Source organism: Lentzea sp. NPDC059081, from assembly GCF_042738015.1.
Taxonomy (GTDB): domain Bacteria; phylum Actinomycetota; class Actinomycetes; order Mycobacteriales; family Pseudonocardiaceae; genus Lentzea.
Genome location: NZ_JBHYGW010000009.1, coordinates 244,104 through 297,835, shown reverse-complemented (window position 1 = coordinate 297,835; position 53,732 = coordinate 244,104). Strand labels below are relative to the sequence as shown.

Sequence of the window (53,732 nt, the reverse complement as noted above, 5' to 3'; positions counted from 1 at the left end):
AAAAGCGTGGCCGTTTGACACCCCCATCTCGTTGCAGCGAGTGCTGTGGTGCGACTCGTGACGGGACCCCACCGCCGGCGCTCTTGGCTCAAAGCGGCTCGCCTTCGGCTTCGGACTGCTCGCCTTCGGCCTCGCTGGTTCCCGTCTCAGTCTGTGAACTCTGTGTCACTTGGCTGTCACACGGTGCGTTATCCGTGGAAATGCGCTGGTCGTAGCTTCGGAGCCTATGACCGTTGACGAGGTTGTGGAGCGCACACCGGCTCTCGGCGCGTCCAAGGAGACGCTCGAGGACTACACCCTGCGATTCGCTCCCCGCACTTACCGGCGGTGGACACCGGCTGTGGTCGGTGCTTCCGCGCTGGGCGGGATCGCCTACATGGCCGACTTCTCCATCGGCGCCGGGATCGGGCTCACGCATGGCACCGGCAATGCCTTGCTGGCCATCGGGTTCGCGGCGATCGTCATCTTCGTTACCGGGTTTCCGCTGGCTTATTACGCGGCTCGGTACAACATCGATCTCGACCTGATCACCCGTGGGTCCGGGTTCGGGTACTACGGGTCGGTGATCACCAGTGTGATCTTCGCGAGTTTCACGTTCATCTTCTTCGCGCTTGAGGGCTCGATCATGGCCCAAGGGTTGCGGTATGCCGTGGGGCTGCCCTTGTGGTTGGGGTACGCCACGTCCACGTTGGTGATCATCCCGTTGGTGATCTACGGGATGAAGGTGCTGGCGAAGCTGCAGAGCTGGACGAACCCGTTGTGGTTGCTGCTGATGGTGGCTCCGTTGCTGTTCCTCGTCATCTCGGAGCCCGAGTCGGTCAGCCGGTTCCTCGCCTACGGGGACCAGGGGGTCAACACCGCTGCTGTGATGCTGGGTGCCGGTGTCTGCCTGTCGTTGATGGGGCAGATCGGCGAGCAGATCGACTACCTGCGGTTCATGCCGCCGCGGACGGCTGAGAACAAGCGGGCCTGGTGGACGGCTACGGTGCTGGCCGGTCCCGGGTGGGTCGTGTTCGGGGCGTTGAAGCAGGCGATCGGCGTGTTCATGGCCGTGTACGTGCTCGATGCCGTCGGGAAGGTGGCGGCGGTCGAGCCCATCGAGCAGTTCACCGGGGTGTTCAAGCAGTTCATGCCCGGCTGGCTGGTGGTGCCGCTGGCGTTGGTGCTGGTGGTGCTGAGCCAGGTGAAGATCAACGTCACCAACGCCTACTCCGGGTCGCTGGCGTGGACGAACTCGTTCACGCGCGTCACGAAGCACTATCCGGGGCGGCTGGTGTTCGTGCTGGTCAACCTCGCCATCGCGCTGGTGTTGATGGAGGCGGACATGTTCAGCTTCCTCAACAAGATCCTGAGCTTCTACTCGAACTGCGCGATGGCGTGGGTGGTCACGGTGGCCACGGACATCGCGATCAACAAGTACGTGCTGAAGCTGTCGCCGAAGCAGCCGGAGTTCCGGCGGGGCATGTTGTACGCGGTCAACCCGGTGGGGGTGGGGTCGTTCCTGGCCTCGTCGATCCTGTCCATCTCGGTCTACTTCGGACTGTTCGGGGCGGCGATCCAGCCCTACTCGCCGCTGGTCGCGGTCGGCATCCCGGTGGTACTGACGCCGTTGCTGGCGGTTGTCACGCGGGGGCGCTTCTACCTGCGGCGGTCCGGCGACGGGATCGCGGAGCCCATGCTCGACGAGGAGGGGAACCCGAGCGGGACGCGGTACGAGTGCGTCGTGTGCGGTGAGCCGTACGAGCGGCCGGACATGGCGGCCAGTGCGGTCGGTGGGGAGATCTGCTCGTTGTGCCTGAGCACCGACCGTGACGGACGGCACGTCCTGCCCGCCGACTCGCCGGTGGGCTGACCGGCAAGATCCGTCCCGATCGGACACACTGCACGCCATGCAGGAACTGGCCTTGCTCGCCGTGGCCGGCGTGCTGATCATCGTGGCGGTGTCGTACTTCGCTCCGAAGCTGGGTGTCGCCGCGCCCGTGCTGCTGGTGCTCGTCGGGATGGCGTGCAGCCAGCTGCCGGGCGCGCCGCACGTCGCGGTGGCGCCGGAGCTGATCCTCACGGTCGTGCTGCCGCCGATCCTGTACTCGGCGGCGGTGAACGTGCCGGTGGTCGACTTCCGGCGCGACTTCACCACCATCGGGTCGCTGTCGGTGCTGCTGGTGGCCGTGTCGGCGTTCGGCACGGGGCTGCTGATCTGGTGGCTGCTGCCGGAGATCGGGTTCGCGGCCGCGCTCGCGCTCGGTGCGGTGATCAGCCCGCCGGACGCGGTCGCGGCCACGTCCATCGGCAAGCGGCTCGGGCTGCCGCCGCGGCTCGTCACGATCCTCGAGGGTGAGGGGCTGGTCAACGACGCGACGGCGCTCGTGTTGTTGCGCACGGCCATCGTCGCCATCACGGCCAGTGTCACGTTCGGTGGTGCGCTCGGCGACTTCGCGTTCGCCGTGGCGGTCGGGGTGGTGATCGGGTTCGTCGCCGGCCTCGTGACGGTGTGGGTCCGGTCGAAGATCCAGGGCCAGCCGGTGCTGACGACCGCGATCTCCTACGTGGTCCCGTTCCTCGCGTTCATCCCGGCCGAGGAGCTGCACGCGTCCGGCGTGATCGCCGTCGTGATGGCCGGTCTGGTCACCGGGCACCTGAGCGCCCGCAAGTTCACCGCCCACGACCGCATCTCCGAGCGCACCAACTGGCGCACCATCCAGCTGCTGCTGGAGAACGGCGTGTTCCTGCTGATGGGCTTCGAGCTCACGTCGGTGGTCACCGACGTGGCCGAGGACGGGCTCGGACGCACGCTGCTGCTCGGCGTGCTGGCGACGGTGGCACTGGTCGTCCTGCGGGTGGCGTTCATGGTGCCGCTGATCGCGATGCTGCGCCGCCAGCAACGCCGGGCGGACGCCTTCACGGACAAGATCGCGACGTTCCTCGAACGCGTCACCGCGCGAGGTCCCAGCTCCGACAACGACAAGCGCTACGAACGCGGCGTCCGCGCGATCCAGCGCAAGCAGGCCGACGTGGCCTTCTACGCGAGCGAGGGCCTGAGCTGGCGAGGCGGCGCCGTGCTGGCGTGGTCCGGCATGCGCGGCGTCGTGACGCTGGCGGCCGCCCAGACGTTGCCCACCGACCTGCCGCACCGGCCGGAACTGATCCTGATCGCCTTCACGGTCGCGATCCTCACCCTGGTCGTGCAAGGGGGTTCGCTGCCGCTGGTGATCCGCTGGCTGGGCATCCGCGGCAACGACGAGGAGCACGAGCGCCGCGAGTACGCGCGGCTGGCCGTCGAGCTGATCGCCGCGACGCAGGAGGTGGTCTCGAACCCGGAGCTGTGCCGCGAGAACGGCGCGCCGTTCGACGACGAGGTCCTGGCCATGACCCGCGAACGCACGCTCGCGATGAGCGAGAACGTCGACAAGATGCTGGTCGAGCAGAAGGCGGACGGCCACCGGCACCAGCACCTGGAGCTGCAGCGGCTGATGATGGACGCGCAGCAGAACGCCCTGCTCGACGCGCGGGCAGGAGGGACCTACTCCTCGCACACGCTCGAGCGCGCGCAGAACTTCATCGACAGCCAGCAGGCCCGGCTGATCTAACGGCGCAGGTCCGGCACGTCGGCGTAGTCGGGCAGCTCGATGCCGTTCAGCGCGCGGTCGACCAGTGCCATCAGCGCGTCCATGTCGGGCTCGGGGTCCACCTCGGCGCCCGGCAGCACGCTCTCCGCGTGCGCCCGGCCGATCTCCTGGTTGGCCTCGACGAACGGCCGCATCCGCGCTTCGTAGGCGGCGAACGCCTTCTCGGCGTCCCAGCCGGCCGACGCGAGCTCGCCGGCGAGCAGGTAGGCGCCGACCAGCGCGAGTCCGGTGCCCTGCCCGGACATCGGGGACGAGCTGCAGGCGGCGTCGCCGATCAGGCCCACCCGCCCGTGCGACCAGCGGTCCATGACGACCTGGGCGACCTGGTCGAGGTAGAAGTCCGGCGTGTCGTCGAGGTGGGCGAGGATCCGCGGGGTGAGCCAGCCCAGACCGGTCATCTGCTCGCGCAGCAGGCGCTTCTGGCCCTCGACGTCGCGGTGGTCCACGTCGAAGCCGGCCGCGGGGAACGAGAGGAGGGCCATCGCGCGGGTGGCGTCCTGGATGGGACGCAGGCCGGAGGACCGGCCGGTCTCCTCGTCCTGGTGCTGCAGGAACCAGCGGTCGAGCCCGAACTCGTTGGGCACGCTGTAGAACGCGAGCACCAGCCCGAGGTGCCGGACGAACCGCTCACGCGGCCCGAAGACCATCGCGCGCACCGACGAGTGCAGCCCGTCGGCCCCGATCACCAGGTCGAAGCGCCGCCGGTCGCCGCCGGCGAAGGTCACGTCGACCCCGTCCGCGTCCTGGGAGAGGTCGGCGACGCGGTCGCCGAAGAGGTACTCGACGTGGTCGCGGGTGTCGTCGTAGAGCACCTGGGACAGGTCGCCGCGCAGGATCTCGATGTCCGAGATGAACCCGTCGCCGCCGTCGTCGTCCGCGCGGTAGGTCTCCACGACGGTCCCGTCGGCGTCCACCATGTGCGCGCCGGCGGTGTCGGTGCAGGCCGCGCGGACGGCCGCGTCGAGCCCCATCCGCGCGATGACGTCCTTGGTCACCCCGCGCGCGTCGACCGCCTGCCCGCCGGGACGCAGGCCGGGAGCCCGTTCGACCACGGTCACCTCGGCGCCGCGCCGCTGCAACCAGTGGGCCAGCGCGGGCCCCGCGATGCTCGCCCCGGCCACCAGCACCTTGCTGCCGCTCACCACGAACCCCCTCGTCCCGACGACCGTCCGGAGTGTACGGAGATCCGGCACGGGAACCGGTCGATGCCGGTGATGACCGATTTGGGCCTGTCGCAGTTGTTTAGACCAATACTGGCAACTGGCAAGTCGTGGAAACCACCCTCGGAGCCAGTAGATCTCTAGGCGGGCGCCGGAGATCTCTGAAGGGGGGCGTATGAGCCACAGGTGGAGAAGGTCCGTCGCGGTCGCCGTGGTCGCGACGACCGGTCTCGTCGGACCGGCGGCACAGGCGGACGCCGCGCCGGTCGCGGCACCGGCGGGTCCGGGACGCGCCGTCACGCTCGTCACCGGGGACCAGGTCGTGCTCACCGCGACCGGGCACGCCGACGTGCGGGCGGCGCGGGGCAGGGAGAAGATCGGTTTCGTCACCCGGACCGACGTCGACGGCGACGTCAACGTCATCCCGTTCGACGCGCTGGGGATGCTGCGGTCCGGACAGCTCGACCCGCGGCTGTTCAACGTCACCGAGCTCCTCGGCAGCGGCTACGGCGACGCCGAACGCGGTGACATCCCGTTGATCGTGACCCAGCCTGGTGCGTCGAGTGCGCGCAAGGTGCGCGAGCTGCCGAGCATCGGCGGCGCCGCCGTGGTCGCGGCCAAGGACACGACGTTCTGGAACACCCGCGACGCCACCAGGATCTGGCTCGACGGACCCGTGCACGCGGTGCTGGACAAGAGCGTCGCGCAGATCGGCGCACCGGCCGCCTGGCAGGCGGGGCTCACCGGCAAGAACACCAGGGTCGCGGTGCTGGACACCGGGATCGACCCCACCCACCCCGACCTCACCGACGCGGTCGTGGAGGCCGAGGACTTCACCGGCAGCGCGAGCGGAACCGTCGACAAGCACGGGCACGGCACGCACGTCGCGTCGATCGTGACCGGCAACCACGCCACCTATAAGGGCGTCGCACCGGACACCTCGCTGCTCGTCGGCAAGGTCCTCAACGACGCCGGCAGCGGCACCGAGTCCGGCATCATCGCCGGGATGGAGTGGGCCGCGGGCAGCGGCGCGCAGGTGATCAACATGAGCCTGGGCAGCGACGCGCCCAGCGACGGCACCGACCCGTTGTCGCAGGCGGTCGACCGGCTCACCGCGCAGACGGGCGCCCTCTTCGTGATCGCCTCGGGCAACAGCGGGCGCACACCGGGTTCGCCGGCCGCCGCGGACGCCGCCCTCACCGTCGGCGCGGTGGACCGGACCGACGCGCTGGCCGAGTTCTCCAGCCGCGGCCCGCGGTTGCGCGACAACGCCGTCAAACCGGACATCACCGCGCCCGGCGTGGACATCGTCGCCGCACTGGCGAAGGACAGCCTGATCAGCAGGCAGGTCCCGCCGGTGGGGGAGGACCACGTCGCGCTGTCCGGCACGTCCATGGCCACCCCGCACGTCACCGGTGCCGCCGCGGTCCTGGCCGGTCAGCACCCCGACTGGAAGGCACCGCAGCTCAAGGCGGCGCTGATGGGCAGCGCGAAGCCGAACCCGGCGCTGACCGCGTTCGAGCAGGGCGCCGGTCGCGTTGACGTCGCCAAGGCGGTGTCCGCGACCGTGCACGCGTCCATCGGCAGCATCAACAACGGCATCGTGCAATGGCCGCACACCGACGACGTGCCGATCGCCACCGCCGTGACCTACTTCAACACCGGCACGTCACCCGTGACCCTGAACCTGGCCGCCGACCTCAAGGGCCCCGACGGCAAGGCCGCTCCGGCGGGCATGGTCACCGTCGCTCCGGCGACCCTGACGATCTCTTCCGGTGGGAGCGCTCAGGCCACGGTCACCACGAACACCAAGGTCGACGGTGCCGACGGGATCTACAGCGGCGTCGTCACAGCGGGGGACGTCCGCACGCCCATCGCCGTCACGCGCGAGGTGGAGAGCTACGACCTCAAGGCGACCTTCCTCGGCACCGACGGCAAGCCCACGCCGGACTACGCGTTCCGGCTGGTCGATCTGAGCAAGCCGGAGGCACGCGTGCCGTACGACGCGTCGGGGTCGCTGACCGTCCGGGTGCCCAAGGGCCACTACTACTTCGAGTCTCAGGTGTACACATCGGACGGTCGCCTGGCCGTCGCCGTCGAGCCCGACGTGAACCTGAACGCGCCCACGACGATCACGGCCGACGCCCGGCTCGGCAAACCCGCCGGGCTCGTCCTCGACCGCCCCGGTGCCGGGTCCGGCCAGAAGTTCGTGGAGTTCGCCCGGTCGACCTCCTACGGCGGCAAGGACTTCCTGCGCACCACGATCAGCCCGCCGGAGTACGGCGACGTCCTCGTGAGCCCGTCGAAGACGTCCGGGCAGTTCCGCTACTCGGCCGGCGGCCGGTTCGCCGAGCAGGACGGCGCGGGCAGCTTCGACGCCAGCCCGTACCTCTACAACGTGCGCGCCGACGTCAACGGACGCATGCCGGCCGATCCCGTGCTCCGGTTGCGGGACAAGGACCTCGTCAAGGTCCGCACCACGCACGGCGCCACCGTGCCCGGCACCGTCGGCACCCGTGAGGGCATGATCACCAAGCCGCTGCCGTTCGTCCTCGACGAGCTCTACTCGCCGGAGACGCCGTGGTACAACGAGTTCACGGAGATGACGACCGCCGGCGAGTTCCAGTCGCGCCTGTTCTCCAGCGCGCCCACGAGCTTCCCGAAGGTGCGCACCGCCACCGACTCGTACAACCTGGCGGTGTTCGGCCCCGACCTCCCCTCGAACCCGGGCAGGCCGACGCGGTACGCCAACCGGTCCGGCGACACGATGGTCTTCCAGGTCCCGCTGTTCGCCGACTCCGGCACCGACCGCGAGGGCTTCTCCGCGCACACCGGCAGCTCCACGCTGTACCGCGACGGCGTGGAGGTCGGCAGGGGCTCCAGCACCGGCGGCCTCTTCCCGGCCGGCGCCGGTCCGGCCACCTTCCGGCTGCACGCCGAGGCGACCAGGGACCGCGCGCTGACCAGCAAGATCGTCGCCGACTGGACGTTCAGGTCGGACACGGTCGCGGAGGGGGTCCAGTCGCTGCCGCTGATGGCCGTGAAGTTCCGGCCCGCCGTGGACGGGAACAACCGGGCGAGCCGGGCGTCGTCGACCATCGTGCCGTTGTCGGTCCACCACAACACCGGCTTGGACGCTCTGCCGACGGGTGTGCAGGTGTCGCACGACCGGGGCGTGACGTGGCGGGCCGCGCCTTTGGTGCGTCTTGGCGGTGAGTGGGGTGCCGTGCTGAGTCATCCGAAGGGTGCCGCGTCGGTGTCGCTCAGGGCGTCGGCTCGGGACAGTGCCGGCAACTCCGTCACGCAGACGGTCGTGGACGCCTTCCTGCTGAGGTGAGGGTGTCGGGCGGGGTGCTGACCGGCACCCCTCCCGGCCGCCGACGGGTCCGTGGTCGTCGGTGTGATACCAAGTGCCTCCGATCGGCTAGACGGAGGGGACCAGCTCGTGTCGGACAGCTTCATGGTGGCGGCCAGGATTCCGATGTCGCGCGACGGCTTCGAGTCCTGGCTGCGCACCCCGGTGAAGGACCTCGGCGCGATCGCCAACCCGGAGGCCATGTTCGACGGGTGGCTGTGGCACGGCCGGCGCGCGGACACCGAGTGGCAGTCCACGGGCGTGGGGATGACGCCGGCGGAGTACTTCGCGGAACGGGTCGACGACTCGTGCGGCGGCGACGAGGAGTGCGGTGTGCTCCTCCACCGCGACGGTGCGCTGGAGGCCTACCTGCTCCACTTCGGCTATTCGGAGTGGCGCGTCCACACGGCGTTGCTGATGCTGGCTGCGGCGGGGGAGTTCAAGTCGGAGCCCGCCGAGGACACCGTGCTGTTCTGGGCCGAGACCGGCGCCAACCTCTGGCCCGCCGACGCGACCGGGTGGCTGGCCGTGCTCTCCGTGGGCACGGACGGGGCCCGGTTCGTCGACGCGCGCGACCTGACCGAGGTGGTCGCCGGGCTGCGGACGGTCGAGAGCCGGTTCTTCGAGATGGTCGCGCTGCTGGGCGAGGAGTCGGAGGACTGGGACTCCGGCGAGGACTTCCGGACCGAGACGCCGCGCGACCCGCTCTTCACCGACCCCGCGGTGCTCAGCTGACGTCGAGAGGGTCGGCGAGCAACTTCACGAACCCGTCCAGGTTGTCGTCCATCATCATGTGCGCTGCACCGGGCACCACGCGCACGTCGCACCCGGTCGCGCGCACCGAGTCGAGGTCCTCGTGGCTCAGCTCGCCGGAGATGTAGCGCTTCGGCACGGTCAGCGCGGTCAGCTGCGCGCGGAAGGTCGCCGGTCGCTCGGCCAGCAACGACACCGCGGTGCGGTGCAGGCCGCGCGGTGACCACCGGCGCAGCATCCGGGCGTCGACCGACGTGTCTTCCGGGTCGTCGACATCGTCCAGGACGAAGGTGTCCTCGTCGAAGCTCGCGATCCGCGCGGACATCGTGCCGACACCGGGGTCGAGGTTGGGCTCGGCCACGACCAGTGCGCCGACGAGGTCGGGACGTCGTGCGGCGAGGCTGATCGCGATCGACCCGCCGAGCGAGTGTCCGACGACCGTGACCGCGCGGAGGCCGAGCGCCTCGACCACGGCCGCGACGACGGCGGCGTGGTCGTCGATCGTGTGCGAGAACGTGTCGTCGTGGTCGCTCCAGCCGCTGCCGACCAGGTCGACCAGCACGTGCCGGCCCGTCGACGCGGGGTGGCCGATGACGGGCGCGAACGAGACCGTGCTCGCCAGGCCGAGGCCGCCGATGTAGACGGTCGTGGGGCCGTCGGTGGCGCCGACGTCGAAGTAGGCGACCTGGGCGCCGGAAGCGGTGACGGGCAGCAGTTTCACGGCACGATTATCGGTCGGTGGTCGCGGCGACGGCGAGGAGGTCGGCGTGTGCCGACGTGAGCAGCTCGACGAAGTCGGCCCGGTCGTCCGCGATCCACTGCCGGGTGGCGGACCGGAGCACGGCGCAGCCGACGTCGGTGGCCAGGCGCGCGGTCCGCTCGTCGCAGCCGCGGCGTTCCAGTGCCGCGACGAGGGCCTCCGCCAGTGAGGCGAGCTTCACCAGCTCACGTTCCTGCAGCGGGGGGTTGGCAGCGATGACCGCTGCTCGTTCCAGCAGGAAGTCGCGAGGTCGGATCACGGTGGGAACGGCCGCGAACGCGCGGATCAGCGTCGGCAGCGCGGCCGTGCCGGCGGGCACCTCCTCGATCGCGGAGAGCACGCACCGCTCCAGCTCGTCGCCGGCGAACAGCACCTCGCGCTTGTCGGTGAACCAGCGGTAGAACGAGCGCTCGGTCAGGTTCGCGCGCTGGGCGATCTGCGCGACCGTCGTGCGGTCGTAGCCCTGGTGCGTGAACAGGTCCAACGCCGCCCGTTCGAGCCGGCCGCGTGTGTTGCCCTCCCAGCGCGCCATGCCCCCAGCGTAGCGACAGCAGATGCTGTCGTCACTTCTGGTAGCGTCCGAGTGATGACAGCATCTGCTGTCACTCAGGAGGGCACCATGCGGTTCAGCGACAAGACCGTCGTCGTCACGGGCGCCGGTTCGGGCATCGGCGAGGGGATCGCGCGGCGCTTCGCCGCGGAGGGCGCGAACGTCGTGCTGGCGGCTCGGCGCAAGGAGAGGCTCGACGCTCTCGCGGAGGAGCTGGGCGCGGAGCACGCGCTGGCGGTCGCGACCGACGTCACCGACGAGAACGCCGTCGCCGAAGCGGTGCGGGCCGCCGCCGACCGGTTCGGCGGGATCGACGTCCTCGTCTCCAACGCCGGCACGGGCGTGGTCAAGGAGTTCGAGGACACGACGGTCGACGACTGGCGCCTGACGATGGGCACCGACGTCGACAGCTGCTTCTTCGGGGCACGCGCGGCGCTCCCGCACCTGAAGCAGCGCAAGGGAAGCATCATCCACATCGCCTCCGCGTCCGGGCTCGGCGGCGACCGGAGGCTCACGGCCTACAACGCCGCCAAGGGCGCCGTCGTCAACTTCACCCGCGGACTCGCCTTCGACCTCGGCCGGTTCGGCATCCGCGTGAACGCCGTCGCGCCCTCGCTCACGGTGAGCGCGGAGCAGGCCGTGGAGCTCGGCGCCATGGTCGAGCGCTTCACCGAACGGCGGGCCCTCGCCGGTCACTCCACGCCCGCCGACGTCGCCGCCGCGGTCGCGTTCCTCGCCTCCGACGACGCGCGGTTCATCACCGGAGCAGTGCTCCCGGTCGACGGCGGCATCACGGCCGGCAGCGGCCAGCCCACCCTCTTCTGACACCCGGGAGGAATGATCATGACCATCGATCCGGAGCTCGTCGCTGCGCTGGCCGCCATGCCGAAGGCGGCGAACGGCAGCCTCATGGACCTGACCGACATCCCCGCCCTGAGAGAGGTCATGCGCGCCGGCCTCGCCCTGCGGCCGGAGCAGGTGCGGGACCCGCGGGTGGCGGTCGAGACGCTCCCGGTCGCACGACCCGACGGGACCACGCTCGACATCGTCCTGTTCAGGCCCGTCGACCTCGAAGGCCCTCTTCCCGCCCTGGCGTACTTCCACGCCGGTGGGCAGGTCCTCGGCACCGCGCACGACGACATCGCCTACCCGGCCGCGCTGGCTCTGGCGATCCGCGGCGTCGTGGCCGTCGTCGACTACCGGCTGGCGCCGGAGACGCCCGCTCCCGGCGCGGCCGAGGACGGCTACCTCGCCTACACCCACCTCGCCGGCCACGCGAGCGAGCTCCGGATCGACCCCGGACGGATCGGCCTGGCCGGGGCGAGCGGCGGTGGGGCCGTCGCCGCCGCGACAGCGCTCATGATCCGGGACCGCGGTGCGGCGCGCCCGTGCCTGCTGTCGCTGAACTACGCGATGCTCGACGACCGGAACGCGACGCCGTCGAGCCACCAGATCACCGACGTCGGCATCTGGGACCGCCGGGAGAACCTCCTGGCGTGGCAGGCGGTTCTGGGTGACCGCGCGGGCGGGCCGGACGTGCACCCGTACTGCGCGCCCGGCCGCGCCACCGACCTGGGCGGGCTGCCGGAGACGTTCGTCGCCGCCGCGCAGCACGACGTCTTCCGCGACGAGAACGTCGACTTCGCGAGCCGCCTGATGGCCGCGGGCGTGCCGGTCGACCTCCGCGTGTACGCCCATGCCTTCCACGCGTGGGACTTCTTCGCACCCGAGTCGCGTCTCGCGCGGGAGTTCGAGGCGACGTGGCACGACTTCCTCGTGCGGCGGCTGCACAGATCGACTGCTCGGCGGCGTGAGGAGGGCTGAGCGGACGATTTCGCCTGCCAGGAAACGATTCTGCTGAACGGGAGCGGCGTCCGGTGCGTGTCCAGGCTGCCACAGGTTTGTCCCCGCCGACGAGGGAGGCGCTGTGCCTGGAAGCGCGAACTGGGACGAGCTCAACGACAGGATTTCGCGGTTGTCCGTGACCGAGTCGTCGCGGGACGGGGCCGTGCAGGTCACCGTGTCGGCATCGGGAGTGCTGACCGGACTGGTGCTCAAGGAGCGGTGGAACCAGCAGCCGCCGATGGGCGCGGTGGCGGCGCAGGTCATGGACTGCGTCGCACGGGCCCAGGCGCGGATCCCGGACCTCTTGGGGCGGGCCATGGCCGAGACGATCGGGCCGGGCGACCCCGCAGCGGCACTCGTGGTGGCGGACGCCAGAAAGCGCTTTCCCGCTTCGGCGCCCCCACCGGAGTTCCAGCCTGTGTCGCAGTCGCAGTCGGTGCCGCGGCAGGGGTGGCAACCGCCCGCGCCGCGGAGGCCCCGGCCGCCGGAGCGGAACGACGACGATTGGGACGGGCGGACCGTGATGGAGGAGGACGGGGTCTGATGGGCGACTCGTTCGAGGTGGTGACGGAAGAGCTGACCGCGCACTCGCTCAGCCTGGTCAAGCTGTCCGACGAGCTCCGTTCGGCCGCGGACCTGGCCGGGCGGCAGAGCATGACGGGCGACGCGTACGGCAGGACGTGCCAGGAGTTCGCCGCGCTGCTCGACGCACTGGCGAGCGCGGGGCAGGTGACGCTGCGGCTGGCCGCGGAATGCCTTGAAGGTGAAGCGTCGAAGGTGCGCGCGTCTGCCGCGGAGTTCGACCGTCGGGAAAGCGGCACCGTCAACGCGCTCCGCACGGTGGGGAGGGAGCTTCGATGATCACCGCAGGCCTTCAGGACAGCGGGACGACGAGCGTGTGCGACGCCGTCAGCGGGTGCGGTTGGGTCGCCGGAGGTCTTGCCGCCGGAGGAGGCATGGGCGGGCTGGGTGCGACCACGCGGCCGGTCGACGCGCTCGGTGCGGCCGGGCTCGGCGCGCTCACCGGTCAGGTCCAGGATCTGCAGGACGTCGTGGACCGCCTGGCCGGCAACGCCACCGTGATCCAGTCGTTCGCCGACACGTGGCGGCGGGTGGGCGAGTCCGTCGGCCAGGTCGGGCAGCGGTTCGGCAGCACTGCCGAGTCCGGCACCGCCTCGTGGCGGGGCGAGTCCGGTGCGCGGTACCGGAACCGGGCCGCCGAGGTCGCGGGCGCGTTGCGGGACACGGCGGAGCTGTCGTCGATGGTCGGCACGCTCGCCGACAGCATGGGACAGGTCGTGGCCGACGCCCGGCGCACCGCGGGAGACCAGCTCGCGGACCTGGTGCGGCGCCTCGTCTCCTACGTCCGGACGGCGTCGGCCGCCGAGGGCGGGGTCACCCCGAACGTGCTGGCGCAGGCGTCCGGGATGATCGACGCCTACCGCACGCCGATCCTCGGCGTCGAGGACGCGCTGCGCCGGTCGATGAGCAACGTCGAGTCGTTGCTGGATTCCGGCGGCACGGCGACCGTAGTGGCCGGCTCGCGCGGCGTCCAGGTCGCGATGAACTGCGGGCCGCTCGGCCAGAAACCCCTGCCCGGTGAGGTGCACGCGCCCGACCCGCTGGGCAACGGCTGCGGCGGGGGAGGAGGCGGCGGTGGCGGCCGCTCAGGGACGCAGGCCCCGGCCACACCGCCGACGAGCACCCTGCCGACCACCCCACCGCCGTCGAACCCGCCTCCGTCGAACCCACGGCCGTCGAACCCGCCGCCGTCCGTCCCGCCGTCGTCCACCTCACCGAAACCCAATCAGCCCACCGTCTTCGAGCCACCGCAAAGCGTCCTCCGGCGCCACGAGAAGGAGTTCCTCGAGCGGGAGCGCGAACTGCTCAAGCGGGACCAGGAACTGCGTCGCAATCTCGAGAGGCTGCACAAGCAGGACTACGAGCGCGGCGCCGACTACCGCAAGCAGTGCGAGGCCATCCACGGGCCACCGCCGAACGACGGCCGCAAGTACCACGCGCACCACCCGTTCCCGGTGGAGTGGCACAAGGAGTTCTACGAGCGGTTCGGCATCGACACGGCCGACCCCAAGTGGTGTTCGTGGGTGGACGACAGGACGCACAGCCAGATCCACAAGGACGGGTACAACCCCAACTGGAAGAACTGGCTGGACAACAACCCCAACGCCAGCCGCGAAGACGTGGTGGACCACGCCCGTTCGCTCGCCAACGGACGGTACGCGTTGCCGTGGACCGACGAGCCTTGGGCCAAATGACGGGCGACACCCGCGGACGGCGTTGGGATGGTGAAGCGGTGGACACGTTCGAGACCCTGGGGGCCGTGGCACATCCGGGCGGAATGCTGGTGTGTCGGCCGGAACTGACCGTGGGTGTCGTGCGCGCGGTGTCCCGGCCCTCCTCCCTGGAGATCGAGCTGCTGGCCCGCCTCCCACTGGACCGGCGCGACGCTGCCGCGCGGCAGCGCGACATCCGCGACGGGGTCACCGTGCGCCCCGCGCCCCGCCGTCTGCTGCCGGAGTACGACGAGGGCATGGACCTGCGTGTCGGCCGGCTCGACCACACCGGCCGCGCGCACTGGGAGTACCCCTGGTCCTCCTCGGGGTGGAGCGGCGACGACTCCTCCGGCAGCGTGGGTCAGAGCTATCGGTCCGCGTTCCGGTTTCCGGCGCTCTTCGGCGAGACGTCGTTCGTGTTCGCCTGGCCGGAGATCGGCTTCCCGGAGACCGTGGTGACGCTGCCGTTGCCCGACCGGACCACCGTCGCGCGGGCGGCGATCTCGATCTGGCGGGCGCCGCTGGAGGTGCTTCCCGTGCCGGAAGGACTCACCCACGTCGCCGGTGTGCACCACCACGCACCGGCCGTCGAGTCGGGCACGAACGTCGCGCCGCCGCGCGTCCTGCATCGCCAGGACGACCGCGTGGCGGTCGTGCTCACCCGGTTGGTCGCCGTGGGTTCCCTGTTGTCCTTGGAACTGTTCAGCATCGGCCGGGCAGCGGGCGACGTCTGGGAGTTCGTCCCCTTCCGCCGTGCCCCGGCGGCACCGGACGACCCCACCTGGCTCCGGACGGGCCACTCCGGCGCCTCGGTCGCGATCGTCCGGGGGAGCGAGGCCGTGTGGCTCCAGCACGGTGACGGGTCGTTCTTCGGCGGCGACCGAACGGTCTCCGGCTCGCAGGAGTTCACCGTGGAGCGGCCGGACGACGACGTGCTCGACCTGATCGTCGCGTGGCCGCGCGCCGGGCTCGACGACGCGCGGGTCCGCATCCCCCTCACCCCGTGAACTTCCTCCACCGGCCTTCGGAGACCACCTCCACGGACCCGTCGACGACCTCGATGGCGGTCTGCTCGTCGATGGCGTAGGCGGGGCCGTCGATCCCGGCCGCCCAGCGCTCGGCGTCGGCCATCGTGTTCGTCGGGAAGGCGTCGAGGTGCGGGAAGATCGAGAAGTCGACGACTCCCAGCCCGCGGTCGTCCGGCGCGTCCGGCCACTCGACGAAGTCCTCGCCGATCCGGGGTGTCATCACCATGCTTCCGGCGCTCACGCCGACCCAGACCTTGTCCCGCAACGTCGGCAGCAGGTCGGCGAGCCCCGACGCGCGCATCCAGTGGTGCAGGTACGTCGCGTCGCCGCCATCGACCAGGAGCACGTCGGCTTCCCGGACCCAGGGGACCCACCGCCGCGCGCCGATCGTGGGCAGCGCGGTGAGCTCGAGGACGCCGAGCGACGCCCAGCCGAGGCCGGAGAAGTGCCGCCACCGGGACTCGCCGGCGACGAACCCCCGCACCGACGCCGGACCGCACCTCGGGTGGCCCCACAGGGCCGTCGGGACGCACAGCGCGTGGCACTCGGCGACCGGCCTGCCGAGCAGCCGCTCGAGTGCCGCGTGGATGCTCGGGTTCGTGACGCCGCCCGAGGTGAGCAAGAGCTTCAAGGTGTCTCCGGTTCGCGCGCGGGAGAGGGACGTGGGTGCTGACCACCGGCCGCGCCGGAACTCATCGGCTCAGCCGGGAACCTCGTCCAGGTAGGCCTGCGCCTGCAACGTGAACAGCTCGGCGTACCCGGCCTTCGCGGCCATCAGCTCCTCGTGCGTCCCGTACTCGGCGACCTTCCCGTGCTCCAGCAACAGGATCCGCTCCGCCTGCCGCACCGTGGAGAACCGGTGCGAGATGTAGAGCGTCGTCCTGCCCTCCGACAGCTCGCGCAGCCGGGCGAACAGGTCGTGCTCGGCCTGCGCGTCCAGCGCCGACGTCGGCTCGTCGAGCACCAGGATCGGTGCCTCCCGCTGGAACGCCCTGGCCAGCGCGATCTTCTGCCACTCGCCGCCGGACAGGCTGACGCCCTGGTCGAACCAGCGGCCGAGCGGGCTGTCGTAGCCGCGCGGCAGTCGTTCGATCCGCTCGTCGGCGCCGGCTCGGCGCGCCGAGTCCTCGACGTGCGCCCGGTCCTCCAGGCGGGTCAGGTCGCCGAGCCCGATGTTCTCCGCGGCCGTGCCCTGGTATGTGACGTAGTCCTGGAACATCGCGCTGATCCGCGTGCGCAGCGCGACCGGGTCGTACTCCCGGATGTCCACGCCGTCGAGCAGGATGCGGCCGCCGGTCGGGTCGTACAGGCGGCACAGCAGCTTGAACAACGTCGACTTGCCCGCGCCGTTGCGGCCCACCACCGCCACCGTCTCGCCGGGCCGGATCTCGAAGCTGACGTGGTCCAGCGCGGGTTCCTCGGCGCCGGGGTAGCTGAAGGTCACCGCGTCGAACTCGATGTGACCCTCCACTGTGGACGGCATCGGCCGGGGTGAGGCGGGTGCGGTGATCTCCGGCTTCGTGTCGAGGAAGCGGTAGAGCGTGTCGAGGTAGAGGTTGTTCTCGTACATCCCGGAGAAAGCCGTGAACAGCCCGGACACCGACGACTGCACGGACGCTGCCGCGGCGGTGTACAGCGCCAGGTCGCCCAGCGTCAGGCGCCCGCCGACCGCTTCCAGCGCGATGTACAACGTGATCGCCGAACCCGCGAACGTGCTCAGCAGTCCCCAGGAGGTCGAGCTGACGTTGCGGTTCACGGTCAGCTTGCGCTGCCGCTCGTAGGAGACGACGCCGAGCCGGCGGAACCGGTCGACGAAGTACGGGCCGAGCCCGAACAGCTTCGTCTCCTTGGCGTAGGTGTCCGTCGTGACCAACGACGACAGGTAGTCCATCCGGCGCTTGATCGGCGACATCATGAACGTCAGCCAGAACGCGCGCGTGCCGTACTTCGACTGCGAGATGAACGCCGGGATCGGCGCCACGAGTGCGACCAGCGCCAGCAGCGGGCTGATCGAGACGAGCAGCGCGACCATGCTGCCGAACGTGATCAGCGTCCGCACCAGCCCCAGCGCGGAGTTCATCATCGACAACGGCCGCGTCGGCGCCTCCTGGGCGGCCTGGCGCAGCATGTCGTACGACGTCGAGCCCTCGAAGTACGCGAGGTGCAGATCGCTGGCGTGCGACATCACCTGGTGGCGGATCGTCAACGTCATGCGCTCCTGCAGCAACGACTGCGCGATCGCCGTCAACGCACTGCTGACCGCGGTCGCCGCGAGCACGCCGAACTGGAGCAGCGCCACGTTCGCGATGTCCCGCGTGGTGCCGGTGTGCTGGATCGCCGCGACGACGGAGTCCAGCAGCAGCTTCGCGATGTACGCCGTCACGGTCGGCAGGAGTCCCGACAGCAGCGTGATCAGCGCCAGCAGCACGGTCAGCACCGGGCTGGCCTGCCACGTCAGCCTCGCGACCTTGGGCAGGCCGCGGACGGTGCCCACCACGGACGTCCACATCCGCCTCAGTCGCGAGCGGACGTCCCTCGGACCGTCGTCCTGCTCGGGTTCCGGGATGTCGACCGGCCCGGTGAGCCCGCTGTCCGGCACCGTCGTGGCACGCCGCCGCCGTCCGCGCCGGCCGAGCACGAACTCGACGCCACCTCCACCACCCGGGATCATCCAGCCTCCACAGCGCCGTGCAGGAAGAAGTCGACCACCTGGCGCGTGGTGGGCGGCTCGACGTCCGGCGCCAGCCTGCGGCCGCCGAACAACAGGGTCAGGAAGAGGCCGGCGAGCTGTTCCGGTGGCAGCCGCAGCCGGTCCCGGTCGGGTGTGAAGAGCTCGACCATCGCCCCGCGGATGGCGGCCATCGACTCACGGCGCCCGCCCTTGCCGCGGTGCGCGGGGTCGCGGTGCTTGGGCCGCCCGGACGCGTGCAGGGCGCTCATCAACGCGCCCATCCGCTCCAGGTGCGCGCCCAGTGCCTCGGCGGCCTCGACCAGGCGGTCAGCCAACGGCAGGTCGGCGGGGATCTCGGCGATCGCGTCGAGCACGTGGTCGGGCCGCAACGCCTCGGCCGTGCAGGCGTCGAGCAGCTCGTCCTTGTCCTTGAACGCGCGGAAGACGGTGCCCTCGCCGATGCCGGCGGCACGGGCGATCTGGCTGCTGGTCACGTTCGCGCCGTGCTCGACCAGGAGCGGGAGCACGGCGTGCACGATCATGGCGCGCCGGTCCTCGGCGCTCATGCCCGGCGCTCTTCGCCGGGTCTCCGATGCTGGTGTCATGCGCCCATGATGCGGAGTGAGTGCTCACTCCGTCAATGTGATTACGCCTGCGCGGTCAGCCGGCAGGGGCCGGGACGGGTTCGCCGAACCACGTCCTGAGCGCCTTCGCGAGCTCTTCCGGCTGGTCGCCCGCCCACGCCACGTACCCGTCCGGCCGGACCAGCACGGCGTCGGCGGGCGCGGCCGCGGACCGGGCGGTCACCCGGTCGACCCGGCCGGCCCAGCCCGCCGCGACCTCGCCCGGCGTCCCGTCACCGGTGAGGTCGAGCAGCACCGGCCGGCCGGACCGCGCCAGCTCGGCCAGCCGCACCGGCCGGCCGTCACGGGTCAGCGGCAGGTCCGGCACCCAGCGGCCGGCCAGCGGGTGGTCGTCCGCGCCGGCCGTCGGGTAGCGCACGTCGGCCCCGGCCAGCATCGTCGCGACCCGCCGCGCGGTCGCCGGTTCGGTCATCAGCTCGCCGAACACCTCCCGCAGCGCGGTGATCTCGCTGCCGGGACCGAGCAGTGCGAGCTGCGCCTGCGTGAACGCCATCACCCGCCGGCCCACCAGGTGCCGTTCCTCCTGGTAGGTGTCGAGCAGCCCGGCCGGTGCCCAGCCCAGCACCTCGGCGGCGAGCTTCCAGCCGAGGTTGGCCGCGTCCTGCAGCCCCACGTTCAACCCCGGCGCGCCGATCGACGAGTGCACGTGCGCCGCGTCGCCGGCGACCAGCACCCGCCCCTCCCGGTACCGGTCGGCCAGCCGGGCGTTGGTGCCGTTGAGGCGTCGCAACAGCCGCGGCCCGTCGGTGCTCGGCTCCCTCACCGCCACCTCCCGGCCGTACACGCGGGTCAGGGCGGCGCGGACCTCGTCGAACGTGATCGGCACGTCGTCGGGCACCTCCGGCTGGTCCCACTCCATCACCACCAGCCGGTGCGTGCCCGGCTGCAGGGAGAGGCAGGCGAGCAACCCGGTCTCGGTGCGGTGGTAGGTCAGCCCGCCGGGCAACGCAGTCTCGTCGTCGACGAGCCGCGTCCCCTCCGGCAGGACCACGTCCGCGGCCCTGGACGTCATGCGCCGCGAGGTGACGCCGGGAAACCCGATCCCGGCCAGCTTGCGGACCTGGCTGCGCCCGCCGTCGCACCCCACCACGAACCGGGCCCGCACCGTGCCGGTCGACAGCTCGGCCATCACGCCGTCGGCGTCCTGCGCGAACCCGAGCAGCTCGTGCCCGCGCCGGATGTCCGCACCCCGTTCGAGAGCCCACGTCTCCAGCCCGGCCTCCAGGTCCCACTGCTGGATCGTGAAGCCGAACAACGGGTTGTCCTCCCAGTCCGGCAACGGGAGGGGCAGCGCGCCGTAGACGTACGCGGGCATCGGCCGGGGAGGGGCGGGGTCGCCGGTCAGCCGCCCGTACACGCCCCGGTGCTCCAGCAGCCGGACCACCTGGCCGGTGATCCCGCCCGCCTTCGGCACCCGCGCGCGTTCCGCCGACCGCTCGACGACGACCGGCCGGACTCCGGACAGGCACAGCTCGCCGGCGAGCATCAGCCCGACCGGGCCCGCGCCCACGATCAGGACGTCGACTGCTTCCGGTGCGGAGGTGGGCATGAGTCGCTCCAGGACGGGAGGGAGGCCGCGTGGCCTCACGGGTGATGGGACCTTTGTCCCGTCACCGTAGCAGAGTGATGGGACAAAGGTCTCGTCACTGGTCCGGCGAACGGGAGGCCCACTTCGTGGTGGCGTTCGTCGACCACCACCTGGACGGCATGGTCGGCCAGTAGTTGACTGAATGTTCGGTAATGTGGAGGGATGGCGCGACCGCCCTCCATCGACCAGGCAGGCCTGCTCGACGTCCTGATCGCGGTGTTCCGCGAGCGCGGGTTCGACGGCACCGCGATCGGCGACCTGTCGGCGGCCTCGGGGCTGCAGCGGGCGAGCCTCTACCACCGGTATCCCAACGGCAAGGAGGAGATGGCCGAGGCGGTGCTGGCGCAGGTCGGCCGGCGGTTCCTGTGGATCCTCGAACCGATGAAGGAGGACGAGGACATCGCGCGGGGGATGGCCGAGACCGCTCGCCGGCTGCAGGACTTCTACGGCGCGGGTGCCCTGTCGTGCGTGCTCGACACGATGACGCTGGCGGGCACGCCGGAGAAGATCCGCGACCAGGCGCGGGCGCTCGCGACGACGTGGATCGACCTGATGGCCGACGCGTCGCGACGGGCGGGGCGTGCGCCGGCGGACGCGCTGCGGGCGGCGAAGGACGCGTTCCTGCGCATCGAAGGGGCGTTGGTGCTGGGCCGGGTGACGGGGGACACCAACGCGTTCGCCGAGAGCGTGGCGCTGATGCCGAGCATCCTGCTGCCGGAGAGCTGACCCCGGCTCAGAGGTCGAGCACGAGACGCGCGCACCGGGACCGCGAGACGCAGATCATCATCGTGTCCGGGCCGGCGGCGTGGTCGAGGTAGTCGTCCCGGTGGTCCGGAACGCCGTCCAGCACTCGCGTCTCGCAGGTGCCGCAGAACCCCTGCGTGCACGAGTAGTCGGCCTCGACGCCGGCGTCGAGCAGCGCGTCGAGGACCGAGACGCCGTCCTCGACGCGGACGTCGACGCCCGACCGTGCGCAATGGACGTCGAACGCCGCGCTTCCGGTCGCCGGGATGCCGTCCGAGGTGAAGCGCTCGACGTGCAAGGTGCCCGGTTCCCAGGCCTCGCAGGCGTTCCGCACCGCCGCGACCATCGGCTCGGGGCCGCAGCAGTACACGGCCGTGCCGGCGTCCGGGGTGCGGAGGACCTCGGCGACCGGGACGCGGCCGGTGGTATCGCGCGGTGCGAGGTGGACGCGGTCGCCGAACCGGAGGAGGTCGTCGGCGAAGGCCATCGACGCCCTGGTCCTGCCGCCGTACCAGAGGGTCCAGGGAACTCCGGACCGCTCGGCCTCGGCGACCATGGGCAGGACGGGTGTGATGCCGACACCGCCCGCGATGAACACGTAGCGCCGGGCCGGTTCGAGGGCGAAGAGGTTCCGCGGTGCGCTGACCCGCAAGGATGTGCCGGCGACTGCGTGGTCGTGCAGCCACGCCGAACCGCCTCGGGACCGCTCCTCGCGCAGGACGGCGATCCGCCAGGACGACCGGTCCGCGACGTCGCCGCACAGCGAGTACTGGCGGGTCAGGCCGTTCGGCAGGGTCACGTCGACGTGCGCGCCCGGACGCCACGGCGGCAGGTCGCGCCCGTCCGGTGCGGCGAGGGTGAGGGCCACGACCCGGTCGGCGACCACGTCTCGGGCCGTGACCACGACCTGCGGCGTCGGGGTGAAGCGTGCCGAGGTCGGTTCGGCGGTCATCTCGTGCACGGGGGAACTCCTCCTGAAGGCGAGTTACCGAACGTACGGTAAAAAACTCGTGCGGACCCCGCCGGGGTCGGGTGAGCAGCCCCACTTTGTATTTTACCGATCGTTCGGTAATTATGGCTGTCGCAACCCCCGTCTCACTCCGAGGAGCAGATCCATGAGCAACAAGACCGCCGTTGTCGTGCTGTCCGACCCGTCCACCGGTTCCGAGGAGGCGCTGGGCCGCGTCTTCAACGCGCTCGCCTCGGCGTGGGAGTTCGCGCAGGGCGGCGAGGCGCTGGTGCTCTTCCAGGGCGCCGGCACCCGCTGGCCCGCCGTGCTGGCCACCCCCGAGCACCCCGCGCACGAGCTCTACACGGCGGTGCGCGAGCAGGTCGCCACGGTGGCGTCGGCCGGGTGCGCGACCGTCTTCGGCGCTACCGAGGGGGTCGAGGGCGAGGACGTCAAGCAGGTCGGCCAGAACCAGGCGCCCGGCACCACCGGTGTCGCGAGCATCGCGGAACTGGTGCGGTCCGGCTACCACGTCCTGACCTTCTGACGCCGTGGCCGACCTCGTCGACCGGCTCGCCTTCCACCCCGGCGAGCTCGAAGCGCAACGGGTGGCCGGGACCGCCGAGCTGGCGGAGAGGGTCCGGCCGATCATCTCGGACACCATCCCGCGCGGTGCGTTCGACTTCCTGACGCGCCAGCAGATGCTGGTGCTCGGTGCCCAGGACCGGGAAGGGCGGCCCTGGGCGACGACTCTCGTTGGGCCCGAGGGGTTTCTCTCGGCGCCGGACTCGCACACCCTGCGGGCCGACGCCACCGTCGTGCCGACCGACCCGCTGGCGGACGTCCTGCGGGACGAGGCGGACGTCGGCACGCTCGCCATCGACCTGGTGATGCGCAAGAGGTTGCGGATCAACGGGCGGTGGCGGCCGACGGCGCGGGGCGGTGAGGTGGAGGTGCACCAGGCGTTCGGCAACTGCCCCAAGTACATCCAGGCCCGCGTGCTGACGGAGGAGCCCGCCGGGTTCCACCCCGTCGTGCGCAGCGGTGACCGGCTCGACCTGCCCCAGTCGCTCCTCGTCTCGAGCGCCGACACCTTCTTCGTCGCCACGGCGGTGGACAGCGGTGTGGACGTCTCGCACCGCGGCGGCAACCCCGGGTTCGTCGAGGTCGTCTCGCCGACCGAGCTGACCTGGCCGGACTACGTGGGCAACGCGATGATGATGACGGCGGGCAACCTGGCCGTGAACCCGTTGGCAGGACTGCTCTTCCCGGACTGGGGGAGCGGGGCGACCCTGCAGCTGACCGGCACGGCGGAGGTGCGCAGGTCGGTCCGCTCCGGCGGCGGGCCCGCGAACGGCCAGGAGACCGTCTTCCGCGTCGAGCGGGCGATCTGGACCGAGAACGCCTTCCCCGCCGGGTGGACCGAACCGGTGTACTCGCGCTTCAACTGAACACCCGCAACGGGAACCGGGGAGTCACGCGACTCCCCGGTTCCCGTTGCGCGCGTTCACTTCCCGGCGACGGCGTCCAGGTAGTCGTCGATCGCCCGCAGGTTCTTCGACAGCACCGCGACGCGCTCGGCCATGCGGTCGCGCTCCACTCGCACGCGGCTGACGAAGTCGGGAGCGGGGTACTCGGAGTTGGCCGCCTCGGCGAGGCAGGGCAGCACCGCCCTGATGATCTCGGTCGTCAGGCCGGAGTCCAGCAGGCTGCGGATCTGCGCGACGCGCGCGACCATCGACTCGTCGTAGTCGCGATAGCCGTTGTCCCGGCGTTGCGGGCTGAGCAGTCCCTGCTCCTCGTAGTAGCGGAGCAGCCGGGCCGCGACACCGGTCCGGTCGGACAGCTCTTTGATCCTCATCACAACCCCGCCGACGCCGTTTGCCTTCACATTGATGTCAAGGTTGGAGCCTAGCCGAGCCACCGCGATCGCGGAGGCTCTCCCGGACCACCGTCCACATGAGACCAGCTCGGCCGAAGGAAAGTCTTGACCACCAAAGAGATCCACGTCCAACGTACGATGCCCGAGGACCGGCTGCCGCTACCGCCCCTGATCGCGCTCTTCACCGCCGGACTGATCACCACCCTGACCGAGGCGTTGCCGGCGGGCGTGCTGCCGCAGATGAGCCACGCGTTGGACGTCCCGGAGTCCGTCGCCGGCCAGACGGTCACGGTCTACGCGATCGGCACGCTGCTCACGGCGATCCCCGTCAGCCTGGCCACCGCGTCGTGGCCGCGCCGCACCCTGCTGCTGGTGGCGTTGCTGGGCTTCGTGCTCGCCAACCTCGTCACCGCCGTCTCGCTCAGCTTCCCCGTCACGATGGCCGCGCGGTTCGTCGCCGGCGCCTCCTCCGGAGTCGTCTGGAGCCTGCTCGGCGGGTACGCGTCCCGCCTCGTCGGTCCCGCGCTGCGGGGCAGGGCGATGGCGTTCGCGATGGCGGGCACTCCCGTCGCCCTGTCGCTCGGCGTCCCCGTCGGCGCCTACCTCGGCCGGGCGGTGGGGTGGCAGCTCACGTTCGGCCTCGTGTCCGCGCTGACCGGGGTGCTGATCGGCTGGACCGCGTGGCGCCTGCCGAACTTCCCCGGCCGGCAGGCGGGGGAGAGGATCCCGCTGAGCGGCGTCCTGCGGTTGCGGGGGATTCGCACCGTCCTCGTGGTGACCGGGGCGTTCGTGCTCGCGCACACCGTCCTCTACACCTACATCGCGCCGATCCTCGCCGCCGCCGGGCTGCAGGACCAGCTGCAGTGGGTGCTCCTGACCTTCGGCGTCGTCTCGATCGCCGGCATCTGGCTCACCGGCGCGCTCATCGACCGCCACCACCGCCAGTTGGTCGTGACCAGCACCGCGCTCTTCGCGGTGGCTGCGGGGGTGCTCGCCCTGGCGTCGTCCAGTCCGGTCGTCGACTACGCCGCGGTCGCCGGGTGGGGACTGGCGTTCGGCGGGGCGGCGACCCTGCTGCAGTCGGCGTTGATGAGGGCGGCGGGCGAGCACGCCGACGTGGCCCAGTCGTCGATGGTGACGACCTGGAACCTCGGGATCGGCCTGGGCGGACTGGTCGGCGGGGCGCTCCTCGCCGGTTTCGGCGCCGGGGCCCTCCTGGTCGCCGCCGTCGTGCTGCTGGTGCCGACCGCGCTCGTCGTGGTCCTCGCCCGCGGCCATGCTTTCCCCCAGCGCGACCAGTTCCGCGGCACCGAGATCTGAGAGGAACACCGACATGGACGACCGTTCCGGACACCGCGCCGACGTCGACTTCTACTTCGACCCGATCTGCCCGTTCGCGTGGATGACGAGCAAGTGGCTCCGGCTCGTCCAGGCGCAACGCGGGTACACCGTCGACTGGCGCTTCATCTCGCTGCGCCTGATCAACGCGCACCTCGACTACGACAGCCACTTCCCGGCCGAGTACGAGGCCCAGCACACCGCGGGGCTGCGACTGCTGCGGGTGGCGTCGGCCGTGCGGGAGCAGCACGGCCGCGAGGCGGTCGGCCCGCTCTACGCGGCCTTCGGGGCGCGCATCCTCGAAGCCGGTCCCGACGAGGGACGGGCCCCGGGCTGGCAGGGCACCCCTGAGCTGGCCGCCGACGCGCTCGCCGAGGCGGGACTGCCGGTCTCGCTCGCCGCCGCCCTCGACGACACCGGCCGCGACGCCGAGATCCAGGCCGAGTCCGACGAGGCGTTGTCGTTGACGGGCAAGGACGTCGGCACGCCGATCATCCACTTCGGACCGCCGGACGGCGTCGCCTTCTTCGGGCCGGTGATCAGCCGGATGCCCGACGAGGACCAGGCGGCCGAGCTGTGGGACCACGTCGTCGGTCTCGCCCGGTTCCCCGGCTTCACCGAGCTGAAGCGCAGCCTGCGCGAACGGCCGCAGCTGCCGTCGTTCGGCGTCACCACGGGCGAGACCGGGAAGGTCGAGGACTGGCACGCCGGCAGCCGCCGGCTGAAGAGGTAGCCGGACTCAGGACGCTCCTTCGACGCGGGCGAGCACCTTCTCCGAGATCCGCTGGAGGGTCCGCAGCTCGTCCGCGTCGAGGGTGTCGACGAACAGGGCCAGCACCCGGCTGACGTGACCGGGTGCCGCCTCCGCGAGGTGGGCGTACCCCTCGTCGGTCAGCACGGCCAGCGTGTAGCGCCCGTTGCCCGGATCGGGCTCGCGATAGGCGAAGCCGCGCTTCTCCAGCCGGCCGACCAGGTGGGAGAGCCGGGAGAGCTCCAGGTTGGTGAGGTCGGCCAGCTCGCTCAGCCGCCTGCGCCGCCCCGGCTCCTCGGACAGGTTGGCGAGCACGTAGTACTCGATGAAGCTCAGCTGCGAGTCCTGCTGCAGCTGCGACTCCAGCGCTGCGGGCAGCCGCTGGACGAGCCTCATGAACCCGCGCCACACCGCCAGCTGGTCGGCGGTGAGCCAGCGCTGCTGGGTCGCCGCGGGGGTGTCTCGGACCGACATGGGGAAATCGTACTTGAACTTTCAAGTCACTCGGCGGTAGGTTGACTTGAAAATTCAAGTCAGCGGCCGGGAGGCGGCATCGTGAGCGGCGCGGCGCAGTGAAGCTGTACGGACTGGAAGAGCACTTCCTCACCCCCGAGGTGGTCGAGGCGTGGCAGCGGCACGACCCGCTGCTCGCCGAACCGATGATGAGGTGGGCGCTGCACAGCGACATCACCGCGGATCTGCTGGACCTCGGCGACGGGCGCATCGCCGCCATGGACGACGCCGGGATCGACGTCGCGGTGCTGTCGTTGACGACGCCGGGCCTGCAGAACCTCCCTGCCTCCGAAGCGGTCGCGTTGCAGGCGTCCGTCAACGACACGCTCGCCGACGCCGTGAGCCGGAATCCCGGGCGCTTGCAGGGTTTCGCGGCGTTGGCCACACCTGCACCCGCGGCGGCAGCGGACGAACTGCGCCGCGCGGTCACGGAGCTCGGGTTCCACGGTGCTCTGGTGAACGCGCACTCCGGCGGACGTGCTTTGGACGCGCCGGAGTTCTGGGACATCTACGAAGCCGCCGAAGACCTGCGCGCGCCCGTTTATCTCCATCCGCGCGCTCCGGTCGGCGCGGTCGTCGAGGCCTACTACCGGGGTTTCCGCGAGCCGGTGAACGCCATGCTGGCCACCGGTGCGTTCGGCTGGCACTACGACGCCGGGCTGACCCTGCTCCGGATGATCGTCAGCGGTGTCTTCGACCGGTTTCCCGGACTGCAGGTGGTCCTGGGGCACTGGGGCGAGGTCGTGCTGTTCTACCTCGACCGCGTCGCGGCCGTGGACCCGCTCACGGATCTGGAGCGGCCCGTCGCGGACTACTTCCGCACCAACGTGTTCGTCACCCCCGGCGGCATCTCCAGCCACAAGTACCTGCGGTGGAGCCTGGAGACGGTGCCGGCCGAACGGGTCATGTACGCCTCCGACCACCCGTTCAACTCCGAACGCGCCGGGTCCGCGCGCCGCTTCCTCGACACCGCGCCCATCAGCGCCGCCGACCGCGACCGCATCGCCTCCGGGAACTGGGAACAGCTCGTCGCCGGCATCCGGCGCTGACCGATCTCCTCCACGAGACACGAGAAGGACCGAACGTGAGCCAGCCGAGAACCCGTCTGCAGGTGGTGTTCGCCGACCTGCGCCGAGCCGTCGACGACGTCATCCTCAAACACCAGGTCACCCTCGACGAACTGGCCGGCGCCCTCGACTGGGTGCGGCAGACCGCCGACGCCGGTGAGCTGCCGGCCGCCGCGATCTTCTTCTACAAGACCGTCCAAAGAGGAACCGCCGGCGCCTCCTACGCCCATCCGGAGAAGGACGGCGCGAGCCACTGGGAGATGGAGGGGCCCGCGCACCTCCCGGGGGCACCCGTCCTGGCGAGCCCCGCCGTGCTGCCGATGCGTCCAGACGAACCCGGCGTGCCGCTCATCGTGTCCGGGACCGTGCGCAGCACCACCGGCGCACCGCTGCCCGGCGCGGCACTGGAGATCTGGCAGATCGACGCGAACAACGTCTACTCCGGACTGGACGACAGCGACTTCCTGCCGCTGCGCATCCCCAACGACTCCACGGGCATCCCGGCCGACAACCTCCGCGCCAGGGTCGTCGCCGACGACGACGGCCGGTACGAGTTCCGCACGGTCATGCCCGGCGTCGAGACGTTCGGCCTCGACACCGGCAGCCCGCTCGCCGCGCTGACCAAGGCGCTGGAACTCGACGGCGAACGCCCGCTGCACATCCACGCGATGGTCGACGCGCCAGGACACCTGCCGCTGACGACCCAGATCTACTTCGACGGCGACCCGTTGGTGGACAGCACCGTCGAAGGCGCGGTGCCCGCCGCGGCCGTGAAGACGACCACCCTGCACGACGACCACCACGCCCGCGGGCTCGACCAGCCCTACCGGACGCTCACCTACGACCTGGTCCTTCGGCCTTCCGCCTGAAGAGCTCGCTCCACAGCACACACGAACGGAGAACCACCATGCGCGCACTGCACGTTCCGGCGGCAGGGGAGAAGCCCCTCGTCGGCGACCTCCCGATCCCGGCACCCGGTGAGGGCACCGTCCTGGTCCGCGTCCTGGCCGCCGGGCTCAACCCCGTCGACAACCTGCTGGCGTCGGGGGCCATGTCCGGGATGATCCCGCACCACTACCCGCTCGTCGTGGGCCGCGACGCCGCCGGTGTCGTCGAGGCCGTCGGGGCCGGGGTCGACCACGTGCGCCCCGGCGACCGGGTCTACGGGCACGTCCTGCTGACCCCGCCGATCCACGCCGGCACCCTGGCCGAGTACGCCGTGCTGCCCGCGGCCGGTGTCGGGCTCCTGCCCGACGATGTGGACTACGTGACCGCGGCGGCGATCCCGCTCGCCTCCGCCGCGGCCTCCGCGGCCGTCGACAGCCTCGGTGACACCGTCGGCGCCGGCAGCGTGGTGCTGGTCAACGGCGCGTCCGGCGGCGTCGGTTCGTTCGTGGTCCAGCTCCTCGCGGCACGTCAGGTCACCGTCGTGGCCACCGGCACCGACGCGGCACGGCTCCGCGCGCTCGGAGCGTCGGCCGTCGTCGACCACGAGGCCGGACCGGTGGCCGACCAGGTGACAGCGCTGCACCCCGGCGGGGTCGACGCACTGGTGAACCTCGCGGGCAACACCGTCGAGCAGGTCCCGGTCGGCGCGGTCAGGAGCGGCGGGGTGGTCGCCTTCACCACGATGGGACCCGGCGAGGACGTGCTCGCCGGGATGGGGCTGGTCGGCCGCAAGGTCATGGCCCACGCCACCCGCGAGGTCACCGCACCGGTCGTGGCCGGGGTCGGGGACGGCTCGATCCAGGTCAGCATCGCGGAGGTGCTCGACCTCGACCACGCGGCCGACGGGCTCGCCACGCTCGCGGCCGGCTCCGCGCGCGGCAAGATCGTCGTCGCTCTCTGACCCCCACCCGTCGACCACCGAGTGGAGGTCAGCTGTGCACCCAGACCACCCGTACGACCGGTTCATGACCGACGTCGCTCCCGCCGCCCGTGAGCAACGCCGGTGGACGCCCGCCGACGGACCGATGCCCGCGCTCTACCTCAGCCACGGCTCCCCGGCGCTGTTCGAGGACGAGCTGTGGATGTCGGAGCTCTTCGGCTGGGCCCGGTCGCTGCCCAAACCCACCGCGATCCTGATCGTCAGCGCTCACTGGGAGTCGGCGCCGCTCAGCCTCTCGGCGTCCGGACCGAACACGCCGCTCGTCCACGACTTCGGCGGCTTCGCCCGGCGGTACTTCGAGATGACCTACGACACGCCGGACGCCACCGCGCTGGCGTCCCGAGTGGTGGCGGCGATGCCGGACCACGAGGTGATCCACCAACACACAAGCCGAGGACTCGACCACGGCGCGTGGGTGCCGTTGAAGGCGATGTACCCGTACAACGACGTTCCCGTGCTGCAGATGTCCTTACCCACGCACGATCCCGTGCGGTTGATGGACATCGGCCGCCGGTTGCGAGAACTGCGCGACGAAGGCGTGCTCGTGATCGGGTCGGGATACCTGACGCACGGGGTCCGGTTCCTCACGCAGGACCAGTTCCTGCACAACCGGGTCCCGGCCTGGTCCGCCGAGTTCGACGCGTGGGCGGCCGAAGCCCTGGCCTGCGGCGACGTCGACACCCTGACGAACTACCGCGCTCTCGCACCCGCACTGCGCTTCGCCCATCCGACGGTGGAGCACTTCACGCCGATGTTCGTCACCCTCGGCGCCGCCACCGCCGCCGAGACCCCGGTGCGGACCACGGTCGAGGGCTACCGGTTCGGGTTGTCGAAGCGGTCCTTCCAGGTCGCCTGAACCGGCCGGAACCTGCTCCCCGCTCTCGTACGATGAGGCGGTGGTGGCCCTCGTGCGGTCGATGTGGGACGAGCCTCGGCCGGTGAGGGCCGCGGCGCGGCTGTGGTGGGACTGGGCGCTCGTCGCCGTGCTCCTGGTGGTCGCGGTGCTCGAGACGGTGCTGCGGACCGACCTGGCCTCGCGCGCCGGGTCGTTGGTCGTGGCGGTGGTGCTGCTGCCGTTGCTGCTGGTGCGGCGCAGCCGGCCGTTGCTCGCGGTCGCCGTCGCGTTCGGCGTGGCCGCGGTCGCCTCGCTGGTGCTCGGGGGCGAACCCGGGCTGAACGTCATGGTGTTCATGGTGCTGTTCCCGTTCTCCCTGTTCCGCTGGGGATCGGGACGGGAGGCGGCGATCGGGCTGGCGGTCATGCTCGGCAAGATCGGTCTGTCGGCGGCGCTCGGGTACATCAGCGCGGGCGAGGCGGTGGGCGGGAGCGCCGTGCTCGGAACGGCGTGCGCGCTCGGTGCCGCGGTGCGGTACCGGGGCAGGGCACGGGCGCGCGAGCTCGAACAGGTCAAACTGCTCGAACGGGAACGGCTGGCGCGGGACCTGCACGACACGGTGGCCCACCACGTGTCGGCGATGGCGATCCGGGCCCAGGCGGGCCTCGCGACGGCGGCGTCGCGACCGGAGGCGGCGACCGAGGCGCTCGGCCTGATCGAGTCCGAGGCGTCGCGGGCGCTCGCCGAGATGCGCACGATGGTGAGAGCCTTGCGCCGCAGCGAGTCCGCGGACCTGGCACCCAGCCCGACCGTCGCCGACATCGCCCTGCTCGCGAGCCCCGGCAAGCCGGGACCGGAGGTGGACGTGCGGATCGACGGCGAGGTCGGCGACCTCCCGCAGTCGGTGGGCACGACCCTCTACCGGCTCGCCCAGGAGTCCGTCACCAACGCGCGGCGGCACGCCCGGCACGCCACCCGCATCGAGGTCAGGGTCACCGTCGGCGAGGCGGAAGCGCGCCTGCGGGTCAGCGACGACGGCGAGACCGGTGCGGCCGCGGCGAAGGGGCACGGGTTGATCGGCATGGTGGAACGAGCCGACCTGCTCGGTGGGCGCTGCGAGGCGGGTCCCGGCCAGGACCGCGGCTGGACCGTGACCGCCGTGCTCCCGCTGGGAGCCGGCCGATGAGCGTCACCGTCGTCGTCGCCGACGACCAGGAGATCGTCCGCACCGGACTGTCGATGATCCTCAACGCCCAGCCGGGCATCGAGGTCGTCGGCGAGGCACCGGACGGGCGCCGGGCCGTCGAGCTGGCCCGCCGGCTGCGGCCCGACGTGTGCCTCTTCGACATCCGGATGCCGGGCATCGACGGCATCGAGGCCACCCGTCTGCTCGCCGGGCCGGGTGCGGCCGACGCACCGGCCGTCGTCGTGATCACCACGTTCGACCTCGACGAGTACGTCTACGCCGCGCTGCGCGCCGGTGCCAAGGGGTTCCTGCTCAAGGACGCCGGTCCGGCCCTGCTCGCCCAGGCCGTGCACGCCGCGGCGGCCGGCGACGCGCTGATCGCGCCGAGCGTCACCGCCCGGCTGATCGAGGCGTTCGCGGACACCGGTCCCGCCGGGGCGGCGGTGCAGCCGGTCGAGCCGCTCACCGAACGGGAGGAGCAGGTCCTCGCCGCCGTCGCGGGCGGGAGCACCAACAGCGAGGTGGCCACCCAGCTCCACATCACGCTCAGCACCGTGAAGTCCCACATCACCAGCCTGATGACCAAGATCGGCGCCAGGAACCGGGTCGAGATCGCGATCTGGGCCTACGAGACCAGGCGCGTGCGCGGTGGTCTGCGGCAGCGGCCAGCCGAAAGTACGACGACCACGCGGGACCAACGGCCGGGATGATCGCGGCTCTTCTTCCGATGAGCTGACCCCGGTGCCCGCGCCACGATCTGGTGCATGACCCCCACGACCACGCGGGACCGGCTCGTCCCGGCCGCGATCATCCTGTTCAGCCTCGTGCCGGTGCTCGGCGGCGCGCTCCGGCTGACCGAGCTCGGCGGCGGCGCGGAGATCACCCCGGACAACGCGCGGTTCTTCGCCTCGCCCGTCCCCGTGGTGGTGCACGCGGTCACCGTCAGCGTGTACCTCGTGCTGGGCGCGTTCCAGTTCGCGCCCGGTTTCCGACGCCGCAGACCGGGGTGGCACCGGGTGGCCGGACGCGTTCTGGTCCTGTGTGGACTCCTCGGCGCGCTGTCCGGGCTGTGGATGACCGTGTTCTACCCCAAGCCGGCCGACGTGGGCGCCCTGCTCACCGGGTTCCGGCTGGTGTTCGGCACGGCGTGGGTGATGTTCCTCGTGCTCGGGTTCACCGCGATCCGCCGTCGTGACGTCGCCGGGCACCGCGCGTGGATGGTCCGCGGCTTCGCGATCGGTCTCGGCGCCGGCACGCAGGCGCTGACGATGGGGCCGTGGATCGCCGCGTTCGGCCCGCTCGACCAGCTGACGAAGGCCGTGCTGATGCTCTTCTCCTGGCTCTTCAACCTCGCCGTGGCGGAGCTCGTCCTCCGCCGCGCCACCGTCCGGAAAGGACAGAACAGATGAAGGCGATCGTCCAGGACCGGTACGGCTCACCGGACGCGCTGGAGCTGCGCGACGTGGAGGCGCCGACCGCCTCCGGCTCCGAGGTCCTCGTCCGGGTGCGCGCCGCCTCGGTCAACGCCTACGACTGGCACATCATGCGCGGCGATCCCTACCTGGCCCGGCTCGCCGGAGTCGGGAGGTCCCGGCCCGCGCGGGCGATCCGCGGCCGCGACTTCGCCGGCACGGTCGAGGCGGTCGGCAGGGACGTGCGGCGGTTCCGGCCCGGCGACGAGGTGTTCGGCGACCTCGGCACCGCCGACGGGGCGTTCGCCGAGTACGTGTCGCTGCCGGAGGACCTCGTCGAGGCCAAGCCCGCCACGTGGACGTTCGAGCAGGCGGCCGCGGTGCCGCTGGCCGGGCTCACCGCGTTGAAGGGCCTGCGCGACACCGGACGGCTCCGGCCCGGCCAGCACGTCCTGGTCAACGGCGCGTCCGGGGGCGTCGGGACGTTCGCGGTGCAGATCGCGAAGGCACTGGGCGCCACCGTGACCGGTGTGTGCCGCACGCGCAACGTCGACCTGGTCGCGTCGCTCGGCGCGGACCACGTCGTCGACTACGCCGCGGAGGACTTCACCCGCGGCGGCACCCGTTACGATCTGGTGTTCGACCTGGTCGGCAACCACTCGCTGACCGGCCTGCGCCGCGTGCTCGCCCCCGGCGGGACGATCGTGCTGTCCGGCGGGGGAGTGTTCCGCGGCGGCAGCGTCGTCGGCCCGATGTGGCTGATGGTCAGGGCGCGGCTGCTGGCCCCGTTCGTCCGGGACGACCTGCGCGTGCTCACCACGGCACCGGACCGGGAGGCGCTCACGGCGTTGCGGCACCTCGCCGAGTCGGGATCTCTCACGCCCGCCATCGACCGCACCTTCCGGCTGGACGAGGTGCGCGACGCCCTCCGGTACGTCGAGACCGAACACGCCCGCGCGAAGGTCGTCATCACCATCTGAGACGCGGAGATTTCGGGCGGCACCACCGCGAACCGGAATGCGACAAAACCGATCGCTTCTTGAGTGTTCGACCTCGTTTCTCCAACAAGATCACACAGAAGTGCACAGAACGAGGCGGATGGGGTGACCAGGCGTGACGAGCTGGTCACCCTGCACGCAGGCAGGGAGGTCGCCGAACGGACGCCGGAGCGTTCGTTCTTGTTGGTCGGTCACATTTTGGTTGAGCCGATCAAACGCTGCGTACGTATGCCCGGTCATGCGCCGCATGAACGAGGAGGACGAATGACGCACCGCGTGACGGACAGACGGAAGTTCCGCCTGATCGCTTCGCTGTCGGCGGTGGCCGTGGTCGCGGCGGGAACCGCCGCCGTGGCGCTGGCCGCCAACAACGGCGACCCGGCACCGGTCAGCGCGTTCGTGCCCATTGAGCAGGTGAGCAAGAACGTCGTGGAGCCGAAGGTCGGCAAGAACGGCGCCGGTGGCGTGTTCACGGTCGACTGCGGTGTCAACGAGAACGGCAAGTTCAGCGCCGACAACCCGGTCGCCCAGCCGGGTCTGAAGCACGGTGCGCAGCACGTCCACGACTTCGTCGGCAACCTGTCGATCAGCGCGGAGTCGAGCGACGAGAGCCTGCTCGACGCCGAGACGACCTGTCGCAACGGCGACCGCTCGTCCTACTTCTGGCCGGTCGTGCGCATCAACCCCAAGGCCAACCCCTCCGACGTCGGGTCCAACCCGGACAAGGTCAAGGAGAACGGCCCCGGCGAGGTCGCGTGCCCCGGCGTCGCGGAGCGGCTGCCCGCCGTGCCGCAGCGCGTGCGCGACCAGATCATCAAGCACCTCCAGCAGCTCGCGCAGCAGCTGAGGGAAGCCAACGACCGGGTGGCGCAGAGCCAGAACCCGGCCGACCCGAACTTCGTCAACAACACGGTCCTCGGCCCCCTGCGCGCCAAGCGCGCCGCGACCCTCGAGGAGATGGCGAACGCCCTCTCCCGGTCCGCGCGCAAGCCGAACCTGATGCGCCTGGCCGACTGCGACCTGCGGTGGGGCCACGGGCACGGCGGCGGTGGCCACGGTGGCGAGCACTCGAAGCCCCACAAGTTCGCCGGCGGGGCCGTCGTCCAGGAAGGCGTTTACCAGCAGGCCGAGCAGAACAAGGCCGACGAGGACGCCGCCACGCCGACGGTGAAGTGCCCCTCGGTGCGCGGCGGGCTGGAGGGCGTGCCGGACCAGGCCCTGGACGAGGTCGACCGCGAGCTCGACGGCCTGGACAAGCAGATCGCCGAAGCCAACCAGCGCCTGGTGACCACCAAGGGCCAGGGTGGCGCGAACTTCATCGACAACGCGATCCTCGGGCCGCTGAAGGACAAGCGCGCCGCGACCCTCGAGCGGATCGCCATCGCGATCGGCCGCAACGGCGAACGGCCGCAGGGCCTGGACCGCTTCGCGAAGTGCGGCCTCAACGAGGACGAGGGCAACGCGGGCAACGGCAACGAGAACAACAACGGCGGCAACAACAACGGCAACGGCAACAACAACGGCAACGGCAACGGCAACAACAACGGCGGCAACAACAACGGCGGCAACAACAACGGTGGTGGCACCACCACGACCGCGCCGCCCGCCACGACGACCACCGCCGCCCCGCCGCTGGCCGCTCCGACCGGCAAGAACCTCGAGCTGGTCGGCAACAACGGCAAGATCGTCCGCCCGGCCCAGGTGAAGATCGAGTACCGCGGCAACGCGACCAGCAAGGTCACGGCCATGCCGCAGTTCCTGAAGATGGTCACCGGTGACGCCAAGCCGACCAGCCGAGGCCCCGCCAACGCCCGCGCCACGTGGACCTGCAGCGGGTTCGGCGACCGGCTGTCCGACAAGTACGTGATCTGCCCCAACGGCAGCAAGGTCATGCGGGTGCACGACTTCGCCGGCTGCTGGGACGGCAAGAACGCCGACAGCGCCAACCACCGCGACCACGTCCGGTTCGCCGACAAGCAGACCGGTGCGTGCCCGCAGGGCTTCAAGGCGATCCCGCAGCTGCGGATCAGCATCTCCTACGACATCCCCCGCGACGTCCAGCAGAAGGGGCAGTACCAGCTCGACGCGTTCCCGGAGGAGAACCACAACCCGTTCTCCGACCACAACGACTTCGCCAACGTCAACTCCGACCAGACGATGGGCAAGATCGTGCGGTGCGTGAACGACGGGCGCAAGTGCTCCTGATCGTCCGATGACCCACCGCCGAGGGGGCGTTCCCGAAGTCCGGGGACGCCCCCTCGGCGTCGGTGCGGCTCCCGCTCAGAGCTCGATGCTCTCGCCGGGAGCCGGCACCACCTCCTCGATGCCCGTGAGGCCGGCCAGGAACGTGCGGGTGGCGTTCTGCCCCAGCTCGCTCAGCATCAGCTCGTGGATCTGGACCACCTGGCGGGGCTGGACCGCGCGCACGTGCTCGACCGCTCCGCCGAGCGTGGTCCAGGGGCCGCTGGTGGGCAGCAGCAGGGTGTCGACGGGTGCCTCGGGGACGAGGTAGGCGTCGCCGGGGTGGAACACCGTCCCGTCGACCAGGTAGCCGACGTTGTCGACGCACGGGACGTCCGCGTGGATCGGGGCGTGCCGGTCCCCGTGCACCGAGACGCTGAACGCTCCGATGTGGACGGTGTCGCCCGCCGCGACGGCCTGCACGCGGCCGTCGCGGTCGCCGAGCTTCTCGACGACCGACCGCGGTCCGAACACGCGCAGCTCGCGGTCGGCGTCCAGGGCCTCGGCCAGCAGTGCGTCGTCGAAGTGGTCGAAGTGCTCGTGGGTGATGAGCACCGCCGCGGAGCCGTGGACGGCGTCCTTCGCGCCGGGGGTGAGCGTGCCGGGGTCCAGGGTGATCTTGGCTCCCTCCTTCTCCAGGGTCACGCAGGCGTGGGCGAACTTGGTCAGCTTCATGGGGTTCCGTTCGAGTCCGGCCATAAATGTAGCAAGGCTGTACAGTTTCGCTGTATTTATACACCGAACGGGCGACGGCACAAGTACAGCAAAGCTGTATATTTTGCGCCATGACCGAACAACACCAGCTAGCTGAGCGGGTGCGGACCTCCGTCGGTAGGTTCGTGCGTGCTACCCGGGAGCACGCCGACGCCCTCGCGCCACCCCTGGCGCAGACCTTGGGCCTGCTCGACCGCGACGGCGACCTGTCGACCGCGACGCTCGCCCAGCGGCGCGGCGTCCGCCACCAGAGCCAGAGCCGCACGGTGAAGGACCTGGAGGTCACGGGCCTCATCGCCCGGCGCGACGACCCGGAGGACGGCAGGGGGTTCCTCGTCACCCTCACCGAGCAGGGGCGGGCCGCGCTGGACCGGGACCGCGTGGCCAGGCGCGACTGGATCGCCCAGGCCATCGAGACGGTCCTGGACCAGGAGGAACGAGCGCGGCTCGGTGCCCTGGCGGACCTCCTGGACCGGCTGTCCGGCCACGACGGCGGGCGGAGGTGAGCCGCCGTCCCCGCGCCTAAGCTGGCGATCATGACGAAGAACCGGTGGACCGCGGCCGACCTCCCCGACCTGACCGGGCGCACCGTCGTGGTGACGGGTGCGGCCAGCGGGGTGGGCCGCGGCACGGCGACCGCCTTCGCCGCGGCGGGCGCCCGCACGGTGCTCGCGGTGCGCGACGTCGCCGCCGGGCAGCGAGCGGCGGCCGCCATGTCCGGCACCACCGAGGTCCGCGAACTCGACCTGGCGAGCCTGGTGTCGGTGCGCGCGTTCGCCGGGAGCTGGCAGGGCGAGCTCGACGTCCTCGTCAACAACGCCGGTGTGGCGATGACCCCGCGGGGCCGCACCGCGGACGGGTTCGAGCTCCAGTTCGGCACCAACCACCTCGGCCACTTCGCACTGACGAACCTGCTGCTGCCGTCGATCACCGGCCGGGTGGTGACCGTGGCGTCCGGCGCACACCGGGCGGGTGTGCTGGACCTCGACGACCTCGACCTGGCCCGGTCCGGCTACACGCCGGTGAAGGCCTACGGCCGGTCGAAGCTCGCGAACCTGCTGTTCACCCTGGAACTGGACCGGCGCTGCCGGGAAGCCGGGTCGTCGGTGCGCGCGCTGTCCGCGCACCCCGGCTACACGGCGAGCAACCTGGGCACCAAGGGCCGCAACCGGCACCTGGTCAAGGTCGTGCACCTGGCCGGCCGCTACCTGGCGCAGACCGAGGCGGAAGGGGCGCTGCCGTCGTTGTACGCGGCGACCCAGGACCTGCCCGGCGCGAGCTACGTCGGCCCGGACGGGCGGTTCGAGCTGCACGGCCACCCCGCGCTGGTCGGCAGGTCGGCGGCGGCCAGCGACCCGGTGCTGGCGCGGCGGCTGTGGGAGGCGTCGGAACGGCTGACCGGCGTGACCTTCCCACTCATCGCGAGGTCCTGACCCGGCCGGTGCAGCGGTTCAGGCGGTTCGGGGGAAGTGGGGACGCAGGGAGGCGGCCATGACCCGGTCGAGCGCCCGGTCGGGGAGCAGGCGGGCCAGCCGGGTGAGGACGGCGGCGTCCCGGCCGATCGTGTAGCGGGTGCGCGGCCGCCGGGTGGTCGTGGCGTCGGCGATGATCCGTGCGGCCTTCTCGGCGGGCAGCCCTGACTCGGTGAACGCGGTGGCCTGGTTGATGATCGCCTGCAGCAGCCCGCCGTACCGGCCGCGCTCGGCCGGTGACATCGCCGTGAGGGTGCCGGTGGCGCGCTCGATGCCGCGCCCGGTCATCTCGGTGCGCACGCCGCCGGGTTCGACCACGACCACCTGCACGCCGTGCGGTGCCAGCTCGCGCCTCAGCGCGTCACTCATCGCCTCCAGGGCGAACTTCGCCCCCGCGTAGGCGCCGTAGGTCGGCAGCGCGACCTTCCCGCCGACGGAGCTGATGTTCACGACCCGGCCCGAACTCGCGTGCAGCGCGGGGAGCAGGGCCTTCGTAACGGCGACGTGGCCGAAGAAGTTCACCTCGAACTGCCACCGCCACTCGTCCATCGACAACAGTTCGAGCGGGGCGTTGACGGCGATGCCGGCGTTGTTGACCACGGCGCGCAACGGGCGGCCCAGCGGGTCGGTGCCCACCCGGTGGGCGAGCGCCTCGATCTGCGCCGGGTCGCTGATGTCGAGGAACACCGGCTCCACGTGCGGGCCGCGCAGGGCGTCGGCGTCGGACTCGCGCCGGACGCCCGCCAGCACGTGGTAGCCGCGCCGGGCGAGCTCCCCGGCGGTCGCGGCACCCATGCCGGTGGAGGCGCCGCTGATCACGACGAGCTCTTCATGTGACGTTGTCATGTGAACGAGGCTAGCGTTTCATGTGACATTGTCAAGTGAGTGGGATGACGTTGTCAGGTAGGTTGACCGCATGGTCAGCAGGGCGGAGAGCGCGGCGGAGACGCGGCGCGCACTGGTGGAGGCCGCGGCCGCGCTGCTCGACGAGGGCGGTCCGGACGCGGTGACGCTCCGCGCGGTGGGTGCCAGGGCCGGGGTGTCCCGTGGTGCGCCGTACGGGCACTTCCCGGACAAGGACCACCTGCTCGCCGAGGTCGCGGCGCAGAGCTGGCGGGCGATCGGCGACGCGTTGGACGGCCTGATCGCGGACGGCACCCGCTCGCCGGCCGAACGCCTGGAGCGCGCCCTCGCCGGTCTGCTGGAGGTCGGCCGGCGGCGTCCGCACGCGTACGCCCTGATGTTCACCGCGCCGACCGAGGACCACCCGGACGCGGTCGCCGAAGTGTCCCGCACCCAGGACCAGTTCCTGTCGATCGTCACGGAGGTTGTCGGCGACCCGTTGCGGGCGGGACCCGTCGGCGCGCTGCTGATGACGAGCGTGCAGGGCATCGTCGCCATGGAGAACCGCGGCCACCTCACCGTGGAGAAGTGGCGCGTGACCGGTGACGAGCTGCTGACGATGCTGATCGACAAGATCGCCCGCTGAGGCTCTCCGTCAGCCGTGCGCCAGCGCCGCGAGCTGCGCGTCGATCATCCGCAGTTGCCGCCGCGAGTCGGTGGCGTGGTGCGGCAGCAGCGCGAGCACCTGCATCCCCATGGCCATGGCCAGCAGTTGCTCGGCGATCACGGCGTTCGAGGTGGTCGCACGTACTTCGCCGCCATCGCGGGCTTCGGCGAGCAGCGCCAGGACGTCGGCACGCCACCGCTGCATCCGGTCGTCGTGCGTGCGGGCCAGCGCGTCGTCGGTGACGGTGCGGCTCCAGAACGGCAGGACGATCCGGGCTTCGAGCCGGGTGACCTCGCTGGTCGGCGCGAGCTCCACCAGGAAGGCGCGCAGGGCGGCGAGCCCTCGCAGCCCGGTCGTGGCGGTGCGGATGCGCGCGTCGGTCTGCTCGGAGACGTAGATGTAGGCGGCCTCGATCAGCGCTTCCTTGCTCGGGAAGTAGTGTGCGAGCGCGCCGTTGGCGTAGCCGGCCTGCCGGGCGATCTCCCGCATCGTGGCGGCGTCCGGCCCGCGGGTCGCGATGAGCCGCCACGTGACCTCGAGGATCTCGCGGCGTCGTTCGGCGTGATCGACCAACTTCGGCACAGGCCGTCCTAGAGTCCGGCGATTCCACGTGACCGCAGTGTATCTTGGTTCTACCAGTGTAGAGAAACCCTGGTGGGAGGCTGTGCATGAACCCCGAGGAATTCCGGAAGGCCGCGCACGAGCTGGTGGACTGGATCGTCGACCACCAGGCGCGGATCCCGGAGCTGCCCGTCCAGTCGCAGGTGAGGCCCGGCGACGTGGCCGCCCAGCTGCCCCGCGAGGCGCCCGTCACCCCGGAGGCGTTCCCCGCCGTTCTCGGTGACCTGGACCGGATCGTGGTTCCGGGGATCACGCACACCCAGCACCCCCGCTACTTCGGCTGGTTCCCGGCCAACGCGACGCTCAGCTCGGTCCTCGGCGACATCGCCGCGTCCGGCCTGTCCGCGCTGGGCATCACGTGGCAGTCCGCCCCGGCGCTGACCGAGGTCGAGGAGGTCGTCGTCGAGTGGCTGCGGGAGCTCACCGGGCTGCCGTCGTCGTGGCGCGGCGTCATCCAGGACTCCGCGTCGACCTCCTGCCTGGTGTCGCTGCTCGCCGCACGGGAACGCGCGACGGGCTACTCGGAGACGCGGGGCGGGCTGCAGGCGGAACCGGCCCCGCTCATCGTCTACACGACCGAGCACGCCCACTCTTCGGTCGTCAAAGCGGTCGCTCTCGCCGGCTTCGGCAAGGACAACCTCCGCGTCGTCGAGACGGACCCGTGGACCCGCGCGATGGTGCCGGAGGCGCTCGCGCGGGCGATCGCCGCCGACGTCGCGGCCGGCCACCGGCCCACCGCGGTGGTGGCCACCCTAGGCAGCACCGGCACGACGGCGATGGACCCCATCGCGGAGATCGTCCCCATCGCCGCCGGGCACGGCGTGTGGGTGCACGTCGACGCCGCGATGGCGGGCTCGGCGCTGCTGCTGCCGGAGATGCGGTGGATGATCGACGGCATCGAGGGCGTCGACTCGCTGTCGTGGAACCCGCACAAGTGGCTGGGCACGGTGTTCGACTGCGCCCTGCTCTACGTCGCCGACCCGGAGCACCTCGTGCGGGTCATGTCGAGCAACCCGTCCTACCTGCGTTCCACGGTGGACGGGGAGGTGACCCAGTACCGCGACTGGGGAATCCCGCTGGGGCGCCGGTTCCGCGCGCTCAAGCTCTGGTTCCAGCTGCGCCTCGACGGCGTCCAGGCGATCCAGGACCGGTTGCGCCGCGACCTCGCCAACGCCCGGTGGCTCGCCGAGGAGGTCGGGTCGACGCCCGAATGGCGCCTGCTGGCGCCGGTCGATCTGCAGACCGTCTGCCTGCGGCACGAGCCGGCCGACATCACCGATCCCGGCGCGCTCGACGCCCACACGCTCGCGTGGGCTGACGAGGTGAACAGCTCCGGCGCGGCCCTCGTCACGCCGTCCACGCTGGACGGCCGGTGGTTCGTCCGGGTCTCGATCGGCGCGGAGTCCACGTCGCAGGGCGATGTGGCCGCCGTGTGGAAGATCCTGCGCGCGACCGCGGAAGGCCTTGGTCGAGGCTGAAACTTTGGATTCATGGCTGCGCCATACAAATATTTTCTCGACGATTACGGCACTCGTGACCTCGGTGGACGACGTGTGGGTCACGATCTGTAGCACTCGGCTCACCAGCGGCGATGTGAGCAACAACACCCCGCCGTGACGCTGTCGTGCTCGTTTCGTAATATGGCCCGCCGTGTGAGCATGTCCTGTCCCCGACGCAAGGTGTTCCCGAATGCCGGGCCGACATAGAACGCAAGACAAACCCAACCGAAAACTGCCCATCGCGGTAGCCCTGATCCTCACCGCGGGCCTCGGCGTCACCTTCTGGGTGGTCCGCGGCTCCGACCAGCCGGTGGACCCGACCGGAGCAGCCGCCCAGCTGGTCGCTCCGACGACCACGGTCAGCCAGAACCTGCTGCCGCCCTCGTCCTCGACCACCGCGCCGTCGTCGTCGTCCGCTCCCGAGACCACGACGCCGCCTCCGGTGACCACGACGACGCCCGAGACCACCACGCCACCCCCGCCGCCACCGCCCCCGCCCTGTCCGACCACGCTGGACGGCGTCAAGCCGCACGTGGCGCAGGTGGGCCACCACGTCGCCGGCAAGTTCGGCGTCGAGGACATCGGTGGCGCCACGGGCCGCGGCGGCTCCGGCGAGCACCCCATCGGTCTCGCGCTCGACTTCATGGTCGACACCGCCACCGGCAACTCCCTGGCCGACTACGTGCTGGCCAACCGCAAGGCGTTCGGCGTCACGTACGTGATCTGGCGTCAGCGCTACAACGACGGCAGCGGGTTCACGCCGATGGAGGACCGCGGCAGCCCCACGGCCAACCACATGGACCACGTGCACGTGTCGTTCCAGGCGAACGCGACGGTCAACGTCACCTGCTGACGGTGCTGTCGGACGCCGTGCCCGGTTCTGCCGCGTGCAGGCGCCGGCCCGCGTCGACGGGCCTGATGTGCGTCCCCCCGGCGGACGGGTGGGGGAGCAGGTGGCCGGACGCGGCGATGGCCGTCTCGTCGAGCCGCAGGCCCAGACCGGGACCGTCGCCGAGCACGTAGGCGCCGTCCTCGACGTGCAGGTCGAGGGTGACGCCCACCGCCGGGCGCAGGTCCTGCAGCTCGCTGACCAGGTGGTTGGGCACCGACGTGGCGGCGTGCAGCAGGCCGACCGGGCTGGTGCCGATGGGACTCACCGGCAGGTCGTGGGCGTGGGCGAGGGCAGCCACCCGGAGGAAGTGGGTGACGCCCCAGCCGCCCGCCGTCTGCACCACGTCGACGGCACCGGCCGCGATCAACGGGCGGTGCTGCTCGAGTCCCGTCAGGTTCTCGCCGGTGGCGACGGACGCGCGGACGCCCCGGCCGACCGCCGCGTGGCCCTCCACGTCCCAGCGCCGCACCGGTTCCTCGACCCACGTCAGGTCGAACGTCCGCTCCAGCTCGGAGACGTACCGGACGGCCTGCTTGCGGGTCCAGGTCTCGTTCACGTCGAGCATGAGTCCCGGCCGGGCACCACCGCCCGCCTCGGTCAGGACGTCGCGCACCAGCGCGAGGCGGTGCCGGTCGCGGTCGACGTCGAGGCCGCCCTTGATCTTCGCCGCGCGCAGCCCGCGGCCGGCGTAGGTCCGGTACGCCGCAACCAGTTCGTCGTCGGTCAGCGCGATGTCCAAACCGGACGCATAGGCGGGCACACGCCGGTCGCGGCCGCCGAGCAGCCGCCACAGCGGTTCTCCCGCGGCCTGGGCCTTGATGTCCCACAGCGCGGTGTCGAGCGCGCCGATCGTGCCGAACACCGCGCCCGCGTGCCCCGCCTTGAACGTCCACCGCAGCATCCGGTCGTACAGGGCCGTGACGCACCGGGGATCCTCGCCTTCCAGCGCCGCGAAGAGGGTCTCGATCTCCGTGTGCGGGCCGAGTCCGACGCCGGTGATGCCCTCGTCGGTCTCGACCACGACGATCGGGACCCGGACGAGGCCGTCGGCGACCACGCCGTTGGCGTCGCCGATCGGGCGGCCCCAGTCCTGGACCGTGGTGAGGGTCCGGTAGCCAGTGATGCGCATGTCAGCCCTTCGTGGACCCGGCGGTGACACCGTCGGCGATCTGGCGTTGCAGGAACAGGTAGACGACGAGCACCGGGACCGCGGCGATGAGCACGCCGGCGGCGAACGTGGGGATGTCGTCGGAGTACTGCCCGCGCAACGAGGTCACGCCGACCATGAGGGTGCGGTGCTCGGCGGACGGCATCATCAGCAACGAGATCAGGACGTCGTTCCAGCAGAACAACGCGTTGAGCACGCCGACGGACAGCAGCGCGGGCGCCCCGATCGGCAGCATGATCCGCCAGTAGACCCCGTACACGGTGTTCCCGTCGATGCGCGCGGCGTCGATGATCTCCGGCGGCACGGTCGCGTAGTAGCTCGTCAGCAGGAAGATCGTGAACGGCAGGAACTGCGCCACGTACGCGAGGACCAGACCGGGGTAGGTGTCGATCAGACCCGTGTCCGCCATGATCCGCGCGAGCGGCACCATGATCACCTGGAAAGGCACGAACAACGCGGCGAGGATCCCCAGGAACAGCGCGGACGAACCGCGGAACCGCAGCCGCGCCAGCGCGAACCCCGCCATCGACCCGAACAACAGCAGCAGCGCCACCGAGCACGCCACGACGACGACCGAGTTCAGGAAGTACCGCGACATCCCGACGCTCGTCCACGCCTTGACGACGTTGTCCAGGCTGAAGGAGCCGGCCAGGGCGAACCGGTCGAGCACGTACTCGCGCCGCGTCTTCATGGCCACGTTGGTGGTGAACACCAGCGGGTAGACCGTGGCGAGCGCCAGCGTGGCCATCGGGACGGCGACGACCCACCTGGTCAGCCGTGGTCCGGACATCAGTCCTCCTTGCCGGTGGCCCTGCGCAGGATGCTGATCTGCGCCAGCCCGACGACGAGCATGATCACGAACAACGCGGTCGAGGCCGCCGACGCGAGCGCCGGCCGGTTCATCTGCCCCTGCTGGATCCAGACGTAGTACTCGGGCAGGTACGTCGACCCCTCCGGGCCGCCGCTCGTCATCACGTACAACAGGCCGAACATCGAGGTCAGCATGCCGATCATGGTGGTGACGAAGACGAACTGGATCGTGCGGGTCAGGCCCGGCACGATCACGTGCCGCACGGTCTGCGCGAACGACGCGCCGTCCACCTTCGCGGCGTCGAGCAACGACGGGTCGAGCGTCGCGAACCCGGCGAGGAACACGACCAGTGCCATGCCGAACGTCGCCCAGACGTGCACCCCGACCACCGCGAAGATCGCCACGCCGGGGTCGCCGAGCCAGTCCACCGGCCCGAGGCCGAGCGCGCCGAGCAGCCGGTTGAGCGGCCCGTCGAACGCCAGCAGGAGGTTGAAGATCGCGCCGACGATCACCGGGGACAGCACCGCCGGGAAGAAGTAGACGCCGCGGTAGAGCCGGTGCCCCGGCACCCGCAGGTGGACGAACGTGGCCAGCAGGCCGGGGATCGCCACCGCCACCGGGAGCAGCAGCACGAGCAGGCCCACGTTGCGCAAAGCGGTGCGGAACAACGGATCGGCGAACAGCGTGGCGTAGTTGTCGAACCCCACGGCCGTGCCGTCGCGCTCGCCGTCGCCGGTGAAGGAGAAGTTGACGCCGAGCACGAGCGGGTACAGCCGCAGCCCGGCGATGATCAGCACGGCCGGTGCCAGCAGGACCAGGGGAGCGAGGCGCTCCGCCCGCGACCCGGTGCGGCGGGTGGCCGTCCTGGCGGGCCCGGCCGTGACCGGGCCCGCTGGGGACGGGGAGGGTGCCGCCACGCCGGTCAGCCCGTCTTGTCGGAGGCGGCCAGCTGCGTCACCGCGTCGTCCACCGTGGCCGATCCGCTGAGCAGCTGCTGCGAGAGCCGCCCCATGAGGTCGAGCGTCTTCGACGACAGGGCGACGTGCAACGCGGGCTTGCCGTTCTTGACCTCGCCGACGATGGCCTTGACGGCGGGGCCGCCCGCCGCGACGTCGATCGTCGAGTCGGCCGCGACGGCGCCGCCGTTCTCGTAGAACGCCTTCAGCGCGTCGGCCGAGGTGAGCGAGCGCACGAGGTCCGCGGCGAGCTTGGGGTCCTTGGTCCACTTGGCGACCGCGTACCCGATGCCGCCGTCGTAGGGCAGGCTCGGCTTCGCCGCGGGGTTGACCACGGGCGCCTGCATGACCCCGATCTTGTCCGCCGGCAGGAACTCGGCGAAGTCCTTCCAGTGCCCGACGTCGGACATCAGCCCGATCACGTTCGCGGCCTTGCCGGAGTTGAAGAGCGCGAACGCGTCGTTGAACATCGCGGTGGAGTTGGCGCCGTCGGTGTTCAGGCCGGCGTCACCCGTCTGCTTCCAGAGCTCGAAGAGCTTCTTGACGTTCGCGGAGCCCCAGTCGCGCTTGCCGGCGATCCAGTCGTCGTACTCCTGCGGCGTGAGGACGGCGGATCCCATGGCGGACAGGAAGAACTGGATGCCGTAGCCCTCCTTGTTGCCCTGCGCCAGGCACTTCGCGCCGGTCTTCTCGGCGATGGTGCCGCAGTTCCGCACGAACTCGTCCCAGGTCTTCGGCGGCGAGTCGGGGTTCAGCCCGGCCTTCTGGTAGAGGTCCTTGTTGTAGTAGACGGGGTGGCCCTGCAGGGTCACCGGCGCGGCGTAGGTCTTGCCCGCCTTGGTGAACGCGTCCCAGCCCGCGAGCCGGCCCTTGTCCTGCGCCACGTACTCGTCGAGGGGGGCGAGCGCGTCGGAGCGGTCGCGGATCTGCCCACCGCCGTTGAACAGCAGGACGTCCGGGCCCTTGCCGGCCTGGATGGCCGCGCCGAGCAGGGTGTAGTACTGGTCGAACGGCTGGGCCACGAACTCGACGGTGACGCCGGAGTGCTTCTTCGCGAAGTCGGCCTTCGCCTTCTCCACGTACGCGGCGACCTTCGCGTCACCGGACTTCCAGTCCCAGACCACGAGCTTGTCGCCGGAGCCGGAGGACGAGCCGGGCCCGGACGCGCTCCCGCAACCGGAGGTCAGCGTCAGTCCCACGACCAGGGCAGCAGACCAGAGTGTGCGCTGCTTCATTGCTCGCTCACTTCTCTTCTTCGAGAGGGCGCCGGGCTGCTGACGACCCGACGAGGTGGGCAGAACGTAATTCGTATGACGTATTACGTCAACCGCCGGGAGGGCGCTAAGCTCCGCCGCATGACCGCTTCGGGCCGGAAACCGATCACCGCCGCACCGGGCTGGGCGCGCAGACCCGCGAACCTGGCGAGCGCGGTGACGGCCGAGCTCGTCGCGCGGATCGTGCGGGGCGACCACCCCTCCGGGACGTTGCTGCCGACGGAACCCGCGCTGTGCGAGGCGTTCTCGGTGAGCAGGACCGTCGTCCGCGAGGCGGTGAAGGTGTTGCAGGAGAAGGGCCTGGTGCAGGTGCGCCAGGGCGCCGGCACCCAGATCACCCCGCCGTCGATGTGGAACGTGCTCGACGAGCTGGTGCTCGCGGCGGTCGTCGCCGAGGACGAGACGCTCGCGGTGCTGGACGACCTCGTCGTCACCCGGCGGCTGCTCGAGTCGGACATGGCCCAGGTCGCCGCGCGCACCGCCGACGAGGTCACCGTCGCGGCACTGCGCGACCTGGTGGACCTGATGGACCAGCTGGTGGCGGACCCGGTGGCCTACCGGGAGCAGGACCGGCTCTTCCACGACCGGATCATGCAGGCGTCCGGCAACCGCATCGCCCGCGGCGTGGTGCGCGCGCTGGAGAGCCAGGTCATCAACACCGCCCGCTACACCGGCCGCAACGACCGCGACCTGTGCGCGGCCTCGAACCGCGGCCACCGGCTCATCTGCGAGCGGATCGCGGCGCACGACCCGGAGGGCGCCGCCGAGGCGATGTTCACCCACATCACGGAGGCCTGGCTGGTCCGCCGCAGCGACGCGGGGGACCCGAGCCGGCTGGAACGGTAGGACGCCGTGCGCCGCGTCGACGCGCATCACCACCTCTGGGACCTCGCCGCCCGGCCGCAGGACTGGCTCGACGACCTCGGCCCGATCCGGCGGTCGTTCGGCCTCGCCGACCTGCGCGCGGTCGCCGAACCCGCGGGGGTGGACGCCACCGTGCTGGTCCAGGTGCTGCCGGACGTCGACGAGACGGCCGAGTTCCTGGCGTTGGCGGGGGAGTCGGACCTCGTCGCCGGCGTCGTCGGCTGGGTCGACCTCACCGCGCCGGACGTGGCCGACGTCCTCGCCCGCCTGAAAGAGGGGCCTGGCGGGTCGCGGCTCGCCGGCGTGCGGCACCTGGTGCAGTCCGAACCCGACCCCGGCTGGCTCGCGCGGCCGGACGTGCTCGGCGGGCTGCGGGCCGTGCGCGACGCCGGTCTCGTCTACGACGTGCTGACCCGGCCGCACCAGCTGCCGGCGGCGGTGGAGGCGGCTCGTGCGGTGCCGGACCTGGTGTTCGTGCTCGACCACCTGTCCAAACCGGACTTCTCGGCGCTGGAGCCGTGGACGAAGGGCGTGGTGGAGCTGGCGCGCGAGCCCAACGTGGTGGCCAAGGTCTCCGGGCTCGTCACCGAGGCAGGTCCGAAGTGGACGGTCGAGGACCTGCGGCCCGCCTTCGAGGTCGCGTTCTCGGTGTTCGGCGCGGACCGTCTGATGATGGGCACCGACTGGCCCGTCTGCCTGCTCGCCGCCACCTACGCGGAGGTGGTCGAGGCGACCGGGGAACTGGCTTTCGGGCTGTCGTGCGGGGAGCGCGACCGGCTCTTCGGTGAGACGGCCGTCCGCGTCTACGGGGTGGGGGACTGATGGAGACCGTGCGGCTGGCCTACGGCGAGACGGGTCTCGACCTGCGCGTCGACCCGGCGGTGACGACCGTGGTGACGCCGAGGCACCACCCGGCCTCGTCGTCGCCCGTTGAAACCCTGCGCCGGGCGTTGCGCGAGCCCGTGGCCGGTCCGCCGTTGCGCGAGCGCGTGCGGCGCGGCCAGACCGTGGCGATCTCCGCGTGCGACGGGACGCGGCCGCAGCCACGGCACCTGATGATCCCGGCGATCCTCGACGAGCTCGACGGGGTGGTCGACCTCGACGACGTGGTGGTGCTGGTCGCCACCGGCACGCACCGCGGCAACACCGAGGCAGAGCTGCGCGCGATGTTCGGCGACGAGGTCGTCGACTCGGTCCGGATCGTGAACCACGACTCCCGGGACGGTTCCAGCCTCACGTGGCTCGGCCGGTTCGGCGCGGACGTGCCGGTGTGGCTCAACTCGGAGTGGGTGGACGCGGACGTGCGCATCACCACCGGGTTCGTCGAGCCGCACTTCTTCGCGGGCTTCTCCGGCGGCCCGAAGCTCGTCGCGCCCGGCCTCGCCGCGCTGGAGACCGTGCTGGTGCTGCACGACGCCCGGCGCATCGGCCACCCGCGGGCGGCGTGGGGCGTGATCGAGGGCAACCCGGTGCACGACGACGTGCGCGCGATCGCGGCCGCCACCGGCGTGACGTTCGGGTTCGACGTGGTCCTGAACCAGGACAAGGACGTCGTCGCGGCGTTCGGCGGCGACCTGCTCGCGATGCACGCCGAAGCCGTGCGCACGGCCCGCGAGGTGGCGATGCGGCCGGTGCCGGACCTGTTCGACGTGGTGGTGACGACCAACTCCGGCTATCCGCTCGACCAGAACCTGTACCAGGCGGTGAAGGGGATGTCGGCCGCCTACCAGGTCGTCCGGCCGGGTGGCACGATCATCTGCGCCGCCGAGTGCCGCGACGGGTTCCCCGACCACGGCTCGTACCGCGAGGTGCTGGCCTCCGCGGACTCGCCGGCCGCGCTGTTCGCGGAGATCTCGGCCCGCGCCGAGACCGTGCCCGACCAGTGGCAGGTGCAGATCCAGGCCCGCATCCAGTCCGACTGCCGGGTCGTCGTGCACACCTCGTTCCTCAGCGACGCCGACCTCGCCACCGCGCACCTGGAGCAGACCGGGGACGTGTCCGCGGCCGTGGCCGAGGCGCTCGCGGCGGCCGGGCCCGGTGCCCGCGTGTGCGTGCTGCCCGAGGGACCGCAGACGATCCCGTACGTCGAGGGGACCGGGCGATGACGGGGGACGCGGTCGACCTGGGCTTCGCGCGGGTCGACATCGCCCGCGAGGCCCGGCAGGGGCTGCCCGAGGTCGTCTACGGCACCGGCAAGACCGCGGCCGAGATCGTGTCGATCGTCCGGACCCTGTTGCGGCACAACGAAGGTCCTGTCCTCGTCACCCGCGTCGGCGACGAGACGGCCGCCGCCGTCCAGGCCGAGGTACCGGACGGCCGCTTCGACTCCCCGGCGCGGTTGCTCGTGTGGCGTCCGGCGGCACCGGTCGGGTTCGGTGTCGTGGTCGCCGCCGCGGGCACCGCCGACCAGCCGGTCGCGCGCGAGGCCGCCGCCATCGCCACGGCGGTCGGCCTCACCGTCACCGTCGTCACCGACGTGGGAGTCGCGGGACTGCACCGCCTCCTGGCCGAGCAGGACCGGTTGCGCGCCGCCGACACGGTGATCGTCGTGGCGGGTATGGAGGGTGCGCTGGCGAGCGCGGTCGGCGGCCTGGTCGCGTGCCCGGTCGTCGCCGTGCCGACGTCCACCGGCTACGGCGCGGGCCTGGAGGGCGTCACCGCGCTGCTCGCGATGCACGCCTCCTGCGCCGCCGGGATCACCGTGGTGAACATCGACTCCGGCTTCGGGGCCGCGATGGCCGCGTTCCGGCTCTCCCGAGTGGTCGCGGGGCGGGCGTGAGCCGCGTCTGCCTGATCTCGCCGTTCACCGGCCTGGCCGGGGACATGCTGCTGGCGGCCCTGGTCGACGCGGGCGCGCCGCTGGACGCCGTCAGGGCCGCCGTCGACGACACCGGCCTGACCGGATGGGACCTCACCGTCACGCCGGTCGTCACGCACGGGCTGCGCAGCAGCCACGCGGTGGTCGCGGTGTCCGACGACGCCACCAGCCGCAAGGCGGGCGAGCTCATCGCGATGGCCGGCCGGATCCGCGACCGCGCCGTGGCCACCACCGCGGTCGCCACGCTGCGGGCCATCGCCGAGGTCGAGGGCCGCCTGCACGGCGAGGACCCGGCCGAGGTGCACCTCCACGAGCTGGGCGGGCACGACACGCTCGTGGACATCGTCGGTGTCGCCGCCGCTCTGCACGCCCTGGACGTGCGGACTGTCCACTGTGAACCGTTGCCGCTCGGCAGCGGTACGGTGCGCACGGCACACGGCGTCCTCCCGTGCCCCGCACCCGCCACCGCCGCCCTCCTGCAAGGCGCCAAGGTCGTCGGCACCTCCCTGACGGGGGAGACGGTGACGCCGACCGCCGCCGCCCTGTTGCACGCTCTGCGCGCCGACTACGGTCCCGTGCCCCCGATGCGCCTGCTCGCCACCGGCTACGGCGCGGGCACGCGCACGTTGCCCGACCGGCCCAACGTCGCGGTCGTCCGGCTCGGTGAACTCGACGACGCGGACGTGCGGGACCTCGTGGTGCTGGAGACCAACCTCGACGACATCACCGGGGAGGTCCTCGGCCACGTCACGGGTGTGCTGCTGGCAGCCGGTGCGCTGGACAGCTGGACGGTGCCCGCCGTCATGAAGAAGGGCCGTCCCGCCCACGTCCTGCACGCCCTCGTCACCCCGGACCGCGCCGACGAGGTCGAACGCCTGATCCTCGCCGAGACCGGCACGCTCGGCGTGCGCCGGAGCACCGTGCGCCGCACTGCCGTGCCGCGCACCACCGACACCGTGCACGTCCACGGCATGCCGGTGCGCCGCAAACACGGCCCGCACCAAGGCAAACCCGAGTTCGACGACGCCGTCGCGGTGGCCAGGAGCACCGGCCTGCCGCTGCGCACGGTCCTGAAGATGGCCGCCGAAGCACCCGAGGAGCCCTGAGAATGGATGCTGGGACGGACGGTCTCGTCACCCGCCTCGCCGGGATCGGCCCGCTCGCCGTGGCGTTCTCCGGCGGCGTCGACTCCGCGCTCGTGCTCGCCGCCGCCGTGCGGGCGAACGGACCCGGCGCGGTGCTGGCCGTCACCGCCGACTCGGCGAGCCTCGCCACCGCCGAGCTGGCGGCGGCGACGGCGTTCGCGCACGGCCTGGGCGTGCGGCACCTGACCCCGGGCACGACCGAGCTGGACAACCCCGGGTACGCCGCGAACGGCAGGGACCGGTGCTACTTCTGCAAGTCCACCGTCCTCGACACGATCACGGCGGTGGCGGGGGAGAACGGCCTGACCGCGGTGGCGACCGGGACGAACGCCGACGACGCGCGCGACCCGTTCCGCCCCGGCATCAGGGCGGGCGACGAGATCGGCGTGCACACCCCGTTGCGCGACCTGGGGATGACCAAGGCCGACGTGCGGGCGCTCAGCCGGACCTGGGGTCTGTCCACCTGGGACAAACCGGCGATGCCGTGCCTCGCGAGCAGGGTGCGGTACGGCCTGGCGATCACCCCGGCCCGGCTGGCGCGGGTGGAACGCGCCGAGGTGGCCGTGCGCGGGTGGCTCGCGGAGGCGGGGCTGCCGAGCCGGGACCTGCGGGTGCGCGACCTCGGCGGTGTCGGGCGGATCGAGCTCGACGCCCAACTGGCCGCACGGCAGGACCTCCGCGACGACCTGGTGCGTCTCGTGCGGGAGGCGGGGTTCGACGACGGCGAGGTCGCGGCCTTCCGTTCGGGTGCGCTCAACCTCGAGTGAGACGGTCACGCGAAGTTATTAGACATAAACATTGACGTGCGTTGTGGGTGAAGCTCACTATTGGGTCCAGTCGAGCAGGGTTGCCGGGACTGGAGGCTCCAATGTCCGCAGCGCGTGGCCTCGGTGCCGTTCTGGCTACCGCGGTGGTTCTCGTCGCCGGTGCGCCCGCCGTGAGCGCGGCGCCATCGGACGCCGTGCCGTGCCTCGGCACGGCGACCTGCACGTCCGGGCAGCTCCCGGACGGCACCCCGTACCAGTTCGCGAAGCCGGGGAAGTGGAACGGCGTGGTCCTGGTGGACATGGACTTCGCCGCGGGCGGTCTGACGTCCGCGCTCACCGCGAGCCTCGTCGGGCGCGGCTACGCGGTCGGCGGCACGACCAGGACCGTGACCGGCTGGCGGATCGCGCAGGCGATCGACAACCAGGCCGCGGCGCTCGACCGGTTCGAGGCGGCGTTCGGCCCGGCCCGCTGGGCCATCGCCGAAGGTCGTTCCATGGGCGGGTTCGTCGCCGCCGGCGCGGCGCAGGTCCACCCAGGACGGTTCGACGCCGCCGTGCCCATGTGCGGCGGGCTCGGCGGGTCCGTCGGGCAGTGGAACCAGAAGCTCGACACCGTCTTCACGCTGAAGACACTGCTGTTCCGCGACACCGCCCTGCCCGTCACGGGGATCCCCGCGGACGTGCCGGGCGCGCAGCAGCAGTGGATCTCGGCGCTGGCCGGTGCGCAGTCCACCGCGGAGGGACGGGCGCGGATCGCGCTCGCGTCCGCGATCGGCCAGCTCCCGGCGTGGGGGCTCGCGGCCGACGGCACCACCACCCCGGTGCCGGCGTGGTGGGACGCGGCGGGCCTGGAGAACGGCATGTACCTGGCGCTGGCGGGCGGTCCGCTGCCCTACGTCGGCCAGGCCATGAGCAGCAGGCGGGCGATCGAGCAGGTCACCGGCGGCAACCCGTCCTGGAACACCGGGGTCGACTACGGGCGGCAGCTCCTGTCGGCCGAGCCGGAGCACCAGCTCGCCGTCCTGCGGCTGTACGCCGAGGCCGGGCTGGACCTCGGCGCCGACCTGCGGCGGCTGGCCGCCGCCCCGCGCATCGCCGCCGATCCCGCTGCCGTCGCCACGTTCGCGCGCGGCATCGTGTTCA

The 53,732-nt window shown here is 71.5% G+C and carries 53 protein-coding genes (1 of these 53 only partly in view); 36 read left to right on the top strand and 17 right to left on the bottom strand.

The window, feature by feature from the left end; translation table 11 throughout:
* The first annotated feature begins 226 nt into the window (after positions 1-226).
* Positions 227-1,852 carry a purine-cytosine permease family protein gene (locus ACFWV3_RS22500; protein WP_382413375.1) on the top strand — a complete coding sequence of 542 codons (1,626 nt, stop codon included), beginning with the start codon at positions 227-229 and terminating at the stop codon, positions 1,850-1,852.
* A 37-nt stretch (positions 1,853-1,889) separates the two neighbouring features.
* Positions 1,890-3,587: a cation:proton antiporter gene (locus ACFWV3_RS22495; protein ID WP_382413374.1), complete on the top strand. Its 1,698-nt coding sequence runs from the start codon at positions 1,890-1,892 to the stop codon at positions 3,585-3,587.
* Here ACFWV3_RS22495 and ACFWV3_RS22490 read toward each other — a convergent pair.
* Positions 3,584-4,768, bottom strand: coding sequence for an FAD-dependent monooxygenase (locus ACFWV3_RS22490; RefSeq protein WP_382413373.1), 1,185 nt, complete (start codon positions 4,766-4,768; stop codon positions 3,584-3,586). The genes ACFWV3_RS22495 and ACFWV3_RS22490 overlap by 4 nt on opposite strands.
* A gap of 193 nt (positions 4,769-4,961) precedes the next feature.
* On the opposite strand from ACFWV3_RS22490, the gene ACFWV3_RS22485 reads away from it, so the two are divergent.
* Entirely contained in the window at positions 4,962-8,123 is a 3,162-nt protein-coding gene (locus ACFWV3_RS22485; RefSeq protein WP_382413372.1) for a S8 family serine peptidase, read from the top strand.
* 108 nt (positions 8,124-8,231) lie between these two features.
* Positions 8,232-8,876, top strand: a complete 645-nt coding sequence (locus tag ACFWV3_RS22480; protein WP_382413371.1) for a hypothetical protein — start codon at positions 8,232-8,234, stop codon at positions 8,874-8,876.
* Here ACFWV3_RS22480 and ACFWV3_RS22475 read toward each other — a convergent pair.
* Both ACFWV3_RS22475 and ACFWV3_RS22470 read right to left on the bottom strand, forming a co-directional pair.
* On the bottom strand, positions 8,869-9,615 hold the full coding sequence (locus ACFWV3_RS22475; RefSeq protein ID WP_382413370.1) for an alpha/beta fold hydrolase: 747 nt from the start codon (positions 9,613-9,615) through the stop codon (positions 8,869-8,871). The two genes, ACFWV3_RS22480 and ACFWV3_RS22475, sit on opposite strands and share 8 nt — an antisense overlap.
* Positions 9,616-9,622: 7 nt before the next feature.
* The gene (locus tag ACFWV3_RS22470; protein WP_382413369.1) at positions 9,623-10,186 is read right to left on the bottom strand and encodes a TetR/AcrR family transcriptional regulator; all 564 of its coding nucleotides are present in this window, start codon (positions 10,184-10,186) and stop codon (positions 9,623-9,625) included.
* Positions 10,187-10,240: 54 nt separating this feature from the next.
* Between ACFWV3_RS22470 and ACFWV3_RS22465 the strand changes: the two genes are divergently transcribed.
* The 6 genes from ACFWV3_RS22465 to ACFWV3_RS22440 all read left to right on the top strand — a co-directional run bounded on the left by ACFWV3_RS22465 (position 10,241) and on the right by ACFWV3_RS22440 (position 15,350).
* Complete coding sequence (locus ACFWV3_RS22465) at positions 10,241-11,029, top strand: SDR family NAD(P)-dependent oxidoreductase (protein ID WP_382413368.1); 789 nt, start codon at positions 10,241-10,243, stop codon at positions 11,027-11,029.
* Positions 11,030-11,047: 18 nt separating this feature from the next.
* Positions 11,048-12,028, top strand: a complete 981-nt coding sequence (locus ACFWV3_RS22460) for an alpha/beta hydrolase fold domain-containing protein (protein WP_382413367.1) — start codon at positions 11,048-11,050, stop codon at positions 12,026-12,028.
* A gap of 103 nt (positions 12,029-12,131) precedes the next feature.
* Positions 12,132-12,593: a YbaB/EbfC family nucleoid-associated protein gene (locus ACFWV3_RS22455; RefSeq protein ID WP_382413366.1), complete on the top strand. Its 462-nt coding sequence runs from the start codon at positions 12,132-12,134 to the stop codon at positions 12,591-12,593.
* Positions 12,593-12,910 carry a type VII secretion target gene (locus ACFWV3_RS22450; RefSeq protein ID WP_382413365.1) on the top strand — a complete coding sequence of 106 codons (318 nt, stop codon included), beginning with the start codon at positions 12,593-12,595 and terminating at the stop codon, positions 12,908-12,910. Before ACFWV3_RS22455 ends, ACFWV3_RS22450 begins: the two co-directional genes overlap by 1 nt.
* A complete protein-coding gene (locus ACFWV3_RS22445) occupies positions 12,907-14,325 on the top strand; it encodes a WXG100 family type VII secretion target (RefSeq protein ID WP_382413364.1) in 1,419 nt (472 codons plus the stop codon). Before ACFWV3_RS22450 ends, ACFWV3_RS22445 begins: the two co-directional genes overlap by 4 nt.
* Before the next feature lie 38 nt (positions 14,326-14,363).
* Entirely contained in the window at positions 14,364-15,350 is a 987-nt protein-coding gene (locus ACFWV3_RS22440; RefSeq protein WP_382413363.1) for a hypothetical protein, read from the top strand.
* On the opposite strand, the gene ACFWV3_RS22435 is transcribed toward ACFWV3_RS22440, so the two are convergent.
* The 4 genes from ACFWV3_RS22435 to ACFWV3_RS22420 all read right to left on the bottom strand — a co-directional run bounded on the left by ACFWV3_RS22435 (position 15,340) and on the right by ACFWV3_RS22420 (position 20,235).
* Positions 15,340-16,002, bottom strand: a complete 663-nt coding sequence (locus tag ACFWV3_RS22435; protein WP_382413362.1) for a Type 1 glutamine amidotransferase-like domain-containing protein — start codon at positions 16,000-16,002, stop codon at positions 15,340-15,342. The genes ACFWV3_RS22440 and ACFWV3_RS22435 overlap by 11 nt on opposite strands.
* Before the next feature lie 69 nt (positions 16,003-16,071).
* Positions 16,072-18,042 carry an ABC transporter ATP-binding protein gene (locus ACFWV3_RS22430; RefSeq protein ID WP_382413361.1) on the bottom strand — a complete coding sequence of 657 codons (1,971 nt, stop codon included), beginning with the start codon at positions 18,040-18,042 and terminating at the stop codon, positions 16,072-16,074.
* Positions 18,039-18,608: a TetR/AcrR family transcriptional regulator gene (locus ACFWV3_RS22425; protein ID WP_382413377.1), complete on the bottom strand. Its 570-nt coding sequence runs from the start codon at positions 18,606-18,608 to the stop codon at positions 18,039-18,041. Before ACFWV3_RS22425 ends, ACFWV3_RS22430 begins: the two co-directional genes overlap by 4 nt.
* Positions 18,609-18,702: 94 nt before the next feature.
* Positions 18,703-20,235, bottom strand: a complete 1,533-nt coding sequence (locus ACFWV3_RS22420) for an FAD-dependent monooxygenase (RefSeq protein ID WP_382413360.1) — start codon at positions 20,233-20,235, stop codon at positions 18,703-18,705.
* A gap of 201 nt (positions 20,236-20,436) precedes the next feature.
* Between ACFWV3_RS22420 and ACFWV3_RS22415 the strand changes: the two genes are divergently transcribed.
* Complete coding sequence (locus ACFWV3_RS22415; protein WP_382413359.1) at positions 20,437-21,000, top strand: TetR/AcrR family transcriptional regulator; 564 nt, start codon at positions 20,437-20,439, stop codon at positions 20,998-21,000.
* 7 nt (positions 21,001-21,007) lie between these two features.
* On the opposite strand, the gene ACFWV3_RS22410 is transcribed toward ACFWV3_RS22415, so the two are convergent.
* Positions 21,008-21,970, bottom strand: coding sequence for a PDR/VanB family oxidoreductase (locus tag ACFWV3_RS22410; RefSeq protein WP_382413376.1), 963 nt, complete (start codon positions 21,968-21,970; stop codon positions 21,008-21,010).
* Positions 21,971-22,133: 163 nt separating this feature from the next.
* Between ACFWV3_RS22410 and ACFWV3_RS22405 the strand changes: the two genes are divergently transcribed.
* Together ACFWV3_RS22405 and ACFWV3_RS22400 are read left to right on the top strand one after the other, a co-directional pair.
* Positions 22,134-22,514 carry a hypothetical protein gene (locus tag ACFWV3_RS22405; RefSeq protein ID WP_382413358.1) on the top strand — a complete coding sequence of 127 codons (381 nt, stop codon included), beginning with the start codon at positions 22,134-22,136 and terminating at the stop codon, positions 22,512-22,514.
* A gap of 4 nt (positions 22,515-22,518) precedes the next feature.
* Positions 22,519-23,418 (top strand): pyridoxamine 5'-phosphate oxidase family protein, encoded by a 900-nt coding sequence (locus tag ACFWV3_RS22400; protein ID WP_382413357.1) that lies wholly within the window; start codon positions 22,519-22,521, stop codon positions 23,416-23,418.
* Positions 23,419-23,474: 56 nt separating this feature from the next.
* Here ACFWV3_RS22400 and ACFWV3_RS22395 read toward each other — a convergent pair whose 3' ends face one another.
* The gene (locus tag ACFWV3_RS22395; RefSeq protein WP_382413356.1) at positions 23,475-23,828 is read right to left on the bottom strand and encodes a MerR family transcriptional regulator; all 354 of its coding nucleotides are present in this window, start codon (positions 23,826-23,828) and stop codon (positions 23,475-23,477) included.
* Between the two features lie 126 nt (positions 23,829-23,954).
* Between ACFWV3_RS22395 and ACFWV3_RS22390 the strand changes: the two genes are divergently transcribed.
* Together ACFWV3_RS22390 and ACFWV3_RS22385 are read left to right on the top strand one after the other, a co-directional pair.
* Positions 23,955-25,169, top strand: coding sequence for an MFS transporter (locus ACFWV3_RS22390; RefSeq protein WP_382413355.1), 1,215 nt, complete (start codon positions 23,955-23,957; stop codon positions 25,167-25,169).
* A 13-nt stretch (positions 25,170-25,182) separates the two neighbouring features.
* A complete protein-coding gene (locus ACFWV3_RS22385; RefSeq protein ID WP_382413354.1) occupies positions 25,183-25,920 on the top strand; it encodes a hypothetical protein in 738 nt (245 codons plus the stop codon).
* Positions 25,921-25,926: 6 nt separating this feature from the next.
* On the opposite strand, the gene ACFWV3_RS22380 is transcribed toward ACFWV3_RS22385, so the two are convergent.
* Positions 25,927-26,412, bottom strand: coding sequence for a MarR family winged helix-turn-helix transcriptional regulator (locus ACFWV3_RS22380; protein WP_382413353.1), 486 nt, complete (start codon positions 26,410-26,412; stop codon positions 25,927-25,929).
* Between the two features lie 98 nt (positions 26,413-26,510).
* Between ACFWV3_RS22380 and ACFWV3_RS22375 the strand changes: the two genes are divergently transcribed.
* The 9 genes from ACFWV3_RS22375 to ACFWV3_RS22335 all read left to right on the top strand — a co-directional run bounded on the left by ACFWV3_RS22375 (position 26,511) and on the right by ACFWV3_RS22335 (position 36,042).
* Complete coding sequence (locus tag ACFWV3_RS22375; protein WP_382413352.1) at positions 26,511-27,500, top strand: amidohydrolase family protein; 990 nt, start codon at positions 26,511-26,513, stop codon at positions 27,498-27,500.
* 35 nt (positions 27,501-27,535) lie between these two features.
* On the top strand, positions 27,536-28,387 hold the full coding sequence (locus ACFWV3_RS22370; RefSeq protein ID WP_382413351.1) for a catechol 1,2-dioxygenase: 852 nt from the start codon (positions 27,536-27,538) through the stop codon (positions 28,385-28,387).
* A 38-nt stretch (positions 28,388-28,425) separates the two neighbouring features.
* Positions 28,426-29,367: an NADP-dependent oxidoreductase gene (locus tag ACFWV3_RS22365; protein ID WP_382413350.1), complete on the top strand. Its 942-nt coding sequence runs from the start codon at positions 28,426-28,428 to the stop codon at positions 29,365-29,367.
* 64 nt (positions 29,368-29,431) lie between these two features.
* Entirely contained in the window at positions 29,432-30,262 is an 831-nt protein-coding gene (locus ACFWV3_RS22360; protein ID WP_382413349.1) for a dioxygenase, read from the top strand.
* A 40-nt stretch (positions 30,263-30,302) separates the two neighbouring features.
* Positions 30,303-31,427: a sensor histidine kinase gene (locus ACFWV3_RS22355; RefSeq protein WP_382413348.1), complete on the top strand. Its 1,125-nt coding sequence runs from the start codon at positions 30,303-30,305 to the stop codon at positions 31,425-31,427.
* Complete coding sequence (locus tag ACFWV3_RS22350) at positions 31,424-32,137, top strand: response regulator (RefSeq protein ID WP_382413347.1); 714 nt, start codon at positions 31,424-31,426, stop codon at positions 32,135-32,137. Before ACFWV3_RS22355 ends, ACFWV3_RS22350 begins: the two co-directional genes overlap by 4 nt.
* A gap of 54 nt (positions 32,138-32,191) precedes the next feature.
* Positions 32,192-32,836 (top strand): DUF2306 domain-containing protein, encoded by a 645-nt coding sequence (locus tag ACFWV3_RS22345; RefSeq protein WP_382413346.1) that lies wholly within the window; start codon positions 32,192-32,194, stop codon positions 32,834-32,836.
* Positions 32,833-33,819 (top strand): NAD(P)-dependent alcohol dehydrogenase, encoded by a 987-nt coding sequence (locus ACFWV3_RS22340; protein WP_382413345.1) that lies wholly within the window; start codon positions 32,833-32,835, stop codon positions 33,817-33,819. The genes ACFWV3_RS22345 and ACFWV3_RS22340 overlap by 4 nt, the downstream gene beginning before the upstream one ends.
* A gap of 282 nt (positions 33,820-34,101) precedes the next feature.
* Positions 34,102-36,042: a DUF1996 domain-containing protein gene (locus tag ACFWV3_RS22335; protein ID WP_382413344.1), complete on the top strand. Its 1,941-nt coding sequence runs from the start codon at positions 34,102-34,104 to the stop codon at positions 36,040-36,042.
* Positions 36,043-36,117: 75 nt separating this feature from the next.
* Here the strand turns inward: ACFWV3_RS22335 and ACFWV3_RS22330 are convergent, their stop codons facing one another.
* The gene (locus tag ACFWV3_RS22330; RefSeq protein ID WP_382413343.1) at positions 36,118-36,753 is read right to left on the bottom strand and encodes an MBL fold metallo-hydrolase; all 636 of its coding nucleotides are present in this window, start codon (positions 36,751-36,753) and stop codon (positions 36,118-36,120) included.
* Positions 36,754-36,917: 164 nt separating this feature from the next.
* On the opposite strand from ACFWV3_RS22330, the gene ACFWV3_RS22325 reads away from it, so the two are divergent.
* Positions 36,918-37,298, top strand: a complete 381-nt coding sequence (locus ACFWV3_RS22325) for a MarR family winged helix-turn-helix transcriptional regulator (protein ID WP_382413342.1) — start codon at positions 36,918-36,920, stop codon at positions 37,296-37,298.
* A gap of 30 nt (positions 37,299-37,328) precedes the next feature.
* Complete coding sequence (locus ACFWV3_RS22320; protein ID WP_382413341.1) at positions 37,329-38,225, top strand: oxidoreductase; 897 nt, start codon at positions 37,329-37,331, stop codon at positions 38,223-38,225.
* 18 nt (positions 38,226-38,243) lie between these two features.
* Here the strand turns inward: ACFWV3_RS22320 and ACFWV3_RS22315 are convergent, their stop codons facing one another.
* Positions 38,244-39,110 (bottom strand): SDR family NAD(P)-dependent oxidoreductase, encoded by an 867-nt coding sequence (locus ACFWV3_RS22315; protein WP_382413340.1) that lies wholly within the window; start codon positions 39,108-39,110, stop codon positions 38,244-38,246.
* 70 nt (positions 39,111-39,180) lie between these two features.
* Between ACFWV3_RS22315 and ACFWV3_RS22310 the strand changes: the two genes are divergently transcribed.
* Positions 39,181-39,753 carry a TetR/AcrR family transcriptional regulator gene (locus ACFWV3_RS22310; protein WP_382413339.1) on the top strand — a complete coding sequence of 191 codons (573 nt, stop codon included), beginning with the start codon at positions 39,181-39,183 and terminating at the stop codon, positions 39,751-39,753.
* A gap of 9 nt (positions 39,754-39,762) precedes the next feature.
* Here ACFWV3_RS22310 and ACFWV3_RS22305 read toward each other — a convergent pair whose 3' ends face one another.
* Positions 39,763-40,356 carry a TetR/AcrR family transcriptional regulator gene (locus ACFWV3_RS22305; protein WP_382413338.1) on the bottom strand — a complete coding sequence of 198 codons (594 nt, stop codon included), beginning with the start codon at positions 40,354-40,356 and terminating at the stop codon, positions 39,763-39,765.
* Between the two features lie 86 nt (positions 40,357-40,442).
* On the opposite strand from ACFWV3_RS22305, the gene ACFWV3_RS22300 reads away from it, so the two are divergent.
* Both ACFWV3_RS22300 and ACFWV3_RS22295 read left to right on the top strand, forming a co-directional pair.
* Entirely contained in the window at positions 40,443-41,873 is a 1,431-nt protein-coding gene (locus ACFWV3_RS22300; RefSeq protein WP_382413337.1) for a pyridoxal phosphate-dependent decarboxylase family protein, read from the top strand.
* A 211-nt stretch (positions 41,874-42,084) separates the two neighbouring features.
* Positions 42,085-42,747 carry a hypothetical protein gene (locus ACFWV3_RS22295; RefSeq protein WP_382413336.1) on the top strand — a complete coding sequence of 221 codons (663 nt, stop codon included), beginning with the start codon at positions 42,085-42,087 and terminating at the stop codon, positions 42,745-42,747.
* Here the strand turns inward: ACFWV3_RS22295 and ACFWV3_RS22290 are convergent.
* Genes ACFWV3_RS22290 through ACFWV3_RS22275 form a run of 4 tightly spaced genes read right to left on the bottom strand, consistent with a single transcriptional unit; the run spans position 42,737 to position 46,956 of the window.
* Positions 42,737-43,915, bottom strand: coding sequence for a mandelate racemase/muconate lactonizing enzyme family protein (locus ACFWV3_RS22290; RefSeq protein ID WP_382413335.1), 1,179 nt, complete (start codon positions 43,913-43,915; stop codon positions 42,737-42,739). The two genes, ACFWV3_RS22295 and ACFWV3_RS22290, sit on opposite strands and share 11 nt — an antisense overlap.
* A 1-nt stretch (position 43,916) precedes the next feature.
* Positions 43,917-44,744 (bottom strand): carbohydrate ABC transporter permease, encoded by an 828-nt coding sequence (locus ACFWV3_RS22285; protein ID WP_382413334.1) that lies wholly within the window; start codon positions 44,742-44,744, stop codon positions 43,917-43,919.
* Complete coding sequence (locus ACFWV3_RS22280; protein WP_382413333.1) at positions 44,744-45,682, bottom strand: carbohydrate ABC transporter permease; 939 nt, start codon at positions 45,680-45,682, stop codon at positions 44,744-44,746. The genes ACFWV3_RS22285 and ACFWV3_RS22280 overlap by 1 nt, the downstream gene beginning before the upstream one ends.
* A 5-nt stretch (positions 45,683-45,687) precedes the next feature.
* A complete protein-coding gene (locus tag ACFWV3_RS22275) occupies positions 45,688-46,956 on the bottom strand; it encodes an ABC transporter substrate-binding protein (RefSeq protein ID WP_382413332.1) in 1,269 nt (422 codons plus the stop codon).
* 120 nt (positions 46,957-47,076) lie between these two features.
* Between ACFWV3_RS22275 and ACFWV3_RS22270 the strand changes: the two genes are divergently transcribed.
* The 7 genes from ACFWV3_RS22270 to ACFWV3_RS22240 all read left to right on the top strand — a co-directional run.
* Positions 47,077-47,841 carry a FadR/GntR family transcriptional regulator gene (locus ACFWV3_RS22270; protein ID WP_382413331.1) on the top strand — a complete coding sequence of 255 codons (765 nt, stop codon included), beginning with the start codon at positions 47,077-47,079 and terminating at the stop codon, positions 47,839-47,841.
* Between the two features lie 6 nt (positions 47,842-47,847).
* The gene (locus ACFWV3_RS22265) at positions 47,848-48,681 is read left to right on the top strand and encodes an amidohydrolase family protein (protein WP_382413330.1); all 834 of its coding nucleotides are present in this window, start codon (positions 47,848-47,850) and stop codon (positions 48,679-48,681) included.
* Entirely contained in the window at positions 48,681-49,964 is a 1,284-nt protein-coding gene (gene larA, locus ACFWV3_RS22260) for a nickel-dependent lactate racemase (RefSeq protein ID WP_382413329.1), read from the top strand. Before ACFWV3_RS22265 ends, larA begins: the two co-directional genes overlap by 1 nt.
* Entirely contained in the window at positions 49,961-50,638 is a 678-nt protein-coding gene (gene larB, locus ACFWV3_RS22255) for a nickel pincer cofactor biosynthesis protein LarB (RefSeq protein ID WP_382413328.1), read from the top strand. The genes larA and larB overlap by 4 nt, the downstream gene beginning before the upstream one ends.
* Positions 50,635-51,783, top strand: coding sequence for a nickel pincer cofactor biosynthesis protein LarC (gene larC, locus ACFWV3_RS22250; protein WP_382413327.1), 1,149 nt, complete (start codon positions 50,635-50,637; stop codon positions 51,781-51,783). The genes larB and larC overlap by 4 nt, the downstream gene beginning before the upstream one ends.
* A gap of 2 nt (positions 51,784-51,785) precedes the next feature.
* Complete coding sequence (gene larE, locus ACFWV3_RS22245; RefSeq protein ID WP_382413326.1) at positions 51,786-52,589, top strand: ATP-dependent sacrificial sulfur transferase LarE; 804 nt, start codon at positions 51,786-51,788, stop codon at positions 52,587-52,589.
* A gap of 101 nt (positions 52,590-52,690) precedes the next feature.
* On the top strand, positions 52,691-53,732 hold the 5' portion of the coding sequence (locus ACFWV3_RS22240; RefSeq protein ID WP_382413325.1) for an alpha/beta hydrolase family protein. 317 nt of this gene lie beyond the right edge of the window; only the first 1,042 of its 1,359 coding nucleotides appear in the window; the start codon lies at positions 52,691-52,693; the stop codon falls past the right edge of the window.

Coding starts and splice junctions, on each gene's coding strand:
- ACFWV3_RS22500 (WP_382413375.1), top strand. CDS start 227: ATGACCGTTGACGAGGTTGTGGAGCGCACACCGGCTCTCGGCGCGTCC.
- ACFWV3_RS22495 (WP_382413374.1), top strand. CDS start 1,890: ATGCAGGAACTGGCCTTGCTCGCCGTGGCCGGCGTGCTGATCATCGTG.
- ACFWV3_RS22485 (WP_382413372.1), top strand. CDS start 4,962: ATGAGCCACAGGTGGAGAAGGTCCGTCGCGGTCGCCGTGGTCGCGACG.
- ACFWV3_RS22470 (WP_382413369.1), bottom strand. CDS start 10,186: ATGGCGCGCTGGGAGGGCAACACACGCGGCCGGCTCGAACGGGCGGCG.
- ACFWV3_RS22465 (WP_382413368.1), top strand. CDS start 10,241: ATGACAGCATCTGCTGTCACTCAGGAGGGCACCATGCGGTTCAGCGAC.
- ACFWV3_RS22460 (WP_382413367.1), top strand. CDS start 11,048: ATGACCATCGATCCGGAGCTCGTCGCTGCGCTGGCCGCCATGCCGAAG.
- ACFWV3_RS22450 (WP_382413365.1), top strand. CDS start 12,593: ATGGGCGACTCGTTCGAGGTGGTGACGGAAGAGCTGACCGCGCACTCG.
- ACFWV3_RS22445 (WP_382413364.1), top strand. CDS start 12,907: ATGATCACCGCAGGCCTTCAGGACAGCGGGACGACGAGCGTGTGCGAC.
- ACFWV3_RS22430 (WP_382413361.1), bottom strand. CDS start 18,042: ATGATCCCGGGTGGTGGAGGTGGCGTCGAGTTCGTGCTCGGCCGGCGC.
- ACFWV3_RS22425 (WP_382413377.1), bottom strand. CDS start 18,608: ATGAGCGCCGAGGACCGGCGCGCCATGATCGTGCACGCCGTGCTCCCG.
- ACFWV3_RS22420 (WP_382413360.1), bottom strand. CDS start 20,235: ATGCCCACCTCCGCACCGGAAGCAGTCGACGTCCTGATCGTGGGCGCG.
- ACFWV3_RS22415 (WP_382413359.1), top strand. CDS start 20,437: ATGGCGCGACCGCCCTCCATCGACCAGGCAGGCCTGCTCGACGTCCTG.
- ACFWV3_RS22410 (WP_382413376.1), bottom strand. CDS start 21,970: ATGACCGCCGAACCGACCTCGGCACGCTTCACCCCGACGCCGCAGGTC.
- ACFWV3_RS22405 (WP_382413358.1), top strand. CDS start 22,134: ATGAGCAACAAGACCGCCGTTGTCGTGCTGTCCGACCCGTCCACCGGT.
- ACFWV3_RS22395 (WP_382413356.1), bottom strand. CDS start 23,828: ATGAGGATCAAAGAGCTGTCCGACCGGACCGGTGTCGCGGCCCGGCTG.
- ACFWV3_RS22385 (WP_382413354.1), top strand. CDS start 25,183: ATGGACGACCGTTCCGGACACCGCGCCGACGTCGACTTCTACTTCGAC.
- ACFWV3_RS22380 (WP_382413353.1), bottom strand. CDS start 26,412: ATGTCGGTCCGAGACACCCCCGCGGCGACCCAGCAGCGCTGGCTCACC.
- ACFWV3_RS22365 (WP_382413350.1), top strand. CDS start 28,426: ATGCGCGCACTGCACGTTCCGGCGGCAGGGGAGAAGCCCCTCGTCGGC.
- ACFWV3_RS22360 (WP_382413349.1), top strand. CDS start 29,432: ATGACCGACGTCGCTCCCGCCGCCCGTGAGCAACGCCGGTGGACGCCC.
- ACFWV3_RS22350 (WP_382413347.1), top strand. CDS start 31,424: ATGAGCGTCACCGTCGTCGTCGCCGACGACCAGGAGATCGTCCGCACC.
- ACFWV3_RS22345 (WP_382413346.1), top strand. CDS start 32,192: ATGACCCCCACGACCACGCGGGACCGGCTCGTCCCGGCCGCGATCATC.
- ACFWV3_RS22340 (WP_382413345.1), top strand. CDS start 32,833: ATGAAGGCGATCGTCCAGGACCGGTACGGCTCACCGGACGCGCTGGAG.
- ACFWV3_RS22335 (WP_382413344.1), top strand. CDS start 34,102: ATGACGCACCGCGTGACGGACAGACGGAAGTTCCGCCTGATCGCTTCG.
- ACFWV3_RS22330 (WP_382413343.1), bottom strand. CDS start 36,753: ATGAAGCTGACCAAGTTCGCCCACGCCTGCGTGACCCTGGAGAAGGAG.
- ACFWV3_RS22320 (WP_382413341.1), top strand. CDS start 37,329: ATGACGAAGAACCGGTGGACCGCGGCCGACCTCCCCGACCTGACCGGG.
- ACFWV3_RS22315 (WP_382413340.1), bottom strand. CDS start 39,110: ATGACAACGTCACATGAAGAGCTCGTCGTGATCAGCGGCGCCTCCACC.
- ACFWV3_RS22310 (WP_382413339.1), top strand. CDS start 39,181: ATGGTCAGCAGGGCGGAGAGCGCGGCGGAGACGCGGCGCGCACTGGTG.
- ACFWV3_RS22300 (WP_382413337.1), top strand. CDS start 40,443: ATGAACCCCGAGGAATTCCGGAAGGCCGCGCACGAGCTGGTGGACTGG.
- ACFWV3_RS22295 (WP_382413336.1), top strand. CDS start 42,085: ATGCCGGGCCGACATAGAACGCAAGACAAACCCAACCGAAAACTGCCC.
- ACFWV3_RS22290 (WP_382413335.1), bottom strand. CDS start 43,915: ATGCGCATCACTGGCTACCGGACCCTCACCACGGTCCAGGACTGGGGC.
- ACFWV3_RS22285 (WP_382413334.1), bottom strand. CDS start 44,744: ATGTCCGGACCACGGCTGACCAGGTGGGTCGTCGCCGTCCCGATGGCC.
- ACFWV3_RS22275 (WP_382413332.1), bottom strand. CDS start 46,956: ATGAAGCAGCGCACACTCTGGTCTGCTGCCCTGGTCGTGGGACTGACG.
- ACFWV3_RS22270 (WP_382413331.1), top strand. CDS start 47,077: ATGACCGCTTCGGGCCGGAAACCGATCACCGCCGCACCGGGCTGGGCG.
- larA (WP_382413329.1), top strand. CDS start 48,681: ATGGAGACCGTGCGGCTGGCCTACGGCGAGACGGGTCTCGACCTGCGC.
- larB (WP_382413328.1), top strand. CDS start 49,961: ATGACGGGGGACGCGGTCGACCTGGGCTTCGCGCGGGTCGACATCGCC.
- larE (WP_382413326.1), top strand. CDS start 51,786: ATGGATGCTGGGACGGACGGTCTCGTCACCCGCCTCGCCGGGATCGGC.